Origin of the sequence: Enterobacter cloacae complex sp. 2022EL-00788 (assembly GCF_026627565.1) — a bacterium.
Classification (GTDB): Bacteria; Pseudomonadota; Gammaproteobacteria; order Enterobacterales; family Enterobacteriaceae; genus Enterobacter; species Enterobacter pasteurii.
Window position 1 is genome coordinate 57,672 of sequence record NZ_JAPNMC010000006.1, and the last position, 57,014, is coordinate 114,685.

Annotated in this window: 53 protein-coding genes and 4 tRNA genes (2 of these 57 cut by a window edge); 13 read left to right on the top strand and 44 right to left on the bottom strand. The window is 56.9% G+C overall.

Annotation, left to right across the window (positions count from 1 at the left end; all coding sequences use genetic code 11):
- Positions 1 to 537, bottom strand: the 5' end (the start) of a protein-coding gene (gene ubiD / locus OWK27_RS10935; protein WP_148421584.1) for a 4-hydroxy-3-polyprenylbenzoate decarboxylase. Its footprint begins 960 nt before the window's first position; only the first 537 of its 1,497 coding nucleotides appear in the window; its start codon is at positions 535 to 537; its stop codon lies beyond the left edge, outside the window.
- A gap of 169 nt (positions 538 to 706) precedes the next feature.
- On the opposite strand from ubiD, the gene rfaH reads away from it, so the two are divergent.
- Positions 707 to 1,198 (top strand): transcription/translation regulatory transformer protein RfaH, encoded by a 492-nt coding sequence (rfaH, locus tag OWK27_RS10940; RefSeq protein WP_267590480.1) that lies wholly within the window; start codon positions 707 to 709, stop codon positions 1,196 to 1,198.
- Here the strand turns inward: rfaH and tatD are convergent.
- The 9 genes from tatD to udp all read right to left on the bottom strand — a co-directional run bounded on the left by tatD (position 1,195) and on the right by udp (position 9,105).
- Positions 1,195 to 1,977 (bottom strand): 3'-5' ssDNA/RNA exonuclease TatD, encoded by a 783-nt coding sequence (tatD, locus tag OWK27_RS10945; RefSeq protein WP_267590382.1) that lies wholly within the window; start codon positions 1,975 to 1,977, stop codon positions 1,195 to 1,197. The two genes, rfaH and tatD, sit on opposite strands and share 4 nt — an antisense overlap.
- Positions 1,978 to 2,018: 41 nt before the next feature.
- A complete protein-coding gene (tatC, locus tag OWK27_RS10950; protein ID WP_148421587.1) occupies positions 2,019 to 2,789 on the bottom strand; it encodes a Sec-independent protein translocase subunit TatC in 771 nt (256 codons plus the stop codon).
- A gap of 2 nt (positions 2,790 to 2,791) precedes the next feature.
- Positions 2,792 to 3,334 carry a Sec-independent protein translocase protein TatB gene (tatB, locus tag OWK27_RS10955; RefSeq protein WP_148421589.1) on the bottom strand — a complete coding sequence of 181 codons (543 nt, stop codon included), beginning with the start codon at positions 3,332 to 3,334 and terminating at the stop codon, positions 2,792 to 2,794.
- 3 nt (positions 3,335 to 3,337) lie between these two features.
- Positions 3,338 to 3,592, bottom strand: a complete 255-nt coding sequence (gene tatA / locus OWK27_RS10960) for a Sec-independent protein translocase subunit TatA (protein WP_148421591.1) — start codon at positions 3,590 to 3,592, stop codon at positions 3,338 to 3,340.
- A 76-nt stretch (positions 3,593 to 3,668) separates the two neighbouring features.
- Positions 3,669 to 5,309, bottom strand: coding sequence for a ubiquinone biosynthesis regulatory protein kinase UbiB (gene ubiB / locus OWK27_RS10965; protein ID WP_267590383.1), 1,641 nt, complete (start codon positions 5,307 to 5,309; stop codon positions 3,669 to 3,671).
- Positions 5,306 to 5,911, bottom strand: a complete 606-nt coding sequence (gene ubiJ / locus OWK27_RS10970; RefSeq protein ID WP_148421595.1) for a ubiquinone biosynthesis protein UbiJ — start codon at positions 5,909 to 5,911, stop codon at positions 5,306 to 5,308. The genes ubiB and ubiJ overlap by 4 nt, the downstream gene beginning before the upstream one ends.
- A gap of 13 nt (positions 5,912 to 5,924) precedes the next feature.
- Entirely contained in the window at positions 5,925 to 6,680 is a 756-nt protein-coding gene (ubiE, locus tag OWK27_RS10975) for a bifunctional demethylmenaquinone methyltransferase/2-methoxy-6-polyprenyl-1,4-benzoquinol methylase UbiE (RefSeq protein WP_003860790.1), read from the bottom strand.
- 66 nt (positions 6,681 to 6,746) lie between these two features.
- Complete coding sequence (gene rmuC / locus OWK27_RS10980) at positions 6,747 to 8,204, bottom strand: DNA recombination protein RmuC (RefSeq protein WP_176609001.1); 1,458 nt, start codon at positions 8,202 to 8,204, stop codon at positions 6,747 to 6,749.
- A 139-nt stretch (positions 8,205 to 8,343) separates the two neighbouring features.
- Positions 8,344 to 9,105: a uridine phosphorylase gene (gene udp, locus OWK27_RS10985; protein ID WP_003860792.1), complete on the bottom strand. Its 762-nt coding sequence runs from the start codon at positions 9,103 to 9,105 to the stop codon at positions 8,344 to 8,346.
- A 259-nt stretch (positions 9,106 to 9,364) separates the two neighbouring features.
- On the opposite strand from udp, the gene OWK27_RS10990 reads away from it, so the two are divergent.
- Positions 9,365 to 10,171, top strand: coding sequence for a dienelactone hydrolase family protein (locus tag OWK27_RS10990; RefSeq protein WP_176609002.1), 807 nt, complete (start codon positions 9,365 to 9,367; stop codon positions 10,169 to 10,171).
- 54 nt (positions 10,172 to 10,225) lie between these two features.
- On the opposite strand, the gene metE is transcribed toward OWK27_RS10990, so the two are convergent.
- Positions 10,226 to 12,487, bottom strand: a complete 2,262-nt coding sequence (metE, locus tag OWK27_RS10995; RefSeq protein WP_267590384.1) for a 5-methyltetrahydropteroyltriglutamate--homocysteine S-methyltransferase — start codon at positions 12,485 to 12,487, stop codon at positions 10,226 to 10,228.
- A gap of 116 nt (positions 12,488 to 12,603) precedes the next feature.
- Here metE and metR point away from each other — a divergent pair, with 116 nt between their 5' ends.
- The gene (gene metR, locus OWK27_RS11000) at positions 12,604 to 13,557 is read left to right on the top strand and encodes an HTH-type transcriptional regulator MetR (RefSeq protein WP_063868862.1); all 954 of its coding nucleotides are present in this window, start codon (positions 12,604 to 12,606) and stop codon (positions 13,555 to 13,557) included.
- Here the strand turns inward: metR and OWK27_RS11005 are convergent.
- The 3 genes from OWK27_RS11005 to pldB all read right to left on the bottom strand — a co-directional run bounded on the left by OWK27_RS11005 (position 13,445) and on the right by pldB (position 16,250).
- The gene (locus OWK27_RS11005; RefSeq protein ID WP_193355346.1) at positions 13,445 to 14,344 is read right to left on the bottom strand and encodes a carboxylate/amino acid/amine transporter; all 900 of its coding nucleotides are present in this window, start codon (positions 14,342 to 14,344) and stop codon (positions 13,445 to 13,447) included. The genes metR and OWK27_RS11005 overlap by 113 nt on opposite strands.
- Positions 14,345 to 14,426: 82 nt before the next feature.
- Entirely contained in the window at positions 14,427 to 15,227 is an 801-nt protein-coding gene (gene yigL, locus OWK27_RS11010) for a sugar/pyridoxal phosphate phosphatase YigL (protein ID WP_148421605.1), read from the bottom strand.
- 30 nt (positions 15,228 to 15,257) lie between these two features.
- Positions 15,258 to 16,250 (bottom strand): lysophospholipase L2, encoded by a 993-nt coding sequence (gene pldB / locus OWK27_RS11015; RefSeq protein WP_267590385.1) that lies wholly within the window; start codon positions 16,248 to 16,250, stop codon positions 15,258 to 15,260.
- Positions 16,251 to 16,360: 110 nt separating this feature from the next.
- Here pldB and rhtB point away from each other — a divergent pair, with 110 nt between their 5' ends.
- Positions 16,361 to 16,981, top strand: coding sequence for a homoserine/homoserine lactone efflux protein (gene rhtB / locus OWK27_RS11020; protein ID WP_267590386.1), 621 nt, complete (start codon positions 16,361 to 16,363; stop codon positions 16,979 to 16,981).
- Here the strand turns inward: rhtB and rhtC are convergent.
- The 3 genes from rhtC to pldA form a co-directional block, all read right to left on the bottom strand.
- On the bottom strand, positions 16,978 to 17,598 hold the full coding sequence (gene rhtC / locus OWK27_RS11025) for a threonine export protein RhtC (RefSeq protein ID WP_176609008.1): 621 nt from the start codon (positions 17,596 to 17,598) through the stop codon (positions 16,978 to 16,980). The genes rhtB and rhtC overlap by 4 nt on opposite strands.
- Positions 17,599 to 17,659: 61 nt before the next feature.
- Positions 17,660 to 19,489, bottom strand: a complete 1,830-nt coding sequence (recQ, locus tag OWK27_RS11030) for an ATP-dependent DNA helicase RecQ (RefSeq protein ID WP_148421613.1) — start codon at positions 19,487 to 19,489, stop codon at positions 17,660 to 17,662.
- 90 nt (positions 19,490 to 19,579) lie between these two features.
- Positions 19,580 to 20,449, bottom strand: a complete 870-nt coding sequence (gene pldA / locus OWK27_RS11035) for a phospholipase A (protein WP_148421615.1) — start codon at positions 20,447 to 20,449, stop codon at positions 19,580 to 19,582.
- 160 nt (positions 20,450 to 20,609) lie between these two features.
- Between pldA and yigI the strand changes: the two genes are divergently transcribed.
- Entirely contained in the window at positions 20,610 to 21,077 is a 468-nt protein-coding gene (gene yigI, locus OWK27_RS11040; RefSeq protein ID WP_006812366.1) for an acyl-CoA thioesterase YigI, read from the top strand.
- A gap of 51 nt (positions 21,078 to 21,128) precedes the next feature.
- Complete coding sequence (gene rarD, locus OWK27_RS11045) at positions 21,129 to 22,025, top strand: EamA family transporter RarD (RefSeq protein ID WP_148421617.1); 897 nt, start codon at positions 21,129 to 21,131, stop codon at positions 22,023 to 22,025.
- 52 nt (positions 22,026 to 22,077) lie between these two features.
- Here rarD and corA read toward each other — a convergent pair whose 3' ends face one another.
- The 8 genes from corA to lptM all read right to left on the bottom strand — a co-directional run bounded on the left by corA (position 22,078) and on the right by lptM (position 29,009).
- Positions 22,078 to 23,028 (bottom strand): magnesium/cobalt transporter CorA, encoded by a 951-nt coding sequence (corA, locus tag OWK27_RS11050; protein ID WP_003860807.1) that lies wholly within the window; start codon positions 23,026 to 23,028, stop codon positions 22,078 to 22,080.
- Positions 23,029 to 23,178: 150 nt separating this feature from the next.
- Positions 23,179 to 23,235, bottom strand: a complete 57-nt coding sequence (gene ysgD / locus OWK27_RS11055) for a YsgD/CorL family protein (protein ID WP_212743980.1) — start codon at positions 23,233 to 23,235, stop codon at positions 23,179 to 23,181.
- A gap of 149 nt (positions 23,236 to 23,384) precedes the next feature.
- Entirely contained in the window at positions 23,385 to 25,547 is a 2,163-nt protein-coding gene (gene uvrD, locus OWK27_RS11060) for a DNA helicase II (protein WP_148421619.1), read from the bottom strand.
- A 79-nt stretch (positions 25,548 to 25,626) separates the two neighbouring features.
- Positions 25,627 to 26,343: a 5-amino-6-(5-phospho-D-ribitylamino)uracil phosphatase YigB gene (gene yigB, locus OWK27_RS11065; protein ID WP_148421621.1), complete on the bottom strand. Its 717-nt coding sequence runs from the start codon at positions 26,341 to 26,343 to the stop codon at positions 25,627 to 25,629.
- A complete protein-coding gene (xerC, locus tag OWK27_RS11070) occupies positions 26,343 to 27,245 on the bottom strand; it encodes a tyrosine recombinase XerC (RefSeq protein ID WP_267590387.1) in 903 nt (300 codons plus the stop codon). Before xerC ends, yigB begins: the two co-directional genes overlap by 1 nt.
- The gene (locus OWK27_RS11075) at positions 27,242 to 27,949 is read right to left on the bottom strand and encodes a DUF484 domain-containing protein (RefSeq protein ID WP_148421625.1); all 708 of its coding nucleotides are present in this window, start codon (positions 27,947 to 27,949) and stop codon (positions 27,242 to 27,244) included. Before OWK27_RS11075 ends, xerC begins: the two co-directional genes overlap by 4 nt.
- Positions 27,946 to 28,770: a diaminopimelate epimerase gene (gene dapF, locus OWK27_RS11080; RefSeq protein ID WP_267590481.1), complete on the bottom strand. Its 825-nt coding sequence runs from the start codon at positions 28,768 to 28,770 to the stop codon at positions 27,946 to 27,948. The genes OWK27_RS11075 and dapF overlap by 4 nt, the downstream gene beginning before the upstream one ends.
- A 35-nt stretch (positions 28,771 to 28,805) precedes the next feature.
- A complete protein-coding gene (lptM, locus tag OWK27_RS11085; RefSeq protein WP_148421627.1) occupies positions 28,806 to 29,009 on the bottom strand; it encodes an LPS translocon maturation chaperone LptM in 204 nt (67 codons plus the stop codon).
- A gap of 135 nt (positions 29,010 to 29,144) precedes the next feature.
- Between lptM and cyaY the strand changes: the two genes are divergently transcribed.
- On the top strand, positions 29,145 to 29,465 hold the full coding sequence (gene cyaY / locus OWK27_RS11090; protein WP_267590388.1) for an iron donor protein CyaY: 321 nt from the start codon (positions 29,145 to 29,147) through the stop codon (positions 29,463 to 29,465).
- A gap of 90 nt (positions 29,466 to 29,555) precedes the next feature.
- Here the strand turns inward: cyaY and cyaA are convergent, their stop codons facing one another.
- Positions 29,556 to 32,099: a class I adenylate cyclase gene (cyaA, locus tag OWK27_RS11095; protein WP_148421631.1), complete on the bottom strand. Its 2,544-nt coding sequence runs from the start codon at positions 32,097 to 32,099 to the stop codon at positions 29,556 to 29,558.
- A gap of 350 nt (positions 32,100 to 32,449) precedes the next feature.
- Here cyaA and hemC point away from each other — a divergent pair, with 350 nt between their 5' ends.
- Genes hemC through hemY form a run of 4 tightly spaced genes read left to right on the top strand, consistent with a single transcriptional unit; the run spans position 32,450 to position 36,544 of the window.
- A complete protein-coding gene (gene hemC / locus OWK27_RS11100) occupies positions 32,450 to 33,391 on the top strand; it encodes a hydroxymethylbilane synthase (protein ID WP_148421633.1) in 942 nt (313 codons plus the stop codon).
- Positions 33,388 to 34,128: a uroporphyrinogen-III synthase gene (hemD, locus tag OWK27_RS11105; protein ID WP_267590389.1), complete on the top strand. Its 741-nt coding sequence runs from the start codon at positions 33,388 to 33,390 to the stop codon at positions 34,126 to 34,128. The genes hemC and hemD overlap by 4 nt, the downstream gene beginning before the upstream one ends.
- A 20-nt stretch (positions 34,129 to 34,148) precedes the next feature.
- Positions 34,149 to 35,342 carry a uroporphyrinogen-III C-methyltransferase gene (gene hemX / locus OWK27_RS11110; RefSeq protein WP_148421637.1) on the top strand — a complete coding sequence of 398 codons (1,194 nt, stop codon included), beginning with the start codon at positions 34,149 to 34,151 and terminating at the stop codon, positions 35,340 to 35,342.
- Positions 35,343 to 35,344: 2 nt separating this feature from the next.
- Positions 35,345 to 36,544, top strand: coding sequence for a protoheme IX biogenesis protein HemY (gene hemY, locus OWK27_RS11115; protein ID WP_148421690.1), 1,200 nt, complete (start codon positions 35,345 to 35,347; stop codon positions 36,542 to 36,544).
- 539 nt (positions 36,545 to 37,083) lie between these two features.
- On the opposite strand, the gene OWK27_RS11120 is transcribed toward hemY, so the two are convergent.
- The 17 genes from OWK27_RS11120 to trxA form a co-directional block, all read right to left on the bottom strand.
- Positions 37,084 to 37,160, bottom strand: a tRNA-Pro gene (locus OWK27_RS11120).
- A 45-nt stretch (positions 37,161 to 37,205) separates the two neighbouring features.
- Positions 37,206 to 37,292, bottom strand: a tRNA-Leu gene (locus tag OWK27_RS11125).
- 21 nt (positions 37,293 to 37,313) lie between these two features.
- Positions 37,314 to 37,389: transfer RNA gene (locus tag OWK27_RS11130), tRNA-His, on the bottom strand.
- A gap of 67 nt (positions 37,390 to 37,456) precedes the next feature.
- Positions 37,457 to 37,533, bottom strand: a tRNA-Arg gene (locus OWK27_RS11135).
- A 102-nt stretch (positions 37,534 to 37,635) separates the two neighbouring features.
- Positions 37,636 to 39,021, bottom strand: a complete 1,386-nt coding sequence (gene thrP / locus OWK27_RS11140) for a bifunctional threonine/serine APC transporter ThrP (protein ID WP_148421639.1) — start codon at positions 39,019 to 39,021, stop codon at positions 37,636 to 37,638.
- A gap of 198 nt (positions 39,022 to 39,219) precedes the next feature.
- A complete protein-coding gene (wecG, locus tag OWK27_RS11145; protein ID WP_267590390.1) occupies positions 39,220 to 39,960 on the bottom strand; it encodes a lipopolysaccharide N-acetylmannosaminouronosyltransferase in 741 nt (246 codons plus the stop codon).
- A 12-nt stretch (positions 39,961 to 39,972) separates the two neighbouring features.
- Positions 39,973 to 41,325, bottom strand: coding sequence for an ECA oligosaccharide polymerase (wzyE, locus tag OWK27_RS11150; RefSeq protein ID WP_193355350.1), 1,353 nt, complete (start codon positions 41,323 to 41,325; stop codon positions 39,973 to 39,975).
- Complete coding sequence (locus OWK27_RS11155) at positions 41,322 to 42,401, bottom strand: TDP-N-acetylfucosamine:lipid II N-acetylfucosaminyltransferase (RefSeq protein WP_267590391.1); 1,080 nt, start codon at positions 42,399 to 42,401, stop codon at positions 41,322 to 41,324. The genes wzyE and OWK27_RS11155 overlap by 4 nt, the downstream gene beginning before the upstream one ends.
- Positions 42,398 to 43,648 carry a lipid III flippase WzxE gene (gene wzxE / locus OWK27_RS11160; protein ID WP_267590392.1) on the bottom strand — a complete coding sequence of 417 codons (1,251 nt, stop codon included), beginning with the start codon at positions 43,646 to 43,648 and terminating at the stop codon, positions 42,398 to 42,400. Before wzxE ends, OWK27_RS11155 begins: the two co-directional genes overlap by 4 nt.
- Before the next feature lies 1 nt (position 43,649).
- Complete coding sequence (rffA, locus tag OWK27_RS11165) at positions 43,650 to 44,780, bottom strand: dTDP-4-amino-4,6-dideoxygalactose transaminase (protein WP_193355352.1); 1,131 nt, start codon at positions 44,778 to 44,780, stop codon at positions 43,650 to 43,652.
- A gap of 4 nt (positions 44,781 to 44,784) precedes the next feature.
- Positions 44,785 to 45,462 carry a dTDP-4-amino-4,6-dideoxy-D-galactose acyltransferase gene (rffC, locus tag OWK27_RS11170; protein ID WP_267590393.1) on the bottom strand — a complete coding sequence of 226 codons (678 nt, stop codon included), beginning with the start codon at positions 45,460 to 45,462 and terminating at the stop codon, positions 44,785 to 44,787.
- Entirely contained in the window at positions 45,459 to 46,721 is a 1,263-nt protein-coding gene (gene wecC / locus OWK27_RS11175) for a UDP-N-acetyl-D-mannosamine dehydrogenase (RefSeq protein ID WP_267590394.1), read from the bottom strand. The genes rffC and wecC overlap by 4 nt, the downstream gene beginning before the upstream one ends.
- Positions 46,718 to 47,848, bottom strand: coding sequence for a non-hydrolyzing UDP-N-acetylglucosamine 2-epimerase (gene wecB / locus OWK27_RS11180; protein WP_176609020.1), 1,131 nt, complete (start codon positions 47,846 to 47,848; stop codon positions 46,718 to 46,720). Before wecB ends, wecC begins: the two co-directional genes overlap by 4 nt.
- Before the next feature lie 56 nt (positions 47,849 to 47,904).
- Complete coding sequence (gene wzzE, locus OWK27_RS11185; RefSeq protein ID WP_148421649.1) at positions 47,905 to 48,951, bottom strand: ECA polysaccharide chain length modulation protein; 1,047 nt, start codon at positions 48,949 to 48,951, stop codon at positions 47,905 to 47,907.
- A 13-nt stretch (positions 48,952 to 48,964) separates the two neighbouring features.
- Positions 48,965 to 50,068, bottom strand: a complete 1,104-nt coding sequence (gene wecA / locus OWK27_RS11190) for a UDP-N-acetylglucosamine--undecaprenyl-phosphate N-acetylglucosaminephosphotransferase (RefSeq protein ID WP_001050933.1) — start codon at positions 50,066 to 50,068, stop codon at positions 48,965 to 48,967.
- A gap of 242 nt (positions 50,069 to 50,310) precedes the next feature.
- Positions 50,311 to 51,570 carry a transcription termination factor Rho gene (rho, locus tag OWK27_RS11195; protein WP_001054528.1) on the bottom strand — a complete coding sequence of 420 codons (1,260 nt, stop codon included), beginning with the start codon at positions 51,568 to 51,570 and terminating at the stop codon, positions 50,311 to 50,313.
- A gap of 341 nt (positions 51,571 to 51,911) precedes the next feature.
- Entirely contained in the window at positions 51,912 to 52,241 is a 330-nt protein-coding gene (trxA, locus tag OWK27_RS11200; protein WP_006812392.1) for a thioredoxin TrxA, read from the bottom strand.
- Between the two features lie 144 nt (positions 52,242 to 52,385).
- Between trxA and rhlB the strand changes: the two genes are divergently transcribed.
- Both rhlB and gppA read left to right on the top strand, forming a co-directional pair.
- Positions 52,386 to 53,654 (top strand): ATP-dependent RNA helicase RhlB, encoded by a 1,269-nt coding sequence (rhlB, locus tag OWK27_RS11205; protein WP_148421650.1) that lies wholly within the window; start codon positions 52,386 to 52,388, stop codon positions 53,652 to 53,654.
- 6 nt (positions 53,655 to 53,660) lie between these two features.
- Positions 53,661 to 55,145, top strand: coding sequence for a guanosine-5'-triphosphate,3'-diphosphate diphosphatase (gene gppA / locus OWK27_RS11210; RefSeq protein WP_176609021.1), 1,485 nt, complete (start codon positions 53,661 to 53,663; stop codon positions 55,143 to 55,145).
- Positions 55,146 to 55,187: 42 nt separating this feature from the next.
- On the opposite strand, the gene rep is transcribed toward gppA, so the two are convergent.
- Positions 55,188 to 57,014 carry the 3' portion of a DNA helicase Rep gene (gene rep, locus OWK27_RS11215; RefSeq protein ID WP_267590395.1) on the bottom strand. The gene runs 198 nt beyond the window's last position, so only the last 1,827 of its 2,025 coding nucleotides appear in the window; its start codon lies beyond the right edge, outside the window; the stop codon is at positions 55,188 to 55,190.

Below are 57,014 nucleotides of genomic sequence, written 5' to 3' on the forward strand. Positions count from 1 at the left end.
GATGCCGAGGTTTTGACGCTCTTTATGCGGCCCACGCGTGACGGTGAGGCCCCATGTAATCAGCGGTGCGGCATCTTCAGGCCAGCACTGCATAATCGGAATGGTGGTAAGATCAACCGCATCGCCTTCCAGCACTTTTTGCTGGCACGGCGCACCGCGCAGGCGTTTGGTCGGCATGTTCAGTACCTGCTTAAACTGCGGCAGCTTGTCGAACAGGTCGCGGAACCCTTTCGGCGGTTCCGGCTCTTTCAGAAAGGCCAGCAGTTTGCCCACTTCGCGCAGCGCCGTAACATCTTCCTGCCCCATCCCCATCGCCACGCGGCGAGGTGTGCCGAACAGGTTACAGAGTACCGGCATGGCGTAGCCTTTTGGGTTTTCAAACAGCAACGCCGGGCCGCCCGCGCGCAGGGTGCGGTCAGCGATTTCTGTCATTTCCAGATACGGATCAACAGGTAGCGTAATGCGTTTGAGTTCGCCCTGCTTTTCAAGCAGCGCCAGGAAGTCGCGTAGATCGTGGTATTTCATGCAGTTAATCATGGCCTCTCTGTAAGCGCTTCATTATACGGCGTAAGCCCGCGTGATGCTGTAATTTTGTTAAATTAGCGTGAACTTCCACGACTTACTCGCTTTTTGCCCATTATAATCACCTTAGCGATCCCGCCAGGGTTTTGATATGCTTGCGCCCCGAACAATGGGAAGAGTGATTATGCAGGCCTGGTATTTACTGTATTGCAAACGCGGGCAACTTCAGCGCGCGCAGGAACATCTTGAACGTCAGTCTGTTAACTGCCTGACACCCGTGATCACGCTTGAAAAAATGCAGCGTGGAAGACGCACGACCGTCAGCGAGCCCCTGTTCCCGAACTACCTGTTCGTTGAGTTCGACCCCGAAGTGATCCACACCACGACGATCAGCGCCACGCGCGGCGTCAGCCATTTTGTGCGTTTTGGCGCCCATCCGGCAAAGGTGCCGTCATCGGTTATTCATCAGCTTTCCGTTTACCAGCAGCCTGAAGATATTACCGATCCCGAAACTCCCTATGCCGGCGACAGCGTGGTGATCACCGAAGGCGCCTTTGAAGGCTTACAGGCCATCTTCTCTGAGCCGGACGGTGAAGCGCGTTCAATGCTGCTGCTTAACCTGTTGAACAAAGAGGTGTTGCAGAGCGTCAAAAACACCGATTTCCGAAAAGTTTAAAACTGCACGCCGAACAGCCGACGCACGTTGTCATCGGTTCGTGCTGCCAGCCACTGGGCATCCTCTCCGCGCCAGTGCGCCACGCGTTCAGCTATGTGCCCCAGGTAAGCGGGTTCATTACGTCGCGATGCCGGTTTAGGCTGCATATCCCGAGGCAGCAGATACGGCGCATCTGTTTCAAGCAGCAAACGATCGGCCGGGATAACGGGCAGCAGCTCGCGCAGCTCAAGCCCACGACGTTCATCGCACACCCAGCCGGTAATTCCCAGATAAAGCCCGCGATTCAGGCAATCCAGCGCCTCCTGCCGGGAGCCCGTAAAGCAGTGCAGCACCGCGCCAGGCAGTTTATCCAGCCAGGGCTCCAGCAATGCCAGAAAACGTTCATGCGCATCGCGACAGTGCATAAACACCGGCATTCCCAGCTCAGCTGCCATGGCGAGCTGGGCGGTAAACGCGTTTTCCTGCTCTTCAGGCGTTGAGAAGTTGCGGTTAAAATCAAGCCCGCATTCGCCAATGGCAACGACTTCCGGCGTTTTCGCCAGGCGATGAAGTACTTCAGCACTTTCCTGCGTCCACTGGCTGCTGTCATGAGGGTGCACGCCTGCGGTGGACCAGCAGCGTTGATAGCGTTGCGCCAGCTGCTGTGCCTGCTCGCTCTCGTGCAGATTGGTTCCCGTCAGCAACAGCCCGTTAACGCCAGCGGCAAACGCGCGCGCCACCACCTCATCACGGTCTTTCGCAAACTGTGAGCTGGTCAGGTTAAGCCCAATATCAAACATGGTATTCCCCATATGACAACCGCCCTGACGGGCGGCTGATTTTATTCTTTAGTGGTCTCTTCCGACTCTACGTCTTCATCATCCCGCGTACGCCCCTTACCCACGTAGAAACGTGCGAAGAACACGCCGACTTCAAACAGGCAGTACATGGGTATTGCCAGCAGCGTCTGCGAGAAAACGTCCGGCGGGGTTAACAGCATCCCCACGACAAACGCCCCGACGAGGATGTACGGACGCTTTTTACGCAGATCGTCCGGTGTCGTAACGCCTACCCAGCAGAGCAGGACTATCGCCACGGGCACTTCGAACGCGACGCCGAACGCCATAAACAGCGCCATGACAAAGCTGAGGTAGCTGGCGATGTCCGTGGATACCTGCACCCCTTCCGGCGCGGTATGCGTCAGAAAACCAAAGGCCAGCGGGAAGACCACGAAATAAGCGAACGCCATGCCGATATAGAACAGCAGGGAGCTGGATACCAGCAGCGGGATCACCAGCTTACGCTCATGCCTGTACAGCGCCGGGGCGATGAAGGCCCAGACCTGATACAAAATAACCGGCGCAGACGCAATCAGCGACACCCAGAAGGTGAGCTTGATTGGGGTAAAGAACGGCGAAGCAACGTCCGTTGCGATCATCGTTGCCCCCAGCGGCATCTGTTTAATCAAGGGCGCAGAGACCACCTGGTAGATATCGTTGGCGAAATAGACCAGACACAGGAAAATGAGGAAAACCGCAATAATGCAGTTTAACAGGCGCTTGCGCAGTTCAATGAGGTGCGCGATGAGCGGTTGAGTATCATCTACTGCCATGTTTACGCTTTATCACTTGAGGAAGGGGATGATTCGGAAACGGGTGCGGCAGGTTTAACTTCAGCCGCTTTCACCACGGGCTCTTCTGACGGCACCTGCTTTTTCACTTCAGGCTCCTGCGGCGATTGCTCTGGCGAAGCAGCCTGATGCTCCGCGCTGGAAGGCGTCACACCCTCGCGCTGCTCCTCGCTACCCTTCACCACCGGGTTATGGATGGTGTTAGCTTCGTCGCTCGCCTTTTCAGGATCGTTAATGCTGTATGAGCGCTTCATGGATTCGGCCGCTTCACGCAGCTCATCCATCGACGCTTTCAGCTCCGGCGTCAGGTTGTCCATGCTCGCCTTTTCAACCTTTTTCAGGCTGTCCTGAAATTCCTGAAGCTTAAGCTCCTGCGCCAGCTCGTTCTGCACGGTCGTTGCCAGCGAGCGAAGCGCACGCACCCAGCCCACCACGGTTTTCACCGCAACGGGCAAGCGCTGCGGCCCCAACACGATCAGACCAATCACAAATACCAGCAGTAACTCACCAAAACCAATGTCGAACACGAATTACACCTGCTCTTTATCGTGACGTTTAGCATCGTCCTTTTTGGCTTCATCCTGCTTGTCGGCGATGGACTTAGCAGTGAAATCAGCATCCTGACCGGTTTTATCCTGCTTATTCTCGTCATCGCTCATGGCTTTCTTAAAGCCTTTGATTGACGCGCCAAGGTCGGAACCAATGGACCCGAGTTTTTTCGTGCCAAACAGCAGCACAACGATGACGGCAATGATCACTAACTGCCAGATACTGATACCACCCATGCGTGTTCCCCAGTGATAGATGATTAATTAGTCAGATCGCATTATACGTATGCAACCCATCGATAGCGACGCTAATTCAGCGCGTTTTTCGCCAGCCAGCAAGCCAGACAACAACACCGGCAGCCATAATCCACGCAGGCATCATTTCCCAGTCCGGGCGATTGATCAATAGCAACGTGCCGCTTATCAGCAGCGTCGCGCCAATTCCGAAGAGATAGCGAGACTGCCCCTGACGCACGCGGCTGGATTGAAGCTCGTGCGCGATTTTATCCATGCTGTGCTGAAGGTTCTTGCTCTGACGCAAACTGTCGTAAACCAGCTCAGGAATTTCAGGCATTTTTTCAATCCAGAACGGGCCTTTCTCCTTAAGCGAGCGAACCAGCGCTGGTATACCGACCTGATCCTTAATCCAGGATTCGAGGAAGGGTTTAGCGGTTTTCCACAAGTCTAACTGAGGATAGAGCTGGCGGCCTACGCCCTCAACGTAAAGTAATGTTTTCTGAAGTAAAACTAATTGAGGCTGCACTTCCATATTGAAACGGCGCGCGGTGTTGAACAGGTTGAGCAGAACGTGTCCGAATGAGATCTCCGACAGCGGCTTTTCAAAAATCGGCTCGCAGACGGTGCGGATCGCAAACTCGAACTCTTCCACGTTGGTATCTGGCGGAACCCAGCCTGAATCTACGTGCAGTTCGGCCACCTTACGGTAGTCGCGGTTGAAGAACGCGATAAAGTTCTCGGCGAGATAACGCTTATCCTCTTTGTTCAGCGAGCCAACAATACCGCAGTCGATGCCAATATATTGCGGATCTTCCGGATGCTCATAGCTGACAAAAATGTTGCCAGGATGCATATCCGCATGGAAGAAGCTGTCGCGGAAAACCTGAGTAAAGAAGACCTGCACGCCCCTTTCGGCCAGCAGCTTCATGTTGGTGCCCTGTTTTTCCAGCGCCACCACGTCCGAGACCGGAATACCGTAAATACGTTCCATCACCATCATGTTCTGGCTGCAATAGTCAGAATAGACTTCAGGAACATACAGCATCGGGCTGTTTTCAAAGTTACGACGCAGCTGAATGGCGTTCGCCGACTCGCGCAGCAGGTTTAGCTCATCAATCAGCGTTTTTTCGTATTCCCGTACCACTTCCAGCGGGCGCAGACGGCGGCCATCCGGCAGCAGGCGCGGCACCCAGCGAGCCAGACGATAAATCAGCTTCATGTCCGCTCTGATAACCGGCAGGATATCCGGGCGAATCACCTTGATGACCACCTCTTTGCCATTCTCCTTCAGGCGCGCGGTGTGGACCTGCGCGATAGAAGCGGATGCCAGAGGCTGGATATCGAAATCATCAAACCAGGTGTCGATGGGAATATTGCCCATCGCTTCCTCGATTTGTTTCTTTGCCCTCTCCCCATCAAACGGGGCGACGCGGTCCTGCAACAGCGCGAGCTGGTCGGCTATCTGCGGCGGGAAAAGATCGCGACGTGTTGAGAGCATCTGACCAAACTTGATCCAGACCGGACCCAGTTCCTGCAAAGCAAGACGCAGGCGTGTACCCAGCTCCTGATCCTTATGGCGATTCGGCATCCAGAACAGCGTGCGCCGCCAAAGCCGAAGCGGCAGGGTGATGCGCATTCTGGGGATAAGCTCGTCGAGCCCGTAGCTCAAAAAGGTGCGAACGATAAAATAGAGGCGCCGAATTTCACCAGGCGTCATTTGCCCTCCAGTTTTTCCAGCCGTTTGGTTAACGCATCCACTGCGCGCTCAACTGCCGCGGTCTCTTCTGCAAACCAGGCAACTTCCAATGGCCCCGGCGCCATACGCCACTCTTCGGTCAGAACCTCAGCAGCGTAGCGCTGTTGACGCTGGAGACCTTTGCGCAAAAAAGCAGAACCCGTGCGCAGCGTTTTGCTTATCCCTTCAGCCGCGATATCGCCGATATAGGGCGCCAGCAGCTCCGCCGGGTCGAATTCAGCCTGGTCGCTAAGCGCAGCGAAGTTCTGTACCACCTGAATATCGCCCTGGACTTCCAGCTCGCCGCTGCGAATAAGCGCCGTCAGCTGCTGGCGATCGCGCAGTTTTGGCAACACGCTCATGTGCGTGATCACCGAGCAGTCAGCCTCGCCTTCCCACTCACCCAGAACGTCAAGCTGGCGTTCGCTGAAGACCAGCACAAGCGGCGTCGAGAACTCTTTTAAAACGATACGCAGTACCTTTCCGTTAAGCCGCTGACGTGCGGTTTTGAGCGCCGGGGCGCGATACAGAAAGGCATTCAGTACATTCTCGATGCCTGCGGTGACTAAGGGTTTAATGGGCACGGGAAACCTCCACTCAGAACTTGTAACCACGATGCAGCGCGACGACACCCGCCGTCATATTGAAGTACTCCACGTTTTCAAATTCTGCATCCTGCATCATCGCTTTCAGCGTGTCCTGATCCGGGTGCATTCGGATGGATTCAGCCAGATAACGGTAGCTTTCGGCATCGTTCGCCACCAGTTCGCCAATGCGTGGCAGAACGTGGAAGGAATACGCATCGTAGGCTTTGCTCAGCGGGTCGATAATCGGTTTGGAGAACTCGAGCACCAGCAGGCGTCCACCCGGCTTCAGCACGCGGTACATAGAGCGCAGCGCTTTATCTTTATCGGTCACGTTACGCAGCCCGAAAGAGATGGTGATGCAGTCAAAGGTATTGTCCGGGAACGGCAGCGCTTCGGCGTTGGCCTGAACGTATTCAACATTGCCTACCACGCCGATGTTGCGCAGCTTCTCGCGTCCCATTTTCAGCATGGAGTCGTTGATATCGGCCAGTACCACGCGACCGGTTTCACCTACCAGGCGGGAAAATTTTGCGGTGAGATCGCCCGTTCCTCCGGCTAAATCCAGCACCGTTTGTCCACGGCGTACGCCGCTGCAATCAATGGTGAAGCGCTTCCACAAGCGATGAATGCCGAATGACATCAAATCATTCATCACATCGTACTTCGCCGCCACGGAATGAAATACGTGGGCCACCATGTCAGCTTTCTGCGCTTTGGCGACAGTCTGAAAGCCAAAGTGCGTCGTGTCTTGTGAATCGTCAACCATCTCAGAGCCTGCTAATCAGTCAAATGTTCGTGAAGTGTAACAGATTGGGCGCATTTGCCCTACGTTTCAACCACCGCGAAAGAAACGCGTCGGCTGCGCTTCTGGTGATAAACTCGCCGCTAAATCGTTGTCTTCATTGCGGGTATTTTGCTCAGCGTCGCCTTCGCGTAGGCGGAACTCTTCGTCCTGCGCGGTCGCCTGCTCCACCAGATCCGGATTAATCTCGCGTTTAACCTCCACCCCCAGGCTGCGAAACGCCTCCGCCTGCGCCAGCAAATTGCCGCGCCCGGAGGAGAGTTTTTTCATCGCCTGACGGTAATTATCCTGCGCCCGATCCAGGCTTTGCCCCACCGAGGACATATCGTCCACAAACAGCCGCATTTTGTCGTACAGCTTGCTGGCGCGATCGGCAATCTGCTGCGCGTTACGGCTCTGGTGTTCATAGCGCCACAGGTTGGCAATGGTGCGTAATGCCACCAGCAGCGTGGTGGGGCTGACCAGCATAATGTTATTTTTCAGCGCTTCGGTGATCAGTTCGGGCTGTCTGTCCAGCGCCAGCAGAAAGGCCGGCTCGACCGGAATAAACATCAGCACGTAATCCAGCGATCGCAGCCCCGGCAACTGCTGATAGTCTTTTCTGCCAAGCTGACGAATATGGTTACGCACGGAAGCAATATGCTCCTGCAGCGCCGATTCGCGGGTGTAGTCATCCTCGGCGTTGAAGTAGCGTTCATAGGCCACCAGCGTCATTTTCGCGTCGATGACCACATCTTTGCCCTGCGGCAGACGCACAATCACGTCCGGCTGCATTCGCGAGCGCGCGTCAGTCTCGATGCTGACCTGCGTCTCATATTCGTATCCCTCGCGCAGGCCAGAGGCTTCCAGCACGCGGGTTAAAACGACTTCGCCCCAGTTCCCCTGCGCTTTGTTATCGCCTTTGAGGGCGCGCGTCAGGTTAACCGCCTCTTGCGCCATCTGGGCATTCAGCTGCTGGAGATTGCGAATTTCATGCGCCAGCGTGTGGCGCTCGCGTGCCTCCTGCCCAAAGCTGTCCTGCACCTGGCGGCGAAAGCCGTCCAGCTGTTCGCGCAGCGGCGTCAGCAGGCTGTTCAGGCTCTGGCGGTTCTGTTCATCCACGCGGCGGTTGCTGTGTTCAAAAATACGGTTCGCGAGGTTCTCAAACTGCTCGCTAAGGCGCTGCTCGCTGTTGATCATCTGGCGGATTTTGTCTTCGGCGTGCAGCTGGGTGGATTCGAGGCGGGTGGTTACTTCGCGAAGATCGGCCTCCAGCGAGGTGTTGATATCACGCAGGTTACGCAGTTCGTTATTGAGCAGTTCGCACTCGTCGCGCCAGTGGGCGCTTAACGAAAGCTGCTGCTTCGTTGCGCTGAGCTCGGCGACGATCTCCTCGCGCTCTGCCAGCTGCTCGGCTTTCTGCTGCGCGTGCTGATAGCTGGAGATGAGCCAGCCAATCCCCGCACTCGCCAGCGCAACTACCGCATAAATCAGGATTGAGATATCCACAATGCCCCCTGCATCCACGTATTACCCGCACAAAATAGAATTGTGCTGTATAAACGTCCAGTTTGAAAGGGTTTTCCTGCGAGGCGCTACGCAAAAAATAAAGGCCGAACGCGTCGGCCTTTACTCTCAGAAGAGAGGATTAGATCAGGCGGCGAGCCGCTTCTACCACGATTTTCACCGCATGGCTTTCAGTCTGCTTCATGGTTTCGGCGTTCGGGATCTCCTGCTGGGTACGGTTGACGATAACGCCCGCCACCATACCGGCACGCAGACCCTGGCTCGCGCACATGGTCAACAACGTCGCGGATTCCATTTCGTAGTTCATCACGCCCATGGACTGCCACTCTTCCATAGAGCCTTTGAAACGGCTCACCACGCGGCCAGAGAAGGTGTCGTAACGCTCCTGGCCCGGGTAGAAGGTATCGGAGGATGCCGTGACGCCCACGTGAGTGGTAGCACCCACGGATTTCGCCGCTTCAACCAGCGCGGTGGTGCATTCGAAATCAGCCACTGCCGGGAACTCCATCGGCGCAAAGTGCAGGCTTGCCCCGTCCAGACGGACGGATGCCGTCGTCACCAGCACGTCGCCCACGTTGATGTGCGGCTGAATGGCGCCAGTGGTGCCGATACGCAGGAAAGTACGAATGCCCAGCTGCGCCAGCTCTTCAACGGCGATAGAGGTAGACGGGCCACCAATACCGGTAGAGCACACGATCACCGCTTTACCGTCCAGCTCTGCGCGCCAGGTGGTAAATTCGCGATGGGCTGCCAGCTTAACCGGCTTATCCATCAGCGCGGCGATCTTTTCCACACGCTCAGGATCGCCGGGGACGATAGCAAGCGTAGCCCCTTGTAAATCGTTTTTAGTGAGGCCGAGATGAAAAACATCAGACTTAGACATAAGTGACTCCTCTGTGGGTCGGTTAGTCAGAAGAAGTAAAACGGTACTTTACAGAAGCAACACGCATCATTTCGTGACACACCTCACCATGAATGAAAATGGTTGCAGTTAATTTCCACAAAATAGTGATTTACATCACATTAACAAGTTATAACGTAGGGTGCTGCACAAAAGATAGACGCTATGAGGCACTGTGGGTTGTTAACCTGGTGTCTATATTTATCTTTGCGCTAATCCATTCATTGGTACGGAGAATGCCATGACTGAAAAAACCGGTTTTGCACCTGCTGCTGCCCCGCATGCTTCAACCATCGTCTCAACCCCTGAAGAGGCTATTACCGCGGGCGAGACCTCTATTCCCTCGCAGGGAGAGAACATGCCGGCGTACCACGCGCGGCCAAAATCCGCCGAGGGCCCGCTGCCCATCGTGATTGTGGTTCAGGAAATATTTGGCGTTCATGAACATATCCGCGACCTCTGCCGCCGTCTGGCGCTGGAGGGCTATCTGGCCGTTGCGCCAGAGCTCTATTTCCGTCAGGGCGATCCGAACGATTACAGCGACATCCCGACGCTGTTCAGCAACCTGGTCAGCAAAGTGCCGGATGCGCAGGTGCTGGCCGATCTGGATCATGTTGCCAACTGGGCGGCGCGCAACGGCGGTGATGCGCATCGACTGATGATAACGGGTTTCTGCTGGGGTGGACGTATTAGCTGGCTGTATGCCGCGCATAATCCACAGCTCAAAGCCGCCGTCGCCTGGTACGGCAAACTGGTGGGGGAAAAGACCCTGAACTCACCGAAATATCCGGTGGATATCGCCACGGATTTAAATGCACCGGTATTAGGCCTGTATGGTGGCCAGGATACGGGGATCCCGCTTGATACCGTCGAGACCATGCGCCATGCCCTACGCGCGGCGAATGCGAAGGCGGAGATTGTGGTGTATCCGGATGCCGGACACGCGTTTAACGCCGACTATCGTCCGAGCTATCACGCCGAATCCGCGAAAGATGGCTGGCAGAGAATGCTGGCGTGGTTCAGCCAGTACGGCGGAAAGAAAGCGTAAAGCAGAAGCCCGGCGGCGGCTACGCCTTACCGGGCTATAGATATGACTAATGACTTAACCCTGACGCAAGTTCTGCGCCGCCTTCACCATGTTCGCCAGCGCCGCGCGCGTCTCCGGCCAGCCGCGGGTTTTCAGGCCGCAGTCCGGGTTCACCCACAGGCGTTCCGCGGGGATGCGCTGGGCTGCTTTTTGCAGCAGGCCCTCAATCCACTCCACGCTCGGCACGTTCGGGGAGTGAATGTCATACACGCCCGGCCCTATTTCATTCGGGTAGTCGAACTCTTCAAACGACTCCAGCAGTTCCATGTCTGAACGCGAGGTCTCGATGGTAATAACGTCGGCATCCAGCGCGGCAATCGAATCCATGATGTCGTTAAATTCGCAGTAGCACATGTGGGTGTGGATCTGCGTGTCGTCCTTAGCGACGGCGGCGCTGATGCGGAACGCTTCCACGCCCCACCGTAAATAGGCATCCCAGTCGCTGCGGCGCAGCGGCAGACCTTCGCGTAGCGCCGGCTCGTCGATCTGGATGATGCCAATACCCGCCGCCTCCAGATCCGCTACTTCATCCCGCAGCGCCAGCGCTATCTGTTTGGCGATGGTTTCACGGGTCACGTCTTCGCGCGGGAAGGACCAGCAGAGGATCGTCACCGGCCCGGTCAGCATGCCTTTCACCGGCCTGTCGGTCAGCGACTGGGCATACTTCGCCCACTCAACCGTGATCGCTTCGGGGCGGCTGACGTCGCCAATAACCACCGGCGGCTTCACGCAGCGGGATCCGTAGCTCTGCACCCAGCCGTTCTGGGTAAAGACGAAGCCGTCCAGGTGTTCACCAAAGTATTCCACCATGTCGTTACGCTCGGCCTCGCCGTGTACAAGCACGTCCAGCCCGAGGCGTTCCTGCTCGACGATCGCCTGCTTGATGTGTTCGGCGATACCGGTGCGGTAGTGGTTCGCATCGAGATTGCCCTTTTTGAAGTCCAGGCGCAGGCTGCGGATCTCCGTCGTTTGCGGGAAGGAGCCGATAGTCGTGGTCGGCCACGCGGGCAGGTTGAAGCGGGCGCGCTGGGCTTCGGCGCGCACCTCATAGGGGCTTTGACGCTGGCTGTCCTGGCCGGTGATGGCCGCCAGACGTTTCTCCACCGCCGGGTTATGCACGCGCGCCGAGTGGCGACGTGCCTGGATCGGTGCGCTCCAGTCGGCAATCGCCGCCGTATCGCCGCTGTTCAGGGCGTCGCGCAGCAGGGCCAGCTCTTCACATTTTTGCAGGGCGAAGGCAAACCAGCTTTTTATCTCGGCATCCAGGCGGGTCTCTACGCTCAGGTCGATCGGGCTGTGCAGCAGGGAACAGGACGAGGCCACCCACATCTCACGTTTGCCGACGATATCTTTGATTTGCGCATATTTCTCCGTCAGATCGGCGCGCCAGACGTTACGGCCGTTAATCAGGCCAGCGGAGAGCAGCCAGTCTGCGGGCAGTCGCTTGTGCAGTTCCGCGACATCGTCTTTACCGTGTACGAGGTCAACGTGCAGGCCCTGCACCGGCAGTCTGGCGATGGTGCCGAGGTTTGGCGTCACGCCCTCGAAATAGGTCGTCAGCAGCAGCTTCACCTGCCCTGTGAGCGCGTCATACGCCGGCCTGAAGGCGTCGAGCCAAACCTGGGGCAGCTCGAGCACCAGCGCCGGCTCGTCGATTTGCACCCACTGAATGCCGCGTTTGCCCAGCTCAATCAGCACCTGTTTGTAGACCGGCAGAATGTCCTTCAGCAGGCTCAGACGATCGAACTGCTCGCCTTTCACTTTGCCCAGCCACAGGTACGTTACCGGCCCCAGCAGCACCGGTTTTACCTGGTGGCCCAGCGCCAGCGCTTCGTCCACTTCATCCAGAAGCTGGGTCCAGGTCAGCCTGAACTGCTGACCTTTCACAAACTCCGGCACCATATAGTGATAGTTGGTGTTAAACCATTTGGTCATTTCCGCCGCCGCCGCTGGCTCACCCGTTGGCGCACGGCCACGGCCAATGCGGAACAGGGTATCGATATCTACCGATCCATCGTTGTTCTGATGACGAGCCGGCACGTTGCCAAGCAGCAGGCTGGTCGTCAGAACATGGTCGTACCAGGCAAAATCGCCCACCGGCAGCAGGTCAATGCCCGCCTGCTTTTGCTGCTCCCAGTGACGGGCGCGCAGCTCGCGCCCCACCGCCAGCAGTTCTTCACGGGTGGCATTACCCGCCCAGTAGCTTTCTTGCGCTTTTTTCAGCTCGCGACGCAGGCCAACGCGAGGGAAACCGAGAGTGTGATTGCGGATTGTCATGGCATACCCCTTGTAGAAAATCGTTATTTAGACGTCCAGATGTTTACACTTCTATAATTGGCAGGTACTGTATATTCCTCAAGCGCAAAATGTTCATGGCGAAGTGAAGGACTTTCATGATCGAGATTAAACACCTGAAAACGCTACAAGCGTTGCGGAACTGCGGTTCTCTTGCGGCGGCAGCGGCCACGCTGCACCAGACCCAGTCTGCCCTTTCGCACCAGTTCAGCGATCTGGAACAACGCCTCGGCTTCCGTCTTTTCGTGCGTAAGAGCCAGCCCCTGCGCTTTACGCCGCAGGGCGAAATTCTGCTTCAGCTGGCTAACCAGGTACTGCCGCAAATTGCCAGCGCGCTGCAGTCCTGCAACGAGCCGCAGCAGACCACGCTGCGCATCGCCATTGAGTGTCACAGCTGTATTCAGTGGCTGACCCCCGCGCTTGAGAACTTCCGCCAGAAGTGGCCGCAGGTGGAGATGGACTTCAAATCCGGCGTCACGTTTGATCCGCAGCCGTCGCTCCAGCAGGGCGAGCTGGATCTGGTGATGACCTCGGACATTCTGCCGCGCAGCGGCCTGCACTATTCGCCGATGTTTGATTTTGAGGTGCGTCTGGTGCTGGCGCCGGATCACCCGCTGGCCGCCAAAACGCGCATTACGCCGGAAGATCTTGCCAGCGAAACGCTGCTGATTTACCCGGTGCAGCGCAGTCGCCTGGATATCTGGCGTCACTTCCTGCAGCCCGCTGGCATCAGCCCACAGCTGAAAAGCGTGGACAATACCCTGCTGCTGATCCAGATGGTGGCGGCCAGAATGGGGATCGCGGCGCTGCCGCACTGGGTGGTCGAGACCGTTGAACGCCAGGGTCTTGTCGTGACCAAAACCCTGGGTGAAGGACTGTGGAGCCGGCTGTACGCCGCCGTGCGCGACGGCGAGCAGCGTCAGCCGATTACGGAAGCGTTTATTCGCTCAGCGCGGAACCACGCGTGCGACCATCTTCCGTTTGTGCGGAGCGCGGAGCGACCCAGCGGCGATGTACCCACAGCGAAGCCAGGATCACCGTTCCCCCAATAAGGAAACTCGGCCAGTGCGGCTGTTCCTGCCAGATGGCGAGGTTCACCAGCAGCCCCGCCGGCACGTGCACGTTGTTCATGATCCCAAGCGTACCGGCGTCTACCTGCGTAGCGCCGTAGTTCCACATGAAATATCCCAGCCCTGACGCCACCACGCCCAGCCAGACCAGCACTCCCCACTGCACGGAGGTGGTCGGCAGCTTTTGCGGGTTGCCGAGCAGAAACCACGCCGCCACCGCGACGATCGCCGCGCCCGTATAGAACCACGCAAACGCGTTGTGCTGCGGCATTGGGCGGGTTTCCATCAGGCGCTTGTAGCCCACCATACCGATGGCGAAGCTGATATTGGCGAGCTGGACGAACATCAGCCCGGTCCAGAAGTGATCGCTCACCTTGTCGTAGCGAATGATCGCCGCGCCAACCACCGCCAGCGCGGCGCTCAGCAGATATCCCCAGCGCAGGCGGCGCTTGCTCAGCAGATCGTAAATCAGCGTGATATAGAGCGGCGTAAGCACGGTAAAGAGCAGAAACTCCGAGACGGACAGGTAAACGTAAGCCCTGAAGCTGAACAGGTACATGATGCCGAGCTGCATCGCGCCCACCAGCATGTACAGCAGAATGGTTTTCAGCGTTTGCCCGCGGGTGCGCAGGAACGGCAGGAATACCAGCGCCGCCAGCCCTACGCGCATCAGCACCGAGAAGTAGCTGTCGACCGATCCGGCAAGGTATTCGCCAATCAGGCTAAAGGAGAAGGCCCACAGGATAGTGGTGATAATGAGTAGCGCCACAATGCTTGTCTCTGAGAAAGAAGGAGAGGCATTGTAGCGAACTCTTTAGTTGACATCTGAACAATAAACAACCGAATGAAGATTATTCAAGGAACAGCTTGCGCAGGTATTTTGGTACCGCGTTGTCGCCGTTGGTGCCGATGACCTCCAGCTCCGGGTGCAGATCCTTCAGGCGCTGGTGCGCGTTCTGCATGATGCAGCCTTTGCCCGCCATAGAGAGCATCTCGGCATCGTTCATGCCGTCGCCAAAGGCGATGCAGTCTTTCAGATCAAAGCCCAGGCGTTTTGCTACCGCTTCCAGCGCATGGCCTTTGGACACCCCGCCCGCCATCACTTCCAGACAGGTCAGCGTGGAGAAGCTCACGTTTACGCGGTCGCCCCAGCGCGCGTTAATCGCCTGCTCCAGCGGCAGCAGGGCTTCGTGGCTTTCACAGGTAAAGAACACCTTGCTGATCCCTTCAGGATCCAGCAAACCCGGCTCATACAGGGAATAGCTGAACACCGCTTCCTTGAAGAAGCGCATTTCGTCCGGACGATGACGGTTCATAAACCATTCGTCGTCGCGGTAAACGTTGGTAACGATATCCGGGTTGTTATGCACCACGCCAAACAGATCGGTGGCAATATCGCGATCCAGGTTGTGGGTGAAAATCAGGTTGCCGTCCGTGTCATGCACGCGCGCACCGTTGGAGGTGATCATGTACGACCTGATCTCCAGGTTATCGCGGATCTGCCCCACGTCCACGTGGTGGCGGCCCGTGGCGAACACAAAGTTCACGCCGCGGGCAGTCAGGAGTTTTAAGGTCTCTTTCGCGTAAGGCGACAGGGTGTGGTCGGGAGAAAGCAGCGTGCCATCTAAATCAGATGCAACAACCTGGTACATAGGGATTTAAACCTCTGGTAAAAGCAAGAATCAGTTATGCCTGTTGAAAAATTCAACAATGGCGTTGAGCGCGACTGAGCGCATAGCGTCCTTTTCAAAAAGGATCTCATGGTACGCGCCGTTGATGACCAGCGGTTTACCCCCTTCACAGGGATGGCCCGCGGCGGCGCGCAGTTCACAATAGCGGTCGTGCATGCGGTTATCTACCACACGCTCTTCTTCTGCCTGAATCAGGAGCGTCGGCGTGTCATCATCGCCAACGCCAGCCAGCACCTGCTCGCCGGCATGAATACCTTCCCGCACCCAGTGCCAGGTGGGGCCGCCAACGCGCAGGCGCGGCTCGTCGGCATAGAAGCGCAGGTTGCGGCGATAACGCTGCCGGCTGTGGGTTAAGACGTTGATGGCAAACGGCAAAGCCCGCCAGCGCCCCGTTCCGATGGCGTAACCTTCGCGAATGCGCTGATGGCCCTCAGCCCAGTCGAGAAGATGGCGCACCATCCAGTCCGGAAAACGTATCACGATGCCATACATCGGCGCGGTAAGCGCAATGGCATCGCACTGGTGATCGTAGCGCTGCAAAAAGAGCGTAGAAATGGCGCCGCCCATGGAGTGCGCCAGAATATAGTGCTTGCGCCACGGGCCGGGCTGCACTTCCTGCTGCCAGAAGGCGGCCAGATCGTCGACGTAATCGCTGAAGTTATCCACGTGTCCGCGATGGGTATCCGGCAACATCCGGCCGGAGAGTCCCTGCCCGCGATGGTCGATAATTAACACGTCAAAACCCAGATGGAACAGGTCATACGCCAGCTCGGCATATTTGATGTAGCTTTCGATACGCCCGGGGCAGACCACAATCACCCGGTCATTTTTTTCATCACGGAAACGAACGAAGCGTACCGGGATATCCCCGACGCCCGTAAACTCATCTTCCTCACGCTGGCGCCAGAAATCGGTCAGCGGCCCCATGGAGAAAGCAGCAAATGCGTTTTCTCGCGTTTCCCAGTCCTTTTTCTGCTGCAACATCGGGTTTCCACCCCCCGTTTTCAGGGAATATTGTTTTTTTCGTCACCGGTCACAAAATGACTCAACAATAGCGTATTGTGGCATAAAAACAGACGTTCCGGGAGCTTCAAATGACCTTCGAGTGGTGGTTCGCTTACCTGCTGACATCCATCATCCTCAGCCTTTCACCTGGCTCTGGCGCAATTAACACCATGACCACCTCCATCAACCATGGCTATCGCGGCGCGGTGGCGTCGATTGCCGGCTTACAGACCGGGCTCGGCATTCACATTGTGCTGGTGGGGATTGGCCTGGGTACGCTGTTCTCCCGTTCGGTACTGGCCTTTGAGGTGCTGAAATGGGCCGGTGCGGCGTATCTGATTTGGCTCGGTATTCAGCAGTGGCGGGCGGCAGGCTCGATTGACCTGAACACGCTCTCCCGGACGCAAACCCGCGGGCATCTGTTTAAGCGCGCGGTATTTGTTAATCTGACCAATCCGAAAAGCATTGTGTTCCTTGCCGCCCTGTTTCCGCAGTTCATCGTGCCGCATCAGCCGCAGGTGATGCAGTACGTGGTGCTGGGCACGACCACTATCATTGTCGACATCATCGTGATGATTGGTTACGCAACGCTGGCGCAGCGAATTGCGGCGTGGATCAAAGGGCCTAAGCAGATGAAGGCCCTGAATAAAGTCTTTGGTTCGCTGTTTATGCTGGTTGGCGCGCTGCTTGCGTCAGCGCGTCATGCTTAGCGAGAAAGGATAAGATGAATGCCGAAGCCGGCGAACAGCGCGCCGGCAAAGCCGTCGATCCACTTCGCGATGCGCTGGTAGCCGCGACGCATCGCCGGTAAGGCGAACAGGCTGGCAACGATAGTGAACCAGGCAAACGTCTCCACAACGATCAGCAGGAATATCCCCCAGCGCGCGCCTGCGCCGACGCTGTCGCCGACAAACAGCGAGAACACAGAGCCGAAGTAGATGATCGCTTTCGGGTTCGCCAGGTTGGTCAGCAGCCCCTTCACAAAGCTACGGCCTCCGGTGGCCAGCTCAACCTTTGGCGCGTCCGGTTTTTTCGCTTCTTTCTTTAAGGCCCCGCGCAGCATCTGGTAGCCCATCCAGCACAGGTAAAGACCGCCACCGACCATGATGATGTTATGCAGCCACGCCATCTTCGCCAGGATCAGGTTCAGACCGAGCAGCGCAACCGCTGCCCAGACCATGACGCCCATGGTAATACCGAGCACGCCCATCATCGCCTCTTTGCGGGAGCGGCTGACGGCCGTTTGCGACACGAAGAAAAAGTCAGGGCCAGGACTCATCAGCGCAACGATGTGCACTAACGCCACGGTGAGAAATAGCATTAACATAATTAGCTCGCGGGGAAATAATTCAGTGAGTCATCATCCTGGCACTTTTTAGCCCGGCTGACTACTCCTCATCATCACCATCAGCGTGGGAACGAATAAGCGCCATAAACTCTTTACCAAAGCGCTCCAGCTTACGCGTGCCGACGCCGTTGACGCTGAGCATCTCGCTGGCGCTGAGCGGCATCTGTTCGGCCATCTCAATCAGCGTCGCGTCGTTGAACACCACGTATGGCGGGATGTTCTCTTCATCAGCAATGGCTTTACGCAGCTTGCGCAGCTTGGCGAACAGCTTGCGGTCGTAGTTGCCGCCGTAGGATTTCTGCATCACGCGCGGCTTCAGGGCGATGACGCGCGGTACGGCGAGCTTCAGTTCAACTTCACCGCGCAGGACCGGTCGCGCGGCTTCGGTTAGCTGAAGCGCAGAGTGCTGGGCAATGTTTTGCGTGGCAAAGCCGAGGTGGATCAGCTGGCGGATGATACTCACCCAGTGCTCGTGGCTCTGGTCTTTACCGATGCCGTAAACCGGCAGCTTGTCGTGGCCCATGTCGCGGATACGCTGGTTGTTGGCACCGCGCAGCACTTCTACCACGTAGCCCATCCCGAAGCGCTGGTTCACGCGTCCGATAGTCGAGAGCGCTTTACGCGCGTCCATCAGGCCGTCGTACTGCTTCGGCGGGTCAAGGCAGATATCACAGTTGCCGCACGGCTCCTGGCGCCCTTCCCCAAAGTAGTTGAGCAGCACCAGGCGGCGGCAGGTCTGCGCTTCGGCAAACGCGCCCATCGCGTTGAGCTTGTGGCGCTCGATATCCTGCAATTGACCCTGCGGTTTCTCTTCCAGGCAGCGGCGCAGCCACGCCATGTCGGCCGGATCGTAAAACAGCATCGCTTCCGCAGGCAGGCCGTCGCGCCCCGCGCGGCCGGTTTCCTGATAGTAAGATTCGATGTTGCGCGGGATATCGAAATGCACCACGAAGCGGACATTGGGCTTGTTGATACCCATGCCGAACGCCACCGTCGCCACCACGATTTGCAAATCGTCGCGCTGGAATTTCTCCTGCACGTCGGCGCGGATGTGGTTCTCCAGCCCGGCGTGATAGGCCGCGGCGCTGAAGCCGCGGTTTTGCAGACGCGCGGCGGTGTCTTCCACCTTCGCGCGGCTGTTGCAGTAGATGATGCCGGACTTGCCGCGCTGCTCCTGCACGTAGCGTAAGAGCTGGTCCAGCGGCTTGAATTTTTCCATCAGCATGTAGCGGATGTTCGGGCGGTCGAAGCTGCTGACCTGAATGTAGGGGTCGTTCAGCCCCAGCAGGCGAACGATATCCAGACGCGTGGTGTCATCCGCCGTGGCGGTAAGCGCCATAAACGGCAGCTCAGGGAAGCGCTGACGCAGCTGGCCGAGAGCGGCATATTCGGGGCGGAAGTCATGCCCCCACTGCGAGATACAGTGCGCTTCATCCACCGCCAGCAGCACCGGATTCCAGTGCGCCAGGTGATCGAGGAAGTTGTCCAGCATCAGGCGCTCTGGCGCAATATACAGCAGGCGAACCTGCCCGGTACGGCACCCGGCCATCACCTCTTGCTGCTGCTCGCGGGTCTGGGTTGAGTTAAGACAGGCGGCCGCTACGCCGTTGGCGAGCAGCTGGTCGACCTGGTCTTTCATCAGGGAAATAAGAGGAGATACCACGACCGTCAGGCCGTTAAGCACCAGCGCGGGCACCTGATAGCAGAGCGATTTCCCGCCGCCGGTCGGCATCACCACCAGGCAATCGCGCCCTTCCAGCACGGTTTCAATGATGGTTTCCTGGCCAGGGCGGAACTGCTGGTAGCCAAAGGTTTCATGCAAAACCTGTTTAGCCAGCGATTCCTGATTCAATACTTCCGCCTGCGCCACGTTAACCCCATATGCCAGAAATGAAACAGGCGCTATTTTCAGCGCCTGAGAGAGAAACTTCAACGTTTAACGCAAAAACATTCGAGCAGCTTAGAAAATATCGTTCAGCATCACGCCCACGCCGACGCGGGTCTGGTTGAAGTTATAGTCGATCAGCGATTCACCATAGCCGCTATATACCTGAGTATAAAGGCGTACGTGTTTCGTTACCGGGTAGCTCAGGCCCAGCTCAGCGCCGCCGTATCCGGTATTCCAGTTGTACTGACCTTTGGCGCTCAGCACCGCGTCACCCAGCTGATAGCCCACCTTAAGCTGGTAGTAGCCCATGTATTTGGTGATATCCGGGTTGTCATCGGTATCGCCCACCACATACCACGGCTTCACTTCCACCATGAAATTGCCATTCTGCGCCATCAGACGCGTATAGGCGCGGTTCCAGCTGCGTGAGGTTGGGTCGGAACGACCGTTGGAATCATGGTTGAAGCCCACCTCAACGTCGCGCAGCGTCCAGCCTGCAAACTCATAATCGGTGGCGAAACCGAGGAACAGCTGCGGTTCATAGTTGGTTTCGCGGAACGGTGAAGATTCGCCGCTGTTGGAGAGCTGCCACCAGGACTTCTGGGTGTATGACGCGCCAAGCACCGAGTTAGGCCCTAAAATCCCGCGCCAGAACGGGAAGGCGAGGCTGAGCTGGAACTTCACCTCATCTTTACGCGCATTATCAGACCAGTTATAGGAGCTTATCGCCTCTTTGTTGAGATCGCTGGTCTGGGTGTAAATCACGTAGTTCGTGTCGTAAGGGTAAAGCGTGAACGGATTGTCATGCTCCTGAAGCATATTGGCGATGATGCTGCCCTGAACGGCAGGCTTATCATGCACCTCTTTGATCGTCGCTTCCTGCGCATATGCTGTGAGGGGCAGCGCAACCGCCGCCAGTAACCAACCCAGATACGTCCGCATCGGTGGTGTTCTCCTGAAATGGTGACATTTAATGAATAGTTTTGTCCGGGCATTCTACAGACTTCTGCGATAACTTCCGCTACCTCGTTTCTTAAAGTGGCATTCCTTAATCCTGAAGCATAAAATCAACATTTTGTTAACAACAAGGATGCCGCGTCTCATGTCAGCCACGCTAACTGCCGAAGAAACCTTAAAACTCGTGGGCGAGATTTTTGTGTACCACATGCCGTTCAACCGAGCGCTCGGTCTTGAGCTGGAGCGATACGAAAAAGACTTTGCCCAGCTGAGTTTCAATAACCAGCCAATGATGGTGGGTAACTGGGCGCAAAGCATTTTACACGGCGGCGTTATTGCCTCTGCGCTGGACGTGGCGGCAGGGCTGGTCTGCGTGGGCAGCACGCTGACGCGCCACGATACCATCAATGAAGATGAGCTGCGCCAGCGCCTTTCACGCATGGGCACCATCGATTTACGCGTCGACTACCTGCGTCCGGGGCGTGGAAATCGCTTTACCTGCACCAGCAGCCTGCTGCGCGCCGGGAATAAAGTCGCCGTTGCCCGCGTTGAGCTGCATAACGAAGAGCAGGTTTATATCGCCAGCGCAACCGCCACTTATATGGTGGGTTGAGGCGGCAAAATCGGGTAAAATTACTTCACTTTTTTGTAACGGATTTTCCCGATGGATGCTAAACAGACGCGGCAGGGCGTTTTACTCGCCCTTGCCGCTTATTTTATTTGGGGTATTGCACCAGCGTACTTCAAGCTTATCGCCTATGTACCGGCGGACGAGATCCTCACCCACCGCGTCATCTGGTCGTTTTTCTTTATGATCGCGCTGATGAGTATCTGCCGCCAGTGGTCAGGCGTCAAAACGCTGCTCAAAACCCCGAAGAAGGTGTTCCTGCTTGCGCTCTCCGCGGTGCTGATTGGCGGAAACTGGCTGCTGTTTATCTGGGCGGTAAATAACCATCACATGCTCGAAGCGAGCCTTGGCTACTTTATTAATCCGCTGGTGAATATTTTGCTGGGGATGATTTTCCTCGGCGAGCGGTTCCGCCGCATGCAGTGGGTGGCCGTGATTCTGGCCTTCTGCGGCGTGCTGGTGCAGCTGTGGACCTTCGGCTCGCTGCCGGTTATCGCCCTGGGGCTGGCATTCAGCTTTGCGTTTTACGGCCTGGTGCGTAAGAAAATTGCTGTAGAAGCGCAGACGGGAATGCTGTTTGAAACCCTGTGGCTGCTGCCGGTTGCCGCGATCTACCTGTTTGGCATTGCCGACAGCGCGACGAGCCACATGGGCAGCAACCCGTGGTCGCTGAACCTGATGCTGATGGCCGCAGGCGTGGTCACGACGATCCCCCTTCTGTGCTTCACCGGCGCGGCAACGCGTCTGCGCCTCTCCACGCTGGGCTTCTTCCAGTACATTGGCCCGACGCTGATGTTCCTGCTGGCAGTGGTGTTTTACGGCGAAGTGCCGGGGGCAGATAAGATGGTCACGTTCGCGTTTATCTGGGTGGCGCTGGCAATATTTGTTGCCGATGCGATTTATACCCAGCGCCGGGTGCGTAAAGGGCTGTGATGCTGCCCTCACCCTAACCCTCTCCCACCGGGAGAGGGTATTTCCCTGGATCTTACAGCCAGTTCTTCCGCTTGAAGTACAGATACGGCGCCAGCCCCGCGAGGATCATAAAGATAATCGCCCCCGGATAGCCAAAGCTCCACTTCAGCTCCGGCATAAACTCAAAGTTCATCCCGTAGCTGGATGCCACCAGCGTCGGCGGCAGGAACACCACGGATACCACCGAGAAGATCTTGATAATGCGGTTCTGCTCGATGTTGATAAAGCCCATCGCCGCCTGCATCAGGAAGTTCACCTTCTGGAACAGGGATTCGTTGTGCGGCAGCAGGGATTCGATATCGCGTAAGATCTCACGCGCCTGCTCCAGCTGGCCGCCCGGCAGACGCGCCTTGCGCACCAGGAAGTTCAGCGCGCGCTGGGTATCCATCAGACACAGGCGCACCTTCCAGCCGATATCTTCCAGCTCCGCCAGCGTGGACAACGCTTCGTCGTACTCATCGCCCTGATGGCCTTCCATGATCACCCGGCTCAGCTTTTCCAGATCGCTGTAGATGTTTTCAATTTCATCCGCCAGCTGTTCGATTTTGGTTTCAAACAGGTCCAGCAGCAGCTCGTAGGCGTTGCCGTCCATCATCGCCTGGCTGCGGGCGCGCATGCGGTAGAGACGAAACGCAGGCAGTTCGCGCTCGCGCAGGGTAAACAGGCGGCCATCACGGATGGTGAACGCCACGGTGGAGTTCCCCGCGTGGTCTTCGGCATCTTCAAAGAAGAAGAAGGAGTGAATGTGCAGGCCGTCTTCGTCTTCAAAAAAACGGGCGGATGCTTCGATGTCTTCCAGTTCCGGGCGTGTCGCCAGGCTTTGCCCCAGTTCAGATTGTACGCGAAGGCGTTCATCGTCGTCCGGCTCGACCAGATCCACCCATACGGCATCAATGAGGGGCTGTGACTCTTCGGCTTCAAGCCGAGTCAGTCGGTTATTTTCGAGTTGAAATGCGCTCAACATGACCGGGACTCCCAATGCAAAAAATATCGGACAGTTCGGTGGGCACACAGAAACAAATTGGGTTTCAGACCATTAAACAGCCTGACTCAGCGCGACGGGAATGATGCAGTCGCTGACAACCACTAAGGCCATCAGCAAGAGGAGATAGCCTTAGGAGTTGTTCCTGGATGACAGGGAATTGAGCCAGTATCTACTGGGTGTGTCCAAGGCGAATGTCCTCTTAGCGTAATCGTGCGCGCATGTTACGCCAGCAATAACTGTGGCGTCAACACGCAACGGAACGCTGAAGGGCATTAATTGACCTTCAACGTATAAGGCTAGCAGATTATTACAAAATAGTGATATTTTTCTGAAAGTTACACACTTTCCAGCTTAGCATAGGCCGCTACCAGCCATTTGATCCCCTGCCCCTGGAACGCGACCTGCAAACGGCTGTGCTCGCCGCTGCCTTCCAGGTTCACGATGGTTCCTTCGCCAAACTTCGAATGGCGAACGCGCTGGCCCAGCTTGTAGCCGGTGTCGGTTTCAGAGATTGGCGACCCCATACGCTGATGGCTGACCGGACGGCTGATGCTGGCGCGCAGACGCACCTCTTCCACGCACTCTTCCGGCAGCTCGCCGATAAAGCGCGACGGACGGTGATACACCTCTTTCCCGTACAGACGGCGGGTTTCGGCGTAGGTCAGCGTCAGTTTCTGCATCGCACGGGTCACGCCCACGTAGGCCAGACGACGCTCCTCTTCCAGCCGTCCGCCCTCATCCAGCGACATCTGGCTCGGGAACATGCCTTCTTCCATCCCGACGATAAACACCTGCGGGAACTCCAGACCTTTCGCGGAGTGTAGGGTCATCAGCTGAACCGCATCCTGCCAGGTATCGGCCTGCCCTTCACCCGCCTCAAGCGCGGCGTGAGAGAGGAATGCCTGCAACGGCATCAGGTCTTCATCTTCTTCGTTGTAGCTGAACTGGCGCGTTGCCGTCACCAGTTCCTCTAAGTTCTCAATACGGGTCTGGCCCTTCTCGCCTTTTTCCTGCTCGTACATGGTGCGCAGGCCGGAGTCTTTGATTACCCGGTCGGTCTGCACGTGCAGCGGCATGTCGGCAGTTTCCTGCGCCAGCGCGTCAATTAGCTCCAGGAAGCGCTGCAGCGCGCTCGCGGCGCGCCCGGCGAGGGCTTTTTCCTGTAACAGCTCGCGGCACGCCTGCCAGAGCGTAAGCTGGCGATCGCGCGAGGCCTGGCGCACCACGTCCAGCGTACGGTCACCGATGCCGCGCGTCGGCGTGTTTACCACGCGCTCAAACGCCGCATCGTCGTTACGGTTGGCAATCAGGCGCAGATACGAAAGGGCATCTTTGATTTCCTGACGTTCGAAGAAGCGCATGCCGCCATAAATACGGTACGGCATGCTCACCTGTAACAGCGCCTCTTCCAGCACGCGCGACTGGGCGTTGCTGCGATAGAGAATGGCACACTGCTCCAGCGCGCCGCCGTTGTCCTGCCAGGTTTTGATCCGGTTCACCACGAAGCGCGCTTCGTCGAGCTCGTTGAAGGCGCAGTAAATCGAAATGGGTTCGCCGTCGACGCCGTCGGTCCACAGCTTTTTACCCAGACGCCCGTTGTTGTTTTCAATCAGGGCGTTGGCCGCGCTCAGAATGTTGCTGGTTGAACGGTAGTTCTGCTCCAGTCGGATGGTTTGCGCGCCGGGGAAATCGTTGAGGAAGCGCTGGATGTTCTCTACCTGCGCCCCGCGCCAGCCGTAGATAGACTGGTCGTCATCCCCTACGATCATCACCTTGCCGGTATCCCCCGCCAGCAGGCGGATCCAGGCGTACTGGATGTTGTTGGTATCCTGGAATTCGTCCACCAGGATGTTGGTGAAGCGCTCGCGGTAATGTTGCAGGATATGCGGCTTATTCAGCCACAGCTCGTGGGCGCGCAGCAGCAGCTCGGCAAAATCGACCAGGCCGGCGCGGTCGCACGCTTCCTGATAGGCCTTGTACACGTTCTGCCAGGTCTGCTCGACCGGATTGCCGAAGCTCTGAATGTGGTGCGGGCGCAGCCCCTCGTCTTTCTGACCGTTGATGTACCACATCGCCTGACGCGGCGGCCACTGCTTCTCGTCGAGGTTCATCGCCTTAATCAGGCGTTTAAGCAGGCGAAGCTGGTCTTCACTGTCGAGGATCTGGAAATCCTGCGGCAGGTTGGCGTCCATGTGGTGCGCGCGCAGCAGACGGTGCGCCAGGCCGTGGAAGGTGCCAACCCACATGCCGCCCTGGCTGGTGCCCATCAGCTGTGCGATACGGTGGCGCATCTCTGCTGCCGCCTTGTTGGTAAACGTCACCGCCATGATGGAGTACGGCGAACAGTTCTCCACGCTCTGGAGCCAGGCGATACGGTGAACCAGCACGCGCGTCTTACCACTGCCCGCTCCAGCCAGTACCAGCAGGTTTGTACGCGAGGCGGCAACCGCGTCACGCTGTTTGTCATTAAGGCTGTCGAGCAGGTAAGAAACGTCCATTGGCACCGTCACGTCATGTCGGGCAGGCGAATGTTTCCACTCGCCAAAACCCTGTTAATTTATACAGAACAATTGATGATTATATCAGCGTCGTGAGGGATGCCAACCGTGAAATTTCCACGTGCGGCAGAAGACGGCTGTCGGAAGTGGTCATCAGGTCGGCGTTTTCCGGCTTGATCCAGCAGGCCTGCATGCCGCAGCGGATCGCCCCGGCAACGTCCGTGGTCAGATCATCGCCCACGTGCAGAATTTCACCGAGCGGCAAGCCCAGCTTTTCCGCCGCGAGATGATACATGTCGTTGAACGGCTTCGAGCGTCCGTGCGGGCCCGCGCGCAGCACGAACTGAAAATAATTCCCCAGGCCAAACAGTTCTGGCTGGGCATTGCCGTTTGTTATTGCCACCAGCGGCCATTTCGCGGCCAGTTTAGCCAGCGTGTCGTGGGTTTCCTGCGGCACGTCGATGCGGCTACGCCATCTGGCGAAGTTTTCCATGGCCGCTTCGGCACCTACGGCCGCTTCCTGCGCGCTCAGGCCCGCGTTGAGCATTGCCTGCTCAACCGCACGACGACGCCATTCGGTTACGTCGTGGTAAATCTCCGGTTCGGTTTCCCGCAAGGACTGGCGCAGCAGCTGGAAGTCTTTGTTCTGCATCGCTTTCAGCGCAGGATGATAGTTCTGCACAAACGCCAGCGACTCCTGCTCGGTGCGCACGATCACCGGGCGGTTGTCGTAAAGGGTGTCATCAAGATCAAACGTCAGGGCTGAGATCTGACCGAGTGGGCGGTAAAAACGCATTATTTCCCCCGTTTGGCGCGTGGATGCGCCGCGTCATACACCGAGGCAAGGTGTTGGAAGTCTAAGTGGGTATAGATTTGAGTGGTCGACAGATTCGCATGGCCAAGAAGCTCCTGCACGCCGCGCAGGTCGCCGCTCGATTCCAGCATGTGCGTCGCAAAAGAGTGGCGCAGCTTGTGCGGGTGAACGTGGCTGTTCAGCCCCTGTTTGATCCCCCACTCCGCAAAGCGCTTCTGCACGTTTCGCGCCGAGATCCGCTTGCCGAGCTTCGATAAGAACAGCGCATCGTCTTCCGCGCCAAACAGCCCGCGCAGATCCAGCCAGTGCTCGACCCAGGAGACGGCGTTGCGGCCAATCGGCAGGCGGCGCTCTTTGCTGCCCTTGCCCATTACCCAAACTTCGCCCGTTTCCAGATCGAGGTGTTTTATGTCGAGATTGACCAGCTCTGACAGACGCAGCCCGGCCCCGTACATCACTTCCAGCATCGCGCGGTCGCGCACGGCCAGCGGATCGTTAAGATCGATATCCAGCAGGCGGTTTACGTCGTCAACGTCGATATTTTTAGGCAGATGGCGCGGAGCCTTTGGCGTGGCAATACCCTTTGCCGGGTTGGCTTTCAGGCTGCCCTGGCTGACCAGCCAGTCGAAGAAGCTGCGCAGCGCAGAGAGCCGGAGCGCCAGGCTCGCCGGGCTTAAGTTTTTTTTACGGCTACGCACGACGAAGCCGCGTACCATCGCGGCGTCGCACTGCTGCCAGCTTTTAAGGCCGATGTCGCCGGCAATCTGCATGATGGCTTCAAGCTGGCGCCGATAGTTCAGCAGCGTGACGGGGCTGAGCTGACGTTCCACGCTCAGGTAACGCAGAAAGCGCGTGACGTCAGCGGCGAGGAGATCGTCCATCATACGCGCTCGATCCAGCGCTCCAGCAGCTCGGGCAGCATCAGTGCCACCTCCTGCAACAGCTGCGTGCCCTGCCCCTGCTCATAGTGATGCGCGTCGCGGCTGGTAAATAACATCACGCCCAGATCGCCGTCGCGCCCCATCAGCGACATCGCCACCGAGCCGATGGCTTTAGCTTCAGGCAGCACCACCAGCAGCTCTGGCCCGTTCAGCGGCCCCAGATAATGGTGCTCGTGGCCCAGACGCTGAATGCGCAGCGGCTCAAACGCCTGACGGCTCAGCGCCAGGTGGGTAAAACCGGACGGCGCGCCAATACGCCAGCGGTCAGGGAACAGGCGGATAGTTGCGCCTGCCAGCCCCAGCTCGCGCGCCCAGCGATGGAAGCGGTTGAGGAACTCTTCGAGGCTGTGCGCAGAAGCCAGGCGCGCCTGCAGGTGCAGAAGGCGGTAGAACAGGCTTTCGTTAGTGCTGGCCTGTTCCATCAGCAGCGTCATGTTCTCTTCGAGCTGGCTGATGTGGTTGCGCGAGCGCGCCATGTGCCATTCGACCAGCGATACGGTCTCGCGAACCGGATGCGGCACGCGCATCCGTTCGACGACGCGTGCATTGCGGATAAAAAACTCAGGATTGTTCAGCAGATAATCCACAACTGCGCTGTCGTCCAGCTCCGTTACGGGTTCCTGCAGTTCTTCCCCTGGTTGCTTCATAGATGGATAAACCCGTCATAAACATGTGTCGCCGGGCCAGTCATGTACAGTGGATGACCCGGTCCTTTCCAGGCGATATCAAGCCGCCCGCCTGGCAATTCCACGCGAACCTCTTCCGCCAGTAACCCCTGGGAGATACCAACAGCCACGGCCGCACAGGCACCGCTTCCGCAGGCCTGGGTTTCGCCCGCGCCGCGCTCGTAAACCCGCAGGCGAATGTGTTCACGCTTCACCACATGCATGAAGCCGATGTTCGCCCGCTCAGGAAAGCGTTCATGGCCTTCCAGCACCGGGCCAAGCGTTTCAACCGCGGCGGTGGCAATATCATCCACCTGAATTACGCAGTGCGGGTTACCCATCGAGACGACGCCGCACAATACTGTCTGCTCGGCGGCACGCATGATATAGGTCTTTTCCGCTTTGTTGGCGCGAAACGGCACGGCAGACGGTTCGAAGTTCGGCTCGCCCATGTTCACGCGCACCAGCTCGTCGTCAGTGACGCTGAGCACCATCCGGCCATTGGCCGTGCTGACGCGGATATCGCGCTTGTTGGTCAGCCCTTTCAGGCGAACAAAGCGGGCAAAACAGCGCGCGCCGTTGCCGCACTGGGAGACTTCACTGCCGTCGGCGTTAAAAATGCGATAGTGGAAGTCCAGGTCAGGATCGTAAGGAGGTTCCACCACCAGCAGCTGATCAAACCCCACCCCCACGTGTCGATCCGCCAGACGACGGATCAGCTCCGGGGAGAAAAAAACATTCTGCGTTACCGCGTCGACGACCATAAAATCGTTGCCAAGGCCATGCATTTTAGAGAACTGCATCATTTGCTCCATTGCGCGGGTACAGAACGTAATCGTCAGAGATTGACCTGAGTCGGGCCACCGTTGTTGCCGCGATCGTTAGTATTCGGCGTTGATGACTCGATACCACTTTGCACCGGTTTCGTCGGCGGTGGTGCGTTTTTATCCTCTGGCGGGAAGTACAGCGGCCCTTTCAGTCCACAGCCGGTCAGGCTAAACAGAGTGACAAGAACGGCAAGCGTTCGAAAGACGTTTTTCATGTAGAGGTTGCCCGTAAGTTCAAATCTGTTTCTATCATCGCAGGAGAAGACACAAAAGCAAGAGTTTGCCGCTTTCCTGCAACGGGAATTATTTAGCGTTATACTGCCGCCATCACGAAAAACAGGAACAACACCATGAACGACAGTGAATTTCATCGCCTAGCCGACACCCTGTGGATCACCATCGAAGAGCGTCTGGACGACTGGGACGGCGACAGCGATATCGATTGTGAAATCAACGGCGGGATCCTGACCCTGAGTTTTGAAAACGGCAGCAAAATCATTATTAACCGCCAGGAGCCGCTTCACCAGGTATGGCTGGCGGCTAAACAGGGCGGCTATCACTTTGATCTGAAAGGTGACGAGTGGATTTGCGACCGCAGCGGCGAAACGTTCTGGGATCTGCTGGAGCAGGCAGCGACGGCGCAGGCGGGCGAGGACGTGAGTTTCAGGTAGTTTTTTGCTGCCCGGTGGCGGCTACGCACCGGGCCTGCAACGGCTCGAACCGCAGGACGGGTAAGCGCAAGCGCCACCCGGCTAAAAGACTCAGGAGAAATACTGTTGCAACAGCGGTGCGGTATCCTGATTAGCAGGCACGGCGGGCGTAATCGCCTGCGTACGGAACGGGATCACCTGCGCGCGCCCATCCACGTTCACAATCTGGTAGAACTGCGGCAGGTTGAAGTTGATGAAGCTTGAGCCGTAGGTGAAGCGGTCATGCGAGGACGAATAGAAGCGGCTGACGTCGCGCACCAGCTCCTCTTTACTGCCTTCACAGTGGTGATACACCTCGGCGCGGTTGGTTTCATCCAGGATGTAGATGTTAAACCCGGCGTTGTCGCCCGACTCTTCGAAGAAGAACTGAATAATCCCTTCACTCGCAAAGCCGTCCACCACCTGCGGCAGCTTGACGTGGTTGGTTTCCACCTGAACGGACAAGCCATGCAGCTTGTTGTGCGAAATCGCGCCGTAGAACTCAATGGCGTTTTCCAGCTTCTGCACCGACACGTTCAGACGTTCAAAGAACAGGCCCCAGGTCTGACCGGAGACGCGCAGCGCTTTGAAACGCCCGGTTTCCTGGCGGGTGCTGGAGAGGCGCAGCTCGATGCACTCTGAAACCAGCTGCTGCACGCGGGTACGAATCAGGCCGCGCAGGTGCTGGCTGTAGCAGAACACTTCCACGCTGTCCGGCGGCGCGGCGTCCTGATGCATCTTGCCGAGGATGGTTTTCAGCGCTTCGATCATCGCCTGCTCGCCGTTGAAGTGCAGGGTACGCACTTCGTTCCACGAGTTGCGGTACAGCAGATCCACGCTGCCCACCAGGCAGTTTTGCTGCTCGCCGAAGCTAAAGACGTCCAGCTTGCGGAAGTCGAAATGGACCACCTGATTGCGGAAGGCCGCCGTCGGGTCATATTCCAGGTTGACGATGATCGCCAGGTGGCGAATCTCACATGGGCTATAGAGCGCTTTCGGCGTTGGCGCCGGCAGGCGCAGCGGGAAGTGGTGGGAGACATCCGCCACCATCTCCTGCAATTTAGCTAAATCGACCACCTCGTTGCCTTTGATAAACAGGCGGGTGCGCGAGGTCAGCAGGCCGTTAAACCAGGCCCAGGCCACCAGCTTGTTCAGGTAGCGGTTATACTCCAGCGGCTGATGGCTGATGATCGAGTCCATGCTTGGCGCACGGTTGTACAGATACCATCCGGTGCGGTTAGCGCGGCCCGGCGGCACGTAGATAAAGGTCAGATTCGGCTCAGACAGGTCAGGCGAAATCTGCGGGTTCACCAGGGTAACTTTGCCCGGCAGCGCTTCAAACGCGGCGTACAGCTTACGGGTCAACACCCCGATATCCTGCGGGCTGGCGGAAACGCTCAGGTTGTTTCGGCGAGCAAAGCGGATCAGGTTACGGTAGCTCTGCATCATCGCATCGAGCAATTCGTTGTGCGCTTCACGCACCTGATCGATCTTCCAGTTGGCGCGGTTGTCGAGCATAGAGAGACGCTCTTCGTCCCATCCCCACTCTTTTACCAGCTGGCTCACCACTTCACGACGCCAGCCAACGCAGGCGCGTTCGCGGCTCAGTTTTTCACAGACTTTGAGGTAGAAACACCGGCGCACCAGGTCAAGACGCGTGGTGTCATCAATGGCCGTCAGGTATTCGGTAACGCGTTCCAGCATCATGCAGTAGGCATCCAGCCCGTAGGAGACAATCTCTCCGTCGTGCAGACGCTGCTTGATATCTTTCGCCAGCAGGCGCGGCGTTGGGTATTCCCAGGAATAGGCTTCCAACAGCAGGGTTTTCAGCACCGCTTTGTACGGCGAATCAATACTTTTATAGAGCTGCCAGAGGCTTGCGCCAAAGTACTCTTCGGCGGACAGGGAACTAAGGCCACCCAGATCCAGCCACTCGTTTGGCGTCAGGACGCCCTGCGAGTAGAGCGACATAACGTAGTCGTCGTAATGCTCTTCTTCATCGCACGGCACCATATTCCACAGAATACGCTTCCCGGCCAGACGAACGGCAGTACGGTAAAATTCATCCAGCAGCAGGATGTGCTGAGTCGAGCCGCAGTCTTCACCACCCAGACTGCCGCTTTCATTATGGCGGAAACGGTTTTCATCAATCAGGAAGAAGCTCACCTCCACGCCGAGCGACGCCGCCCAGCTCTCCAGCAGGCTGCATTTACGCTGCAGCAGCTGGCGCTCTTCGTTATCGAGCCATGACTGATGGCAGACCCAGATATCCAGGTCAGACGAACAGCTTTGCCCAACCGAGGAGGTACTGCCCATGGAGTAAACCCCGGTGATCGGCAGCTCGCCTTTCGGCGAGACCTGCGGCGGCATGCCGCGGTAAAGCTCAAGTTCAGTCAGGTAGTGCTGTTGGGTTTCATCAGGCGTGAAAAGGCAAATGCCCTGGGGAACGTTACCATCGAGGTAACCCGGCATTAGCGGATGGTGATAGTGCAACAATGTCGGCAGTAGACTGTATACCTGCTGGAAAGCAGGGCCCATGGCAGCAAGCGCGCGATCGACACGCAGTTGGTTGATGGCATCCAGTCTCTGTTTCAGAGTCTCAATATAGAGGTACAAGACGTATCGCCTGATGTTTCCGGGTGTCGCACGCCAGTCAAAACAGAAAAAGCAGCGGACCCGCAGTATTTCAAAAAGATAACCGTTACCCTTCTTTCGCCTTTTGCTTTTCTGGTGGTACAGACGAAAAAATGGTCTAAAACGTGATCAATTTAACACCTTGCCGGTTGACCGTAAAGAAAGATGCGCTACATACAAGTGTAGCACCGTTCTGCACGTGTAAATTCCTGAATACGGCTGTGGCTGACGAGAACGCCGCCCGTCCCTCTCACTCTTCATCAACCGTAAAACTGCCATCCGAGTGTCAACAATGTTAGGATGGTTAGCGATTGATAATGACGGTAACAAGCATGTTAGACAATGTTTTGAGAATTGCCACACGCCAAAGTCCTCTTGCGCTCTGGCAGGCACATTATGTTAAGCAGCGCCTGGAAGCCTGCCACACCGGATTGCGCGTTGAGCTGGTGCCTATGGTTACGCGTGGCGATGTCATTCTTGATACGCCGCTGGCCAAGGTCGGTGGGAAGGGCCTGTTTGTCAAAGAGCTGGAACTGGCATTGCTTGAGAACCGCGCCGATATCGCCGTGCATTCGATGAAGGATGTGCCCGTTGAGTTCCCGGAAGGGCTGGGGCTGGTGACCATCTGCGAGCGCGAAGATCCTCGCGATGCGTTTGTCTCTAACCGCTATGCGTCGCTCGACGCTTTGCCAGAGGGCAGCGTGGTCGGCACGTCAAGCTTACGCCGCCAGTGTCAGCTGGCTGAACGTCGCCCTGACCTGGTGATTCGTTCGCTGCGGGGTAACGTCGGCACGCGCCTTGGCAAGCTGGATAACGGCGACTACGATGCCATTATCCTTGCGGTTGCAGGTCTGAAACGCCTGGGGCTGGAGTCGCGCATTCGCGTGGCGCTGCCGCCCGAGCTGTCGCTGCCCGCCGTCGGTCAGGGTGCCGTCGGCATTGAGTGCCGTCTGGACGATGCGCGCACTCAGGAACTGCTCGCGCCGCTGAATCATGACGACACCGCCGTTCGCGTAAAAGCCGAGCGCGCAATGAATACTCGCCTTGAAGGTGGCTGCCAGGTGCCAATTGGCAGCTATGCTGAATTAACCGAGGGTGAACTGTGGCTGCGTGCGCTGGTCGGCGCGCCGGACGGTTCACGGATGGTGCGCGGTGAACGCCGCGGCACGCCGCAGGATGCCGAGCAGCTTGGCGTGTCGCTGGCGGAAGAACTGCTGAATAACGGCGCACGTGAAATTCTGGCCGAGGTCTATAACGGAGAGCCCCCTGCATGAGTATTCTTGTCACCCGCCCTTCTCCCGCAGGAGAGCAGTTAGTGAGCCGTCTGCGCACACTGGGGCAGGTGGCCTGGAGTTTTCCGCTGATTGAATTCTCCCCCGGTCGCGAGCTGTCCACGCTCACGAACCAGATGAATATCCTCCGCGAAGGAGATCTGCTCTTTGCCCTGTCGCAGCATGCCGTGGAGTTTGCCCATGCGCAGCTGCAACAGCAGGCCGTTAACTGGCCCCAGGCCCCGCACTATTTCGCCATCGGGCGCACCACCGCGCTGGCCTTACATACCGCCAGCGGAATAGATGTTCGTTACCCGTTAGATCGGGAAATCAGCGAAGTCTTGCTACAATTACCTGAATTACAAACTATTGCCGGAAAGCGCGCGCTCATTTTGCGCGGCAACGGTGGCCGCGAGCTGCTGGGCGAAACGCTGCGGGAACGCGGTGCGGACGTGACGTTTGTTGAGTGCTATCAGCGTTGTGCAAAACATTATGATGGTGCGGAAGAAGCGATGCGCTGGCAGGCGCGCGGAATTAATACGCTGGTCGTCACCAGCGGTGAAATGTTACAACAGCTTTGGTCGCTGATACCGCTCTGGTATCGCGAAAACTGGTTACTCCGCTGTCGGCTTCTGGTCGTCAGCGAGCGTCTGGCGAACCACGCCCGGGAACTGGGCTGGAAGGATATTCGGATCGCTGATAACGCCGACAACGATGCGCTGCTGCGCGCATTACAATAACTCTCAAATGGGAAGCCATAATGACGGAACACGAAAAATCCTCCGCCGTGGTTGAAGAGACCAGGGAGACTGTGGACACCACGTCACAGCCAGAGACGACAGACAAAACCGTTGAGAAGAAAAACGGCAGCAACAAAACCAGCCTTACGCTGAGCGTTATTGCCATCGCGATTGCGCTGGCCGCAGGCGTGGGTCTTTACGGGCTGGTGAAAAAACAGGGCACGAACCAGACGGCCACCAGCGACGCGCTGGTGAACCAAATCACGGCCCTGCAAAAAGCGCAGGAGACGCAAAAGGCCGAGCTGGAAGGCGTGATTAAGCAGCAGGCCGCCGCCCTCGCCGACGCGAACAGCAAGCGTGAAGCGTTGACCAAACAGCTGAGCGAAGTGCAGGAAAAAGTCGCCACGATTTCCGGGACCGATGCCAAAACCTGGCTGCTCTCGCAGGCCGATTTTCTGGTGAAGCTGGCCGGACGTAAGCTCTGGAGCGATCAGGATGTCACCACCGCCGCCGCGCTGCTGAAAAGCGCCGACGCAAGCCTGGCCGACATGAACGATCCGAGCCTGATCGGCGCGCGTCGCGCCATTACGGAAGATATCGCCAGCCTGTCGGCGGTGTCTCAGGTCGATTACGACGGCATCATTCTTAAGGTGAATCAGCTCTCAAACCAAATTGATAACCTTCAGCTTGCCGATAATAACGACGACGACTCCCCGATGGATTCCGACGGTACCGAGCTGTCCAGCTCCCTGAGCGAGTGGCGTATTAACCTGCAAAAAAGCTGGCAGAACTTTATGGACAGCTTTATTACCATTCGCCGCCGCGACGAAACCGCCGTGCCGCTGTTAGCGCCGAACCAGGACGTCTATCTGCGCGAAAACATTCGCTCCCGCCTGCTGGTGGCGGCTCAGGCCGTGCCGCGTCATCAGGAAGAGACTTACAAACAGGCGCTGGATAACGTATCAACCTGGGTTCGTGCTTATTACGATACCAATGACGCCACCACTACCGCGTTCCTTGAGGATATCGACAAGCTGAGCCAGCAAAATATCACCATGAACGTGCCGGACAAGCTGGAAAGCCAGCCGATTCTTGAGAAGATCATGCAGACGCGCGTGCGTAACCTGCTGGCCCAGCCGGGCGTTCCGGCGGAGCGCCCGGCTGAAACCCCTGCCGCCGCGCCAGCGCCTGAAAGCGCGCCGCAAGGAGAGTAATGATGCTAAAAGTATTCTTGCTCTTCATCCTGCTTATCGCCGGGATCGTGCTGGGGCCAATGCTCGCGGGGCACCAGGGCTATGTGCTGATCCAGACCGATAACTACAATATCGAAACCAGCGTTACCGGGCTTGTGATTATCCTCATCCTGGGCGTTGTCGTGCTGCTGGCGGTGGAATGGATCCTGCGCCGTATTTTCCGCACAGGCGCCCATACTCGCGGCTGGTTCGTTGGTCGTAAGCGCCGTCGCGCCCGTAAACAGACCGAGCAGGCGCTGCTGAAGCTGGCCGAGGGCGACTATCAGCAGGTTGAAAAGCTGATGTCGAAAAATGCCGACCACGCCGAACAGCCGGTGGTGAACTACCTGCTGGCGGCGGAAGCGGCACAGCAGCGCGGTGATGAAGCGCGCGCGAATCAGCATCTTGAGCGCGCGTCTGAGCTTTCTACTAAGGATCCTATTCCGGTTGAGATCACCCGCGTACGCCTGCAGCTGGCGCGGAATGAGAACCATGCGGCGCGTCACGGCGTCGATCGCCTGCTGGAAATTACCCCCCGCCATCCGGAAGTGCTGCGTCTAGCCGAACAGGCGTACATTCGCACCGGTGCCTGGGGCTCGCTGCTGGATATTATCCCTTCCATGGCGAAAGCCGACGTGGGCGATGACGAACATCGTGATGAGCTTCAGCGTCTGGCCTGGATTGGCCTGATGGATCAGGCGCGTGCCGATCTCGGCAGCGACGGCCTGAAAACCTGGTGGAAAAACCAGAGCCGCAAAACGCGCCAGCAGGTTCCATTGCAGGTAGCGATGGCGGAACATCTGATCGAGTGTGACGACCACGACACCGCGCAGGAGATCCTCCTCGACGGCCTGAAGCGCCAGTATGACGATCGCCTGGTGATGGTGATCCCGCGCCTGAAGACCAATAATCCTGAGCAGATCGAAAAAGTGCTGCGCCAGCAGATTAAAACCGTCGGCGATCGTCCGCTGCTGTGGAGCACGCTGGGCCAGTCCCTGATGAAGCACGGCGAATGGCAGGAGGCGAGCCTCGCCTTCCGCGCGGCGCTGAAACAGCGCCCGGACGCGTTTGATTACGCCTGGCTTGCCGATTCGCTGGACAAGCAGCACAAGCCGGAAGAGGCTGCCGCCATGCGACGCGATGGGCTTTTGCTAACGCTACAGAACAACGGAACGCAGCAGTAATTATCAAGGAGGCCAGACGGCCTCCTTTTTTTTACGCGTAAAAAAACGCCTGCTATAAAAGCAGGCGTTAAAACAGGTCTGTAAGACAACATATTTGGTGCTTCACTCAACGTTATGCCCATGGTGTCTGATGAGGCCGAAGCGACATCTGTCAGTGGACGATAAGCACCGTAAACGGCTCTGCGTCATTCCTGAGTATATGAGGCACTAAGGCGAACATACGAGATGGAATGAGCATCTACATGTATATTATTGCACGTAATGTGCCAGGTTTACACGCAGAACTTTTACATCGCGCAACATTTTAAGATTAAAGGAAATTATGCTGTTAAGCGCCGTCTGAAGCCGCACAACGTAGCGCCGCAGGCGGTAATTTGTCGCCATCAGGAGACAGCCAGAGCGATAAAATTAAAAAGCTTTTAATATTAACAGGTTAAATGTCGCTGAATCGCGACAATGAAAAAGGGTGCTGTCGGGGAAGGACTACAGGATGTAAAAGCGCAGAAAACAAAAAACCCCGCCGAAGCGGGGTTCAAAATTGGTCGGCGAGAGAGGATTCGAACCTCCGACCCACTGGTCCCAAACCAGTTGCGCTACCAAGCTGCGCTACTCGCCGATGTACTGCTTTTTTGAATTTTTAGTTCAATTCATTAAAAAGTCGTGGTGCGAGGGGGGGGACTTGAACCCCCACGTCCGTAAGAACACTAACACCTGAAGCTAGCGCGTCTACCAATTCCGCCACCTTCGCAATTCACAACTCTTTCAATAATGGGGTGGCTAATGGGATTCGAACCCACGACAACTGGAATCACAATCCAGGGCTCTACCAACTGAGCTATAGCCACCACTGTATTCTTTCACGCGGTTCTGACTACTTCTCAGACCACCGCAGCTCTAGCGCCGGGACTAAAATGGCGCGCCCGACAGGATTCGAACCTGAGACCTCTGCCTCCGGAGGGCAGCGCTCTATCCAGCTGAGCTACGGGCGCTTAGCGCCGTTGCGGGGCTGGATATTACGTACCTCCGCCCCCGCTGTCTAGTGCTTTTTTGAAAAAAATGCGCGTTTGGTTATGGTTTGCACATTTTGCCGCTTATTCCTCCACTTTCTGGGCGGAGCCACGGCGGCCGAGGCCAAAAAGCTTATAGGCAGCCGTCACGGCGGCCAGGAAGATCATCCCGACAAACAGCGACATGCGGGTATCTTCATTAAAGTACATTCCAATTAATACGCAAATCAGGAACGCCATCGTTAAATAGTTCGCATACGGGAACAGAATGGAGCGGAACGGATGGCTGGCAATCGCCTGTTTGTGCGCCTGACGAAAACGCAGCTGGCTAATCAGAATAACAAACCACGGCACCATCCCCGGCAGCACGCTGGCGCTATAAACATAAACGAATACGCGCTGCGGATTCGGGATGATGTAGTTCAGGCAAGAGCCAATCAGCAGGATCACAATCGACACCGCCACGCCCGCCACGGGGACCCCCACGCGGGAGACTTTGCCCATCACTGCCGGCAGCTGTTTGTTTTGCGAGAGCGCGTAAAGCATGCGTCCGCAGCTGTACATCCCGCTGTTACAGCCCGAGAGCGCCGCCGTCAGCACCACAAAGTTGATAATGGCGGCTGCCGCCGTGATGCCAATCTTAGCGAAGGTTAAGACAAACGGGCTGCCGGTAGTGCCGATCTCGTTCCAGGGGAATATGGTGACGATAACAAAGATCGCACCCACGTAGAAAATCAGGATACGCCACAGCACCTTGCCAACCGCGCTACGCAGCGTGACCTGTGGGTTTTTCGCCTCACCCGCGGTAATGCCGATCAGCTCAACGCCCTGATAGGATGCCACCACGATACAGAGCGCCGTCAGGAAGCCCTTCCAGCCGCCCGCAAAGAAGCCGCCGTGCCCGGTCAGGTTACCAAAACCGATGGCGTGCCCGCCGTTACCGAAGCCAAAGAAGATGACGCCGAGGCCCACGACAATCATTACGATGATAGTGGTGACTTTGATCATCGCAAACCAGAACTCGATTTCGCCGTAAAGACGAACGGCGGCAAGGTTCGCCAGCGCTACCAGCCCTACGGCGATAAGCGCGGGTATCCACTGGGCCATCTCCGGGAACCAGAACTGCACGTAGACCCCGATGGCGGTGATCTCTGAAATGCCGACGGCCATCCACATAAACCAGTACGACCAGGCCGTGAGATAGCCGAAAAACGGGCTCATATAACGGTGGGCGTAAACGGCGAAAGAGCCCGTCACCGGCTCCAGGAACAGCATTTCGCCCATGGAGCGCATGATGAAGAAGACGAACAGCCCGGCAATGATATAGGCCAGCAGGACGGAAGGGCCCGCCCACTTCAGCGTGCTTGCCGAACCCATAAACAGGCCAACGCCGATAGTTCCGCCCAGCGCGATCAATTCAATATGTCGAGCTTCCAGCCCACGCTGAAGCTCCGGTTTTTTCTCTGCCATAAATCCTCGGTTGTGTTTGCTGTTTCCCGACTTGCTGCCGGTTATTATTTTTGAGGGGTACTGAAATACGGAGCGAATGGTTTCTTAAATTCTGGCAAATGGCAAACAATGCATTAAAAAAATGAATGCATTGCACATAAACTCAGCGGTTTTGCGGTAGGGGTTACAGCGCGAACAGCAGATCGCGCTGCCTTGTGGTTACATTTTTCCGGTGTAGTGCCAGGCGAGGTAGCGCAGCAGACGAATCTGCCGTTTGATACGCGTCGGCTGGGAAAGCAGGCGGTACAGCCACTCCAGCCCCAGGTTTTGCCAGACCGTTGGCGCACGCTTAACGTGGCCGGTAAAGACGTCGTAGGTGCCGCCAACGCCCATATAAAGCGCGTCCGGGCTGACCAGACGGCAATCACGCATCAGGATCTCCTGGCGCGGTGACCCCATGGCAACGGTGACAATTTTCGCCCCGCTGTCGCGCACGCGCTCAAAGAGCGCCTGGCGGTCTTCCGGCCTGAAGTAGCCATCCTGGCTGCCCACGATGTTAACGTTCCACTGGCTGCGCAGCTTTTGTTCCGTCTGCGCCAGCACCTCGGGCTTACCGCCTATCAAAAACACCGGCGTGCCTTCAGCCCCTGCGCGCTCCATAAGCCGCTCCCAGAGATCGGCTCCCGCCACGCGAGAAACATTAGCGCCAGGAAACTTTTTCCGAATTGAACGCACCACGCTTATACCGTCTGCGTATTTGAACTCCGCGGCCTCAATCAGGCCTTTCACTTCCGCATTGTCCTCAACCGCCAGCATTTTTTCTGCGTTGATGGCCACCAGCGTGCCCGATTTCATCTGCCCGTCCGCGAACAGAAAATCCAGCGCATGTTGCATATCACGCCAGCCGATAAGCTGTAGCCCACGCAGCGCATAACGCGGTGCTGAAGTTGTATCCGTCATGATAATCCCTACTCAGACTTGCGGCAGCGTTGTGCTGCCCTGTGGCTCACGTCTGTGCACAAGCCCTGCACTTTCAAACAGCCAGTACAGGAGTTTTGCCAGCAGCAGACAGATGCCGAAAACGACCATAAAGAACACCACGCGTGAGACGAACGAATCTAGCCCCTCGCGCGCCAGAACGATCATATTGAAAATGGCACCAAAACAGAAACTGTGCAAAACAGCGGCTTTGTAGCGGTTGGTCTCTTCATTGCCCAGCGTGTACAGCCAGTCGAACCATTTTATTATCAGCCCTACCGCGATCGCGCCAGGCAGGATAAACCAGTTACCGCCCATCACCACCAGCGAGCCGATCAGGGTTGGCGAAATCGCCAGACCGGAATGGTTGTTCAGCACTTCCCAGGTAAAATAGTTCGCCGTGTTGAGGACAATACCGGGACGATCGGGCCACAGCCACGACGGGATAAAGACGTAAAAATCGCGCACAATCGGCGCCAGCCCCTGGAATTCGATCTTGTCGTAGTTTTGCAGCAGTAACGCCAGGTTTTCCCACGGAGAGAAGGTATCGCGCGTGAGGTATAGGAAGGTGTAAAACGCTTCGTCGCCGGCCACGTTCAGCCCATAGCGCTTCAGCGCCAGCCAGAACATCCCCACAATGCCAAAGACCCCTGCCGCCACCAGCATCCACAGGGAGATCCAGCCGCGAATAATGCCGATAAACAGGAAAATCGCGAAGGCGATAATGATGTTGGCGCGCGTACCGCCGACGATCATATAGGTCAGAATGCCAAACGCGACCGTGCTGACCAGGAAGAACAGCCAGGCTTTGCTGTCCTGACGCAGGAAAAAGACCACCAGCATCGCCGGAATGAAGAAGTAGAAGAAACGCTTAAGCGCGACTCCGGAGACTTCGGCGGAGAATATCTGGCTGTAGGACTGGAGCTTAAACAGCAGGAAGCCGTTATGCATGAAGAAAATCGCCACGCTGACCAGGGCGATGGTCATCAGCATGACCCACGTCAGATGGGTTTCTACCCGGTTCATGGTAAAAAGCGGGCGACGGGGCGTAGCGTCTTTCGCAGCCCGCAAGCGCGTTTTGTAGGTGACGTAGTACACCGCGTAGAAGCAGGCGGCAGAGAGCAGCGCCTGAAGCAAAATGTCCGGTGGCGCGACGCCAACATCAAAGCGGAACACGAGGATGCTGGTCAGCGGGAAGCCAAAGAAAAAGGTCAGCAAAAACAGCAGCGAGAAGAATACGTTGAAGTTAAAACGTACGCGCCGGAACTCAAACCAGGTGAGCGTGGCGATAAACAGCGTGCTCAGCAGCCAGACCACCAGCAGGCCGCTAAACTGCAACTGGCTCATGCGTTGTCTCCTGAAGCAATACGCAGCGCGCGGTGCCACGGCGTAAGGTAGTTCGGGCTGAAAAAGTCGATGCTATTTTTATCCACCAGCGCGAGCTGGCGCTGTGCTTCCCGCACGACGTCGACATTTAGCGTGTCGGAGGTAAACAGGACCGGAATATGCTGCTCGGTCATGTCCTGCCAGAACGGGTTTTCGCGGTTGAGCACGCACGGCACACCCGCCTGAATCAGCAGACACAGCGTGCCAATCCCCTGCTGACGGGCAAAGATGAAATAGCCCAGATCGCATTTTCGCAGCAGTGCGAGGTAGTCATTAAATTCCAGCCTGTCGCTGAGAATGTGCAGGTTTTCCGCGCTAAACAGCGCAAGCCCCTGCTGGCGGACCTCGTCGATATAGGCGTCGTTGTTGGCGGGATAGCCCATCGGCACCACCACGCTTACCGTATCGCCAAACTGCTGATGCACCGCCCGGAGCGCCGCGACATGCTCGTTACTGCGATCGCCGGAATTCCCCACCAGGATGGTCAGCTTGCCCCCACGAACCGCGTCATTCGCCATGCCGTTCAGCGCCGGATCCATACGGGTTGGAAAATAAAGCAGCTCCCCGCGAACCTTCGGGTGCTGCCTGGCAAAGTAGTTGAGATCGCCCCGGGTGGCAAAAACACAGCCCACGCGCGCCTGCGCCAGACGACGCAGCGGATAGAAAAGACGGAATTTCCAGCCCCGGGAGACTTCGTAGAGATCGGCCCCCCAGATGTGCCAGCTGAACTGGGAAGGCTTGATCCCACCGCTTAACAGCGCCAGCCACAGCCCGGCGTTGAACTGTCCGTGGAAGAAGAAACGCTGGGTACGATCCGTTTTGGCTTTAGCCACGACGGCCTTCTTCAGTGCCGCTTTGTCTGGCCAGAACGTGATGTTCAGTGCCGGACACGCCGCGCTCAGGCCGTTATCCTTTCCAGCGACCATAAACTCGCGCGCATCGGGCGTGCCGGATGCCAGCTCATCGTTGAAGAAGCGAAGTACGGTCTGGTTATGATGCGGAATGTCCGATCCCAGTATGTGAATCAGTGCAGTCATGCGCGTTTACGCCAAAGTAAAAATACGCCGCAGCAGGCAGCGAAATAAACGATATAGGTTGCCATATAGGCCTGAGCCGCTCCCAGCGCGCCGTGGGCAGGGATCAGCCAGTGAGAAAACGCCGTCAGCAGCGCAAACTGGCTAATCTCTGCCAGGATATACAGCCGCAGCGACGCCTTCGCAATCACCAGATAGCCGAAAACGTAAGCCCCTACTTTCAGCACATCGCCGACCAGCTGCCAGGCAAACAGGTCGCGCATGGCGGTAAACTTCGCCGAGAACAGCAGCCAGATGGCGACATCACGCAATAGCCAGACGGTAAAGCTGGCGACCGCAACAGCTGGCAGCACAAAACGCAGGGAGCGAAAAATCTCGCGGGTAATATCCTGCCTGGAAGTCAGGCGCGATAAGGTTGGCAGCAAATAGACGCTAAAGGAAGCCGTAATAAACTGTAGGTAGGCATCGGAAATGCTGCTTACGCCCTGCCAGATTCCGACCTCGTCCCAGCTGTAGTGCGCCGCGAGCAGGTTTCGCATCATCACGTAGGCCACCGGAATCGTGACGGAAGTGATGAGGGCCATCAGCGTAAATTTCGCCAGCTGGCCCGCCAGCATCTTGTCCCACTGCGGCTTCAGGTAGCTCAGCGGGACGTCGCCCCTGCGCATCATCATGAACGCCGCCGGAATGACCACCAGGGCAGGCACCAGCGCCAGACCCAGCAGTGCGCCTTCATAGCCGCCCAGCCGGTAGCAAAAATAGTAGGCAATCACGCCGATGACGCTGCCGAGGATGAGCGCCAGCGCATTCCCGGCGGCATCGCGGAAGCCTTTCATCAGCGCCAGCAGCAGGTTCGCCCAGGCGATGCCCATCTGAACGAGCGCCACCAGCCGCACCAGCCCCTGATAGTGCGTGTGTCCGAACAGCCCCTGGCTAATCGGTGCTGCCGCCAGCAAAAATACCGCAGCCAGCAGCGTGGAAAAGCCCAGCACCATGGCAGAAGAGGTGCCCACCACGGTCCGGAGCTTTTCGGCATCGTCGCGATGCTGGGCGACGTATTTGGTCACGCCGTTGAATATCCCGGCGCCTGCCAGAACGCCAAGCACCGTGACCAGCTGGCGGAAATTTCCCGCCAGACCAACGCCTGAAGGGCCAAATGAGACGGCCAGCAGCTTGACGACCAGCAGCCCGGCGCCAATTTTTACAAGCGTGGACGCTGCCGTCCACACCGACGCTTTTGCCAGAGACATATCAGCCGAAATAACTCAGAAGCGTATTGATTACCGTACGCTGGTTCACCGGCGCGAGGTTGTAGAACAGAGGCAGGCGGAGCAGGCGTTCGCTCTCTTTGGTGGTGTAACGGTCTTCACCGGCAAACGTCCCAAACGCTTCTCCAGCCGGGCTGGAGTGCAGCGGGATATAGTGGAATACCGCCATAATTTCCGCCTCTTTCAGCCAGGCGATCAGCTTGCTGCGATCGTCGTTATCGCGCAGCTTGATGTAGAACATATGGGCATTGTGGACGCAGTCTGCCGGAATGGTCGGCAGCTCAATACGCCCCGCTTTCGCCAGCGGCTGCAGCGCGTCGTAGTAAGTTTGCCACAGGGACAGGCGTTGCAGATTGATACGCTCTGCCGCTTCAAGCTGCGCCCACAGGTACGCGGCCTGCAAATCTGCCATCAGGTAGCTTGAGCCGATATCGCGCCAGGTGTACTTGTCCACCTGACCACGGAAGAACTGGCTGCGGTTGGTCCCTTTTTCACGGATCACTTCCGCACGCTCAACCAGCGCACGATCGTTAATCAGCGTCGCGCCACCCTCACCGCCTGCGGTGTAGTTTTTGGTTTCGTGGAAGCTAAAGCAGCCGATATGGCCGATGGTTCCCAGCGCGCGACCTTTGTAGGTGGACATCACGCCCTGCGCGGCGTCTTCCACCACGAACAGGTTGTGCTTTTTGGCGATCGCCATGATGGTGTCCATTTCACAGGCCACGCCCGCGTAATGCACCGGGACAATCGCCCGCGTTTTGTCGGTGATGGCCGCTTCAATCAGCGTTTCGTCGATATTCATCGTATCCGGACGGATATCCACAAACACAATTTTTGCGCCGCGCAGAACGAACGCGTTTGCCGTAGAGACGAAGGTGTAGCTCGGCATAATCACTTCATCGCCGGGCTGAATATCCAGCAGCAGCGCCGCCATTTCGAGCGAAGCGGTGCAGGACGGCGTCAGCAGTACCTTAGCACTCTGAAAACGTTGCTCCATCCACTGCTGGCAGCGACGGGTAAAACCGCCGTCGCCGCAGAGCTTGCCGCTGCCCATAGCGGACTGCATATAATCAAGTTCAGTGCCCACGACGGGAGGCGCGTTAAATGGAATCATTTTGTCACCTGTATAACCAGTAGGCGGTGGCGTCGATGCTGGCACCACTCGCGATATAACGTTTAAGCGCAGCGGTGTTGCCCATCTGGGTCGCTACCCGCAGCGTCGAAACCTGTTGTTGATGCGCCCAGTGCAGCGCCGCCTGCATGAGTTTCGCGCCCATGCCGCGACCGGCTAACAAACCGATGCGCGCTTCGCGCTCGTTGAGCTTGCGAAGCGAAACAAAGCCCTGAATCTGCCCCTCCGCAGCGCGGAACACCAGACAAACGTGGTCAAACGTGCCTTTAACCGCATTCTCAATCCACTGGGCATAAAAACGGCCGCTGTCATCAGGAGCATACCAGGGCGCACGAAAGCGGCTCTGAGCGAAGGCCCGTGCCGCCATCTGGCGCAGCGCTGGAATATCCTGCTCTGATGCCACTTCCGCGCCCGGGGCGCCGTGAAGGGTCACGTTAATGGAGAGATCGACCTCACCTTCAACCAGCCGGAATCCGTGCTGCTGGAGCGCGTCCAGCAGATCGGCGCGGTCCGCCGGGATCTTCGCCTGTACGCGCTGCCAGGCGCTGAAGTCTGCGTCCTGCAAGGCAGGGGCATTCTCGTGCAAACGTACTATCGCCGAGGGGCGGGAAAAAAATGCGCTTTCCCACTCAAGCGATTCCAGCACGCCGTTGAGCGTACTCAACGCCACACGCCCTTAGTATCAACAATATATTTCTGGGATACGGCATCACCGGAAACGGCTTTAAACGCGTTGTGATCCACCAGCAGCACCAGCACATCCGCCGTCGCCAGCGCGTTATCCAGTGCGGTAAGGGTGCAGCGACCCGCAAGTTTTGCCGGCAGCTCATGAATATTCGGCTCAACCACCACCGTTTCACCGCTGTGCCAGTGGGCGATCGTTTCGGCAATGGCCATCGCCGGGCTTTCGCGCAGATCGTCAATATTCGGTTTGAATGCCAGGCCAAAGCAGGCAATTTTCAGCTCGCTCGCGCGTTTGCCGCTCTCGGCCAGGCAATCGGCAACCGTGGCTTTAACCTGATTAAGCACCCACTGAGGTTTGTAGTCGTTCACTTCGCGCGCGGTACGGATCAGGCGCGCCTGTTCCGGGTTTTGCGCCACGATAAACCACGGGTCGACCGCAATACAGTGCCCGCCCACGCCCGGCCCCGGCTGAAGAATATTCACGCGCGGATGGCGGTTAGCAAGGCTAATCAGTTCCCAGACGTTAATCCCCCGATCGGCGCAAATCAGCGACAGCTCGTTTGCAAACGCGATGTTGACGTCGCGGAAGCTGTTTTCCGTCAGTTTGCACATTTCGGCGGTGCGGGAGTTAGTCACCACGCATTCGCCCTCAAGGAAGATCTTATAGAGCTCGCTGGCGCGCGCGGAGCAGACTGGCGTCATGCCGCCAATCACGCGGTCATTTTTAATCAGTTCCACCATTACCTGGCCCGGCAGCACGCGCTCTGGGCAGTAGGCGATATTGATGTCGGCCTGTTCTCCCGCCTGCTGCGGGAAGCTGAGGTCGGGACGCGCCTCGGCCAGCCACTGCGCCATTTGCTCGGTTGCCCCAACAGGCGAAGTGGACTCAAGGATTACCAGCGCGCCTTTCCTGAGAACGGGCGCAATCGATTTTGCTGCCGCCTCGACGTAAGCCATGTCTGGCTCATGATCGCCTTTAAACGGAGTTGGAACAGCAATCAGGTACGCATCGGCTTCCACCGGCGCGGTGCTGGCGCGCAGGAAGCCACCTTCCACCGCCTTTTTCACCACGCGATCGAGATCGGGCTCCACGATATGAATTTCGCCACGGTTGATGGTTTCCACCGCGCGCGCGTTGATATCAACGCCGACAACCTGCTTTTGACGAGAGGCAAAGGCCGCGGCGGTAGGCAACCCGATATAGCCAAGACCAACGACAGAGATGGTAGTAAAACTCATAGCGTTACCCGATTGTGTTTAAGTGCGTGCAAAATACGACCACAAGCCTGGCCATCACCGTACGGGTTATGGGCCCGGCTCATCGCCTGATACTCTTCTTCGTCATGCAGTAAGCGCGTGACCTCTTCGACAATACGGCGCGGATCCGTTCCCACCAGACGTACCGTACCGGCAGTCACCGCTTCCGGACGTTCGGTGGTTTCACGCATCACCAGCACCGGCTTGCCGAGGGAAGGCGCTTCTTCCTGAATACCGCCGGAATCGGTCAGGATCAGCCAGGCGTGGTTCATCAGCCAGACAAACGGCATATAGTCCTGCGGCTCAATCAGGAGCACGTTCTCCACGTGACCCAGGATACGGTTGACCGGTTCGCTGACGTTAGGGTTGAGGTGCACCGGATAGACAATCTGCACATCGTCGTTCTGCGCGGCGATTTCTGCCAGCGCATGGCAGATGTGCTCAAAGCCACGACCAAAACTTTCGCGGCGGTGCCCCGTCACCAGAATCGTTTTCTTGCCGTTGTTCAGGAACGGATAGCGTGCAGCAAGTTCAGCCTGAAGCTCGCTGTTAGCCAGCACGCGGTCACGCACCCAAATCAGCGCGTCAATAACCGTATTGCCGGTAACAAAGATTTTGCTGTCGCTGATGTTTTCTCGCAGCAGGTTCTGACGTGAGTTTTCGGTTGGCGCAAAATGGTACATCGCCAGGTGACCGGTAAGCGTGCGGTTGGCCTCTTCCGGCCACGGGGAATAAAGATTGCCGGTACGCAGACCCGCTTCAACATGGCCAACAGGGATACGCTGGTAGAACGCGGCCAGGCTGGTCGCCACGGTGGTGGTGGTGTCGCCGTGCACCAGCACCACATCTGGCCTGAACGACTCAAGGATAGGCTTTAACTCTTGCAAGATACGGCAGGTAATTTCCGTCAGTCCTTGCCCCGGTTTCATAATATTTAGATCGTAATCCGGGACGATAGAAAAGAGGGTTAAAACCTGATCGAGCATCTCGCGGTGCTGGGCAGTCACGCAGACTTTTGCTTCAATATCAGGATCTCTGGCCAGCGCATGAACCAGAGGCGCCATCTTAATGGCCTCCGGCCTGGTGCCAAATACGGTTAGTACTTTCACATCGATTCTCTTCGATTAGACGATGAAGGCCGCAGCCTTCATCGTAGACGGCGTTCTTAGTTTGTGCGGCGACGCATTAACGCCACGCCAGCGCCAGTCAGTGCGCCCACAATCCCCCACATGATCATCAGGAATGCGCGACGCGGACTATCGCGTTTTACAGGTTCTTCAGGCGTTCTCAAATAACGATAGGTCTGAAAACGCGGATCCAGCGTTGGGCCGACGTTGAGCGTGTTGAGCATGGCGCGGTTTTGGTCGTAATCAAGATCGAAATCAGGGCCAACGGCCTGGATATTTTCCAGCCGAGCCTGAAGCATTGGACGACCAAGGAGGAACATTTCTGAGTCAGGGAGTTCGTCAGCGGGAACATCCGTTTCGCTACGGGAAATATTGTGCTGTTCCGCAATTTTTAGCGCCTGCTCAATGTTATGCACGCGTCGCGCGAAGATAGCTTTTGCGACCTCTTCCTGGCGTTTCACCTGCGCTTTCATCTGGATAGTACGCGCAGCCCAGGCGCCTTTAAGTTCGTCATTCAGATGACTCGCCGCGCGCTGGCTGGCAAACGCGACATACTGACGCAGAAGATTATTGGCATCCGGCGCCGTTTCCGCGATCAGCTTTACGCTGTCGCTGACATTACGGAGCGCATCACCAGGCATAAACTGAATGTTGTTGATTAAATCATCCAGCAGCGCGGCATCCGCTTTGCTGTTACCGACCATGCGCTGCTTGTAGTAGTCCGTCTGGGACCAGAAATCACGGCGCGTATCCCATGACGCCAGCTGCATCACGAACTCTTTGTAGGATTCATCCATGACCGAGGCCTGATCCGGGGTCGCCAGATTGGCCTTGATATCAAGATTACGCAGGAACTGCTGCTGGGAGTAGTATCCTCCGAGCATATTTACCGTTGGTCGGTCCGTGATCGCCGTGGCGCTCCACTCCTGTTTTGCGAAGAAGGTGTAGGCTAGCGCCAACAGTGCGAACCCCAACGCGATCCCCACAATCCACAGCTTGCCTCGCCAAAGCACTCGAAACAAACCACGAATATCCAGCTCGTTCTCAGTTACCACTGATTTCGCTCCCGCCAACGGTTGAGTCATCATAGTCCCGGTTTTACTTAGTTAATGTTGTGTTTTTGCCACTGTTACGACGCATCCTGCGTTTTAAACGTTTAATGAAACGCGCGACTTTCCATGCACGCTTGATGCAGTAACCGTACATGAAAAATGCTAGCAAGAATAATACCAACATTACCCATTCAGGAATGAAATGTGCGTATTCTGCAGCAACGCCGATAGCAGCCAAAATGGCAGCCGCAAGCGTAATGAGCACAAATGCCTGACGGGACGTGAAACCGGCGCGCATAATCAGATGGTGAATATGCTGACGGTCGGGGGAGAATGGGCTCATCCCTTTACGCAGACGGCGGTACATAATGGCAACCATGTCCATCAGCGGGATTGCAATAATCCAGAGCGCCGTTACCGGGCTTATAGGATGCGTTTTACCCTGAGTGGTCTCCAGCAGAACCCAGATAACCGTAAAGCCAATCAGCGTACTGCCCGCATCGCCCATAAAGACCTTATAGCGACGTCCTAACACACCCAGGTTGAGGCAGATGTAAGGCAGGATGGCGGCAATCATGGCAAAGCACCACATTGACAGGCTGTACTGGCCGTCAAACCATAAAATGATGCCGATAGCGCCAAACGAAACAGAGGACAACCCGCCGAGCAGGCCGTCTATACCGTCAACCATGTTGAAGGCATTGATGGCGGCCCAGACGGCAAACAGCGTCAGGAAGAAGCCGAATGGCCCAAGCACAAGCTCCCAGGGACCAAACACGTAGCCCAGGCTTCTGAGATAGAGACCGCCTACCACCATCATAATGATGCCGATAGCCGCCTGTACCGTGGCGCGGAACTTCACGCTGATATCAAACCGGTCATCAAGGGCGCCGACTAACACCAGCACGCCTGCACATGCCAGGTAGAGCGCGGCATGAGGAATGTAGTAATCCGCGATCCCGAATGTGAAACAGATGCCTGCGTACACCGAAATACCGCCCACCAGCGGAATAAGCCCCTGATGGCGTTTACGGAAATTCGGTTTGTCCACTAACCCAATTCTTTTTGCTACCTTGCGCGCAATGAACAAAAAACAGGTTGTGAATAAAAAAATACTGATCAGCTCAGTTACTGCAGTGAGTAGATTCACAATGGATTGCTCTCAACAAATGTTAGTCCCGGAAGTATAACCATGAAGCCTCTGCCTCAGAAGGATTAAAGACGGCCTCTCACAACTCCCTTTGTATATTTTTCAATCAATTATTTCTTTGACTGTACAAACCTGCTTATTGTCGCACCGACCGGTCAAAATTGGGAGTGTGTGGTAATAGCGTATAGTCCATAAATAAAAAACGCCACGTAAAAACGTGGCGTTTACTGGGATTATTTGCGTTACGAGCGTTTCATCATGTCGAAGAAATCGTCGTTCGTTTTGGTCATCGCCAGTTTGTTAATGAGGAATTCCATGGCGTCGATCTCACCCATTGGGTGAATGATTTTGCGCAGGATCCACATTTTCTGTAGCTCTTCCTGAGTGGTAAGCAGCTCTTCTTTACGGGTACCGGAACGGTTGTAGTCGATAGCCGGGAAGACGCGTTTTTCTGCGATCTTACGAGAAAGGTGCAGCTCCATGTTGCCTGTCCCTTTAAACTCTTCGTAGATAACTTCGTCCATTTTGGAGCCCGTATCGATCAGCGCCGTCGCGATAATGGTCAGGCTACCGCCCTCTTCCACGTTACGCGCCGCACCGAAGAAACGCTTCGGACGATGCAGGGCGTTGGCGTCCACACCACCGGTCAGTACTTTACCGGAAGCCGGCACCACGGTGTTGTAGGCACGCGCCAGACGCGTAATGGAGTCGAGGAGGATGATCACGTCTTTTTTGTGCTCAACCAGGCGTTTTGCCTTCTCGATAACCATTTCGGCAACCTGAACGTGGCGAGATGCCGGTTCGTCGAAGGTAGACGCAACCACTTCACCTTTCACCAGACGCTGCATCTCGGTCACTTCTTCAGGACGTTCGTCAATCAGCAGCACCATCAGCACGCAGTCTGGGTGGTTGTAGGCAATGCTCTGCGCGATGTTTTGCAGCAGCATGGTTTTACCCGCTTTTGGCGGTGCCACAATCAGACCACGCTGACCACGACCGATTGGCGAGGCCAGATCCAGAACGCGAGCGGTTAAGTCTTCAGTAGACCCGTTACCACGCTCCATGCGCAGGCGAGAGTTCGCGTGCAGCGGCGTTAAGTTCTCGAACAGGATCTTATTGCGCGAGTTTTCCGGTTTGTCGTAGTTAACTTCGTTAACCTTCAACAGCGCAAAGTAGCGTTCACCCTCTTTTGGAGGACGAATCTTACCTGAAATGGTGTCACCAGTGCGGAGGTTGAAACGGCGGATTTGGCTAGGGGATACGTAGATGTCGTCAGGGCCGGCGAGGTAGGAGCTGTCTGCAGAGCGGAGGAAACCAAATCCGTCTTGCAATATCTCCAGCACACCGTCGCCAAAGATATCTTCGCCACTCTTAGCGTGCTGCTTCAGGATGGCGAAAATGATGTCCTGCTTGCGCATACGAGCCTGGTTTTCCAGTCCCATATTTTCGCCGAGAGTGATCAGCTCAGAAACCGGCGTATTCTTTAATTCGGTAAGATTCATAATGGTGTGGGTTCTTAAACTCGGGGTGATTCTCGAACTTAATGTTGTGAATGGTATGGCAGGGTCATCCATGCCTGTTTAGCGGCCATCACCTCATGTCTGTTCGCTGTCTGGTCACAGGGAAAGAACGCAGAACTGAAACGACAAGACGGATTGAGTGACAAGCCCGGAATCTAGCAACTTCACGCACTGTTTATGTTAACAACGGGAAGTATCGGGTAAAACAAGATTCAAACAACAAGATATGTTTAAAACGTAGTCATAGCTAACTTAGCACGACTAAAGCCGGGCGTCCAGAGTTCACCATTAATTAGGCGATCTGGACGCTCGGCTGAGAAACCTTACGCCAGGTTAGCGTCCAGGAACTCTTTCAGTTGACCTTTGGACAGTGCGCCCACTTTGGTCGCCGCCACGTCGCCGTTTTTGAACAGCAGCAAGGTCGGAATGCCACGGATACCGTATTTTGGCGCGGTGCCCGGGTTCTGGTCGATGTTCAGCTTGGCAACGGTCAGTTTGCCCTGATATTCGTCAGCGATTTCATCCAGAATCGGAGCGATCATTTTGCAAGGACCACACCATTCAGCCCAGAAATCAACGAGGATCAGCCCGTCAGCTTTAAGTACGTCCGTGTCAAAACTGTCGTCAGTCAGGTGAATAATTTTATCGCTCATATATAACTCCACAGGAATAAGCCTGGTACGTTGGTTTTATCTCCACCAACGACGTGTTGATGTCGCATTAACCAACTAAAGGTTGACTTTATTTCACCGGATACGCTTTCGTAAAGCAATAGTAAGCTGATATTCTACCACACTATGAGCAAAACACATTTAACAGAACAGAAGTTTTCCGACTTCGCCCTGCACCCGAAGGTGATCGAAGCCCTTGAAACAAAAGGGTTTCATAACTGCACGCCCATTCAGGCTCTCGCCCTGCCGCTGACGCTGGCCGGTCGCGACGTTGCAGGGCAGGCGCAAACCGGTACCGGCAAAACGATGGCGTTTTTAACGTCAACGTTTCATTATTTACTTTCTCACCCGGCGATTGCAGACCGCAAAGTTAACCAGCCGCGCGCGCTAATTATGGCCCCGACGCGAGAACTGGCGGTACAGATCCACGCAGACGCTGAGCCTCTGGCGCAAGCCACCGGCCTGAAACTCGGCCTGGCCTATGGCGGGGACGGTTACGATAAGCAGCTGAAGGTGCTGGAAAGCGGCGTGGATATCCTGATTGGGACCACTGGCCGTCTTATCGACTACGCCAAACAGAACCATATCAACCTCGGCGCAATCCAGGTGGTGGTGTTGGATGAAGCAGACCGCATGTACGATCTGGGCTTCATCAAAGATATCCGCTGGCTGTTCCGCCGTATGCCTGCCGCAGACCAGCGCCTGAACATGCTGTTCTCCGCAACCCTGTCATACCGCGTGCGTGAACTCGCATTCGAGCAGATGAACAACGCCGAATATGTAGAAGTGGAACCGGAGCAGAAAACCGGCCACCGCATTAAAGAAGAGCTCTTCTATCCATCTAATGAAGAGAAAATGCGCCTGCTGCAAACGCTGATCGAAGAAGAGTGGCCGGATCGCGCCATTATCTTTGCGAACACCAAGCACCGCTGTGAAGATATCTGGGGCCACCTGGCGGCAGATGGTCACCGCGTAGGCCTGCTGACCGGCGACGTTGCGCAGAAAAAACGCCTGCGTATTCTCGAAGAATTTACCCGCGGCGACCTCGATATTCTGGTCGCAACCGACGTGGCGGCCCGTGGCCTGCATATTCCAGCCGTGACACACGTCTTTAACTACGACCTGCCAGACGACTGCGAAGACTATGTACACCGTATCGGTCGTACCGGTCGTGCGGGCGCAAGCGGTCACTCTATTAGCCTCGCGTGTGAAGAGTATGCGCTGAATCTTCCGGCCATTGAGACCTATATCGGTCACTCTATTCCGCAAAGCAAATACAACCCGGACGCGCTGTTAAGCGAGCTGCCGCCGCCTAAGCGCCTGACCCGCCCGCGCTCCGGCAATGGCCCGCGTCGTTCCGGCGGCGCACCGCGTAATCGTCGTCGTTCAGGTTAAGAAAATATGCTCAGCTCCACCTCGCTTTATGCGGCAATCGATCTCGGTTCGAATAGCTTTCATATGCTGGTTGTGCGCGAGGTGGCAGGAAGCATACAAACGCTGACGCGCATCAAGCGCAAGGTCCGCCTCGCGGCGGGCCTGAGCGGCGATAACCACCTCTCTCCTGAAGCCATGGAACGTGGCTGGCAGTGCCTGCGTCTGTTTGCCGAACGTCTGCAGGATATCCCCCTCAGTCAAATTCGCGTTGTTGCCACGGCAACCCTTCGTCTGGCGGTTAACGCTGGCGATTTCATAGCCAGAGCGCAGGACATTCTGGGCTGCCCGGTGCAGGTCATCAGCGGTGAAGAAGAAGCGCGCCTGATCTATCAGGGTGTAGCGCACACTACCGGCGGCGACGATCGCCGTCTGGTCGTGGATATTGGCGGTGCCAGCACCGAACTGGTGACCGGCACGGGTGCCCAGGCGACGTCGCTTTTCAGCCTGTCGATGGGCTGCGTGACCTGGCTGGAGCGTTACTTTACCGACCGCAACCTGGCGAAAGAAAACTTCGATGAAGCGGAAAACGCTGCACGCGAAGTGCTGCGCCCGGTCATGGACGAACTGCGCTATCACGGCTGGAAAGTTTGCGTAGGGGCATCCGGAACCGTACAGGCATTGCAGGAGATCATGATGGCGCAGGGGATGGACGAGCGGATCACGCTTGCCAAGCTCCAGCAGCTGAAACAGCGCGCCATCCAGTGTGGTCGCCTGGAAGAGCTTGAAATTGAGGGGCTGACGCTCGAACGTGCGCTGGTTTTCCCAAGCGGGCTCGCCATTCTGATCGCCATTTTCACCGAGCTGAATATCCAGTGTATGACGCTGGCAGGCGGCGCGCTGCGCGAAGGTCTGGTTTATGGAATGCTGCACCAGTCTGTCGATCAGGACATCCGTAGCCGCACGCTGCGTAACGTTCAGCGCCGCTTTATCGTCGATACCGACCAGGCGCAGCGGGTGAGCCAGCTGGCCTCATTGTTTGCCGATCAGGTAAAGAAAAGCTGGGATATTGAACCTTTAAGCCGCGATCTGCTGCTTAGCGCCTGCGCGTTGCATGAAATTGGTTTGAGCGTGGAGTACAAGCAGGCGCCGCTGCACGCGGCCTGGCTGGTGCGCAATCTCGATTTGCCGGGCTTTACGCCCGCGCAGAAGAAGCTGCTGGCCACCCTGTTGCTGAACCAGACCAACGCCGTCGATCTCTCTTCGCTTCATCAGCAGAACGCTGTGCCCCCGCGCGTGGCCGAGCATCTTTGCCGCCTGCTGCGCCTGGCCATTCTGTTTGCCAGCCGCCGTCGCGATGATTTGCTGCCGGACATTACGCTGGTGGCGGACGATGAGAAACTGACGCTGACGCTGCCGAAAAACTGGCTTGAAGATCATCCACTTGGCGCAGAACTGGTTGAGCAGGAGTTCCAGTGGCAAAGCTATGTGCACTGGGCGCTTGAGGTGAAGTAAACGTCCGTACAGTGCCGGGTGCGCTTACCCGGCCTGCAAAAATTATCCTTTCTCTTTGGCTTTTGCCAGCATCGCGCGTATGTTTGCCACGTTTGCCTGGCCTTTGTGCATGCGCTCTTCAGCGGTAATGACTTTGCGTTCCTGCTCCCAGATAAGATCGTCCTGCGGCAACTCCAGCAGGAAACGGCTCGGCTCCGGGCGCACCAGCTCGCCGTACTGGCGGCGCTCTTTGCACAGCGTGAACGTCAGCTCTTTCTGCGCACGGGTGATCCCCACGTAGGCCAGACGGCGCTCTTCGTCGACGTTATCTTCATCGATGCTGCTCTGGTGCGGCAGTAACCCCTCTTCCATACCCACCAGATAGACATACGGGAACTCCAGCCCTTTCGACGCATGCAGCGTCATCAGCTGAACCTGATCGGCCTCTTCTTCACTTTCGCCGCGCTCCATCATATCGCGCAGCGTGAAGCGGGTGACCACCTGCGTCAGGGTCATTGGCTCGTCTAACTCAGAACCCTCCAGCATTTCGGTCATCCAGCTGAAGAGCTGGTTAACGTTTTTCATACGCATCTCTGCCGCTTTCGGGCTGGCGGAGGTTTCGTACAGCCAGGATTCATAGTCAATGCCGTGGATCAGATCGCGTACCGCCGCCACGGGCTCGCGCTCGGCCAGGCGCTGCACCTCACCCAGCCAGTGGGTGAAGCGGGTCAAGGAGTCATAACCGCGCCCGGTCAGGGTCTGGCTCAGCCCCATGTCGAAGCTGGCGGTAAACAGGCTCTTGTTGCGGGTCATCGCCCATTCGCCCAGCTTTTGCAGCGTCGCAGGACCAATTTCGCGCTTCGGCGTGTTCACGATACGCAGAAAGGCGCTGTCGTCGTCCGGATTCGTCAGCACGCGCAGATAGGCCAGCAGATCCTTGATTTCAGGACGCGAGAAGAACGACGTGCCGCCGGAAATTTTGTACGGAATGCGGTTCTGCATCAGCATCTTTTCAAAGACGCGGGACTGGTGATTACCGCGATAGAGGATCGCATAATCCTTGTATTCGGTTTTGTTGACGAAGTGGTGGGCAATCAGCTCCCCCGTTACGCGCTCCGCTTCGTGCTCTTCGTTATTGGCGCTAAGCACTTTCAGTTCGGTACCGTAGCCCAGCTCGGAAAACAGACGCTTCTCAAACACGTGCGGGTTATTGGCAATCAGGATGTTCGCCGCCTTCAGAATGCGTCCGGAGGAACGGTAGTTCTGCTCCAGTTTAATCACCTGCAACGCCGGAAAGTCTTTGCTCAGCAGCACCAGGTTTTGCGGACGCGCGCCGCGCCAGGAGTAAATGGACTGGTCGTCGTCCCCTACGACGGTAAAGCGCGCGCGCTGTCCTACCAGCAGCTTAACCAGCTCGTACTGGCTGGTGTTGGTATCCTGATATTCATCCACCAGAAGGTAGCGGATTTTGTTCTGCCAGCGCTCGCGCACCTCTTCGTTACGCTGGAGCAGCAGCGTCGGCAGCAGGATCAGATCGTCGAAATCCAGCACGTTACACGCTTTCATATGCGCGTCGTACAGCCCGTAGCAGTGGGCAAAAATGCGATCGCGCTCGCCTTTGGCGCTCGCCGCCGCCTGGGCTGGCGTCATCAGATCGTTTTTCCAGTTGGAGATCGTCGAGATCAGCTGTTGCAGCAGAACCTTGTCGTCCTCAATCAGCCCTTCCGTCAGCTCTTTAAGCAGCGCCACCTGGTCAGTGTCATCGAAGAGCGAAAAGTTGGACTTCATCCCCAGCGCCGCGTATTCGCGCTTGATGATATCCAGACCCAGCGTGTGGAAGGTGGAGATCATCAGCCCGCGCGCCTCTTTACGGCCCAGCGTCTGGCCCAC

What these genes read in the sequence shown, in the direction of transcription:
- rfaH (WP_267590480.1), top strand. Translation starts at nt 707, where the DNA reads ATGCAGGCCTGGTATTTACTGTATTGCAAACGCGGGCAACTTCAGCGC.
- tatD (WP_267590382.1), bottom strand. Translation starts at nt 1,977, where the DNA reads ATGTTTGATATTGGGCTTAACCTGACCAGCTCACAGTTTGCGAAAGAC.
- tatC (WP_148421587.1), bottom strand. Translation starts at nt 2,789, where the DNA reads ATGGCAGTAGATGATACTCAACCGCTCATCGCGCACCTCATTGAACTG.
- tatA (WP_148421591.1), bottom strand. Translation starts at nt 3,592, where the DNA reads ATGGGTGGTATCAGTATCTGGCAGTTAGTGATCATTGCCGTCATCGTT.
- ubiB (WP_267590383.1), bottom strand. Translation starts at nt 5,309, where the DNA reads ATGACGCCTGGTGAAATTCGGCGCCTCTATTTTATCGTTCGCACCTTT.
- ubiE (WP_003860790.1), bottom strand. Translation starts at nt 6,680, where the DNA reads ATGGTTGACGATTCACAAGACACGACGCACTTTGGCTTTCAGACTGTC.
- udp (WP_003860792.1), bottom strand. Translation starts at nt 9,105, where the DNA reads ATGTCTAAGTCTGATGTTTTTCATCTCGGCCTCACTAAAAACGATTTA.
- OWK27_RS10990 (WP_176609002.1), top strand. Translation starts at nt 9,365, where the DNA reads ATGACTGAAAAAACCGGTTTTGCACCTGCTGCTGCCCCGCATGCTTCA.
- metE (WP_267590384.1), bottom strand. Translation starts at nt 12,487, where the DNA reads ATGACAATCCGCAATCACACTCTCGGTTTCCCTCGCGTTGGCCTGCGT.
- metR (WP_063868862.1), top strand. Translation starts at nt 12,604, where the DNA reads ATGATCGAGATTAAACACCTGAAAACGCTACAAGCGTTGCGGAACTGC.
- yigL (WP_148421605.1), bottom strand. Translation starts at nt 15,227, where the DNA reads ATGTACCAGGTTGTTGCATCTGATTTAGATGGCACGCTGCTTTCTCCC.
- pldB (WP_267590385.1), bottom strand. Translation starts at nt 16,250, where the DNA reads ATGTTGCAGCAGAAAAAGGACTGGGAAACGCGAGAAAACGCATTTGCT.
- rhtB (WP_267590386.1), top strand. Translation starts at nt 16,361, where the DNA reads ATGACCTTCGAGTGGTGGTTCGCTTACCTGCTGACATCCATCATCCTC.
- rhtC (WP_176609008.1), bottom strand. Translation starts at nt 17,598, where the DNA reads ATGTTAATGCTATTTCTCACCGTGGCGTTAGTGCACATCGTTGCGCTG.
- pldA (WP_148421615.1), bottom strand. Translation starts at nt 20,449, where the DNA reads ATGCGGACGTATCTGGGTTGGTTACTGGCGGCGGTTGCGCTGCCCCTC.
- yigI (WP_006812366.1), top strand. Translation starts at nt 20,610, where the DNA reads ATGTCAGCCACGCTAACTGCCGAAGAAACCTTAAAACTCGTGGGCGAG.
- rarD (WP_148421617.1), top strand. Translation starts at nt 21,129, where the DNA reads ATGGATGCTAAACAGACGCGGCAGGGCGTTTTACTCGCCCTTGCCGCT.
- corA (WP_003860807.1), bottom strand. Translation starts at nt 23,028, where the DNA reads ATGTTGAGCGCATTTCAACTCGAAAATAACCGACTGACTCGGCTTGAA.
- uvrD (WP_148421619.1), bottom strand. Translation starts at nt 25,547, where the DNA reads ATGGACGTTTCTTACCTGCTCGACAGCCTTAATGACAAACAGCGTGAC.
- yigB (WP_148421621.1), bottom strand. Translation starts at nt 26,343, where the DNA reads ATGCGTTTTTACCGCCCACTCGGTCAGATCTCAGCCCTGACGTTTGAT.
- xerC (WP_267590387.1), bottom strand. Translation starts at nt 27,245, where the DNA reads ATGATGGACGATCTCCTCGCCGCTGACGTCACGCGCTTTCTGCGTTAC.
- OWK27_RS11075 (WP_148421625.1), bottom strand. Translation starts at nt 27,949, where the DNA reads ATGAAGCAACCAGGGGAAGAACTGCAGGAACCCGTAACGGAGCTGGAC.
- dapF (WP_267590481.1), bottom strand. Translation starts at nt 28,770, where the DNA reads ATGCAGTTCTCTAAAATGCATGGCCTTGGCAACGATTTTATGGTCGTC.
- lptM (WP_148421627.1), bottom strand. Translation starts at nt 29,009, where the DNA reads ATGAAAAACGTCTTTCGAACGCTTGCCGTTCTTGTCACTCTGTTTAGC.
- cyaY (WP_267590388.1), top strand. Translation starts at nt 29,145, where the DNA reads ATGAACGACAGTGAATTTCATCGCCTAGCCGACACCCTGTGGATCACC.
- hemC (WP_148421633.1), top strand. Translation starts at nt 32,450, where the DNA reads ATGTTAGACAATGTTTTGAGAATTGCCACACGCCAAAGTCCTCTTGCG.
- hemD (WP_267590389.1), top strand. Translation starts at nt 33,388, where the DNA reads ATGAGTATTCTTGTCACCCGCCCTTCTCCCGCAGGAGAGCAGTTAGTG.
- hemX (WP_148421637.1), top strand. Translation starts at nt 34,149, where the DNA reads ATGACGGAACACGAAAAATCCTCCGCCGTGGTTGAAGAGACCAGGGAG.
- hemY (WP_148421690.1), top strand. Translation starts at nt 35,345, where the DNA reads ATGCTAAAAGTATTCTTGCTCTTCATCCTGCTTATCGCCGGGATCGTG.
- thrP (WP_148421639.1), bottom strand. Translation starts at nt 39,021, where the DNA reads ATGGCAGAGAAAAAACCGGAGCTTCAGCGTGGGCTGGAAGCTCGACAT.
- wecG (WP_267590390.1), bottom strand. Translation starts at nt 39,960, where the DNA reads ATGACGGATACAACTTCAGCACCGCGTTATGCGCTGCGTGGGCTACAG.
- wzyE (WP_193355350.1), bottom strand. Translation starts at nt 41,325, where the DNA reads ATGAGCCAGTTGCAGTTTAGCGGCCTGCTGGTGGTCTGGCTGCTGAGC.
- OWK27_RS11155 (WP_267590391.1), bottom strand. Translation starts at nt 42,401, where the DNA reads ATGACTGCACTGATTCACATACTGGGATCGGACATTCCGCATCATAAC.
- wzxE (WP_267590392.1), bottom strand. Translation starts at nt 43,648, where the DNA reads ATGTCTCTGGCAAAAGCGTCGGTGTGGACGGCAGCGTCCACGCTTGTA.
- rffA (WP_193355352.1), bottom strand. Translation starts at nt 44,780, where the DNA reads ATGATTCCATTTAACGCGCCTCCCGTCGTGGGCACTGAACTTGATTAT.
- wecC (WP_267590394.1), bottom strand. Translation starts at nt 46,721, where the DNA reads ATGAGTTTTACTACCATCTCTGTCGTTGGTCTTGGCTATATCGGGTTG.
- wzzE (WP_148421649.1), bottom strand. Translation starts at nt 48,951, where the DNA reads ATGACTCAACCGTTGGCGGGAGCGAAATCAGTGGTAACTGAGAACGAG.
- rho (WP_001054528.1), bottom strand. Translation starts at nt 51,570, where the DNA reads ATGAATCTTACCGAATTAAAGAATACGCCGGTTTCTGAGCTGATCACT.
- trxA (WP_006812392.1), bottom strand. Translation starts at nt 52,241, where the DNA reads ATGAGCGATAAAATTATTCACCTGACTGACGACAGTTTTGACACGGAC.
- rhlB (WP_148421650.1), top strand. Translation starts at nt 52,386, where the DNA reads ATGAGCAAAACACATTTAACAGAACAGAAGTTTTCCGACTTCGCCCTG.
- gppA (WP_176609021.1), top strand. Translation starts at nt 53,661, where the DNA reads ATGCTCAGCTCCACCTCGCTTTATGCGGCAATCGATCTCGGTTCGAAT.